Raw genomic sequence first — 57,671 nt, 5'->3', positions numbered from 1 at the left:
CGATTTGCCGAAAGATTCGGATATCCCGGATAATTTGGAAATCTTAATCCGATTTTTCCCGGTTTTTCCCGCAAGCCACTCATGAGTCAACAATGCCTGAAGCACTCCGCAGTCTTGTGTGCCCAGAATAAAGTCGGCTGTAGGAGGCAGCGATCTTCTGCCTAAGCAGGATTGAAAATACGGAGAGCGCAAAGCATCGTTGATACCGTCAATGAATTGCCCGTTGGCCGAACCTATTGCAACAAGAAATATGGCGTCTTCGAGGTAATAACGGTTGGTAACGTAATTTCTTTCAAAATCGCCATTAGGTTTGTATTTTGCCGCGATATGATAATCTCTGAGCAAATTTCCCTGCCGGTCGATTCGTACCGCAAAATCCAAATCATTAAGCTCTGCAATCTTTTCGTCGCAATCGGCGCTTCTTCTGTATCCCAAAGCCGCGGCAATCATGCCTATTACCGCACTTTTCGAAGGATGGTAATCTGTGTGCCGAGTCTCAAAATGTGAATCTGTACCCCATGACTGCAACGGTCCGGAAAACTTCAATAACAAACTTTTCATAAGCTTCCTAACTGTCAAACACCGAACATTGGCCCATAAGCATTATTTATTAAGTAATTTACTTAAAGCAGTTCGGATACTTTGGCGGAAAAATCGTCCAATAATTTCTGCATATTCTGCTCTTCCGTTCCCAATTTGAGCTGCCCGTCCGAAGAATCCGTTGTTACATAGAATGACGCAAGGGGCCTATGAACGAATTTTTGAACTTTTTCATATTCCCGGGAAAGTTTCGCGATCGATTTTGAAACATATCCGTCCCCGGATTTCACCGGATCTTCAAATGCGCTCACCAGGTTCACCGGTCTGTCGTCCCTTAAAGTCACTGCCAGCATCTGCGGTAATGTTTGGTTGGCAAAAGTATTTGCTTTCCCGGCAGGCATGGCATTGGCGAAAGCTTCAATAAAAAGCCTGAGGGCATTAATTGCCGATTCCCTGTCATCATTCAGCTGATGAACAAACTCGTGTATTGCCACGTTCGCATAGCGGTAAAGCGTTGAGGAATTATATTCGATTGTGCCCAGCATTCCGGCCCCGGCATTGTCTTCTTCGGATAAATCGTCAATAGCCGTATAGTAATCAAATTCAGCGCGCACAGCGTGAGTGGAAATTGCATGGGCGACCTGCGAAGAAGCGTCTTCGTTAAGGGAGGGGTCATCTGCCAGCATACGGCCGAATAACGCAATATCAACGGCCGGATTGGCCTTTAAAATTTCCTGCAGCCGTTTCCTGTCGGTAACGTTGCCGACTGCCGCCTGAGCCAAAGCATTCGCCTGGGTTTCCCCCAAAAAGAATAAAGCTTTCAGTGTGTGAAGTTTATCGTTACCGGTTTTGACGCCGGCATTATTTAACGCTTTATTTGATAAATCCAGTGCTTCCTGTTCAGATAATTCAGGTTTTAAAGCAATAATTTTATCCGCAACATACTTAACAATATTTTTGCTTCGTATGCCTACATTCGAGTCACTGCCGTGCTCTTTGAAATATTCGCGCATTGAGTGTTTCCAGCATTGAGAGCTTACTCTGGTTCTGGTCGCACCGCCGTATTGTGCCGTTTTCGGGCTGCCGGCGTCATCGCGGTTCATATTGCATGGCGGAACCGTTTGGATTGCCTGAATGTCCAAAAATAAACGGGTATTCATTGTCGTAAACCTTTCCGAATTTATATTTCTGTTGTCTGTTTTATAAAAGCGCGTCTGTCAGCCGAAGCGATAATATTCCCGGGCCCAGGAAAGTCTTACTTTTTCCGGGTCTTCAAGCTGAAGCAAATACAAATCGCGGGCCAACCGGATGTAATCAATAGCCTGCCGGTTTTCCTTCGTTCTGCTTTTCAGCAATGTAACCAGCCGGCGAAGGTAGTAGTAGAAGCTCTCATAATCGTTTGCGGTAAGCATAACGCCAAAGCGTCTGTCCATAGCTCCGCGCACACCCTCATCGGCCCGCAGCACCCTTAAAGCCGTTCCCATATTGCCGTAGGATTTTTGATCTTCGGATTTTCCGGATTCCTTCGAATCTTTATTTCCTGCTTTTTCCGCGCCACCCTGCTCATACAATGCGTATATCTGCAAAGTGTTTATAACGGCCCGCAGTTGAAAGCTCACCTCGCCATATTTGCCGATAAAGCTTTCCGGCACATTGCTTAGCACCCACGGCCATATTTCCACAGACTGGCTTAATGGCCTGCCGATCGTATGCCGCAATTGGGCAAGCACGGCTCTGTAGGCCGAAGTATCCGCAATCTGCGTAAACTGCCTGATAATTTTACCTACGGCATTTGACACTTCGGCAGATTTGCTTTGATTTTTCGCCATAATATCCTCCTTTCCCGCCTTTTCTACTTTTCCGTTAATTTGTTTAAATAATGAATAAAAGTGTTGTAAGCCGTAACTATATTTTTTCCGGTTTCTTCGGCAGCCCTGCCCGTGAAATCACGCAACGTGGCATTTCTTAGCACATTTTCCGCCTCGTCTGTGAGTATGCCGCGCAACACGTTTCTCCATTGGCCGCAGCGCTCGTTCTTTGAATCTTCCGGTCCGATATTCGCCAACCATTCTTTAAACGGCTGATCAACCAGAAAATAAACGCGGCTGATACGCTTAGCGGCATATTGGTCTTTGTCGATATTGCGTATTTCGCATATATCCCGAAGAAATTTCCCGTAAACAGATCCAACGGCTTTCCCTGTAAGCTCAACTTCTTTGTTAATTCTGTATACCCACCCGCCGGCGGCATTATCGGTTACCACAATCTCATCAATGTGCAGAGTATCGCATATTTCATCGGCAGGAACCCAGGACGTAGCATTACCGTCATCTTTCATACTTACGGCCTGCAATGAAACAGAGGAACCGGCAACGGCATCACCAATTCTGTCCAGCCATTCCATAATTCCCGGTTTGTGATTTCTGCTTCCGTCACTCAATTCCCGCAATGTAAGAAGTCCGAACGATCTCCACATTGATTTTTCCGGTTTGTGTTTCCTCGGCGTATAAGAGTCTTTGTTTTCCCCGCTCCTGTTGTACTGCCATACCGTCATCGGTTCGATAAAAGCATTTTTATGATCGATGTCGGGAAGTTTCACAACGGAAACGGCTGCTTCCTTATCGCAGTCCAAATCCGGATTCACATATATTGCCCTGCTCCAACGGGTATAAAGCTGCGCGATATTATCGATGAACGTATCGGAAAATGAATTTTCGATATTTTCCGTTCCCGAATACTCCCAGCATGGTTTTTGGGGATTTTTGGGAGACTGATTATCGCCGACAAGTGCGCAATTGAGCATCAGGGTTTCGAATACGCTGCGCCCTTCTATATAAATACCCCCAAGATCAAAAAGCCAGCCTTTGGAAGCTTTGTACTTTTTAGTCCCAAATATCGTCTTATCGGATAGTCCCATATAGCCCTGCAGAGAAATAATCCATCTGGCCAACTGCGCTTCGGTAAGCACGCACTTATTATTGCCTTTTGGGGAAAATGCCGCTTTGGGGGAAAATATCGCAATTTTATTATTGCTTTCGGAAATTAAACGATTTATATTCTTACCCGATATCTCGCCGGGTGATTTGCCGCCAAGCTTCTCAGTGCCAATATCCTGCTCAGTCACTTGGAAGAACGGATACCTGCCGTCAAAAAGAAAGAAACGGCCGCGCCACTGTTCCAAATATTTAAAAACCGTATCCGGAAACTTTTTCGCGTCCCAAACTTCGCGCCAAATATTCATACTTTCTTCATTAAAGTCATCCTCATCATCGTCGTCGGGACTGAATATGCGAGGATTGCCTTCGGCGTCGTAGCGGGAAAACACGGTATGAAGCACCGCAAGCAAAACACGAAGCACCGCAAAATCCTGCGTTTTCATATCGCCGGCAAGCGTTTTATACTCTGAGGCATGCTTAAAAACATCGGTCATCGATACGTGTTCGTTGTGGCCTTTTTCGTCTGTAATGACGGAAATCCAAGGCTCATCGAGTAAATTAAACCTGCCCATCTTTCAGCTCCCTCCCTCTTCTTCCGAACTTTCAGTACACACAATACCACTTTTTTCAGAATATGTAACTCTATATTTCGAAAGTCTGCAACTATTATTTTCATCGAACACAATAACCGGGGCGCCGCGCAGCCAAGGCTGATTATCCCAGTTTTGGAATTGCCGCTGCCCGCGGATTATTTCCAATTCGGCAATGGTTTCCTCAACACGCTCGCTGTTGGCCGTAAACATCCACGGCAGTCTTACTGTTTCCCGGGCAAGCCCCATTGCGGTTTGCGCATCATCAACATCTCGGGAAATATCTTTGCAGTCACGGAAAGTTCCATAACCGTTCCCGACTTTTTTCACGGCAATAACTTCTATCGATTCGCCGCTGTTACGAACCCGGGCACAGGCAAATTCATCGGATTCATTGGTAATCGAATTGTTTAACAGCCCCATAATGGATTTTCTGCCGATTTTCAATACAGGATTCTTAATGCGGTATGTTCCGGCCTTTTTTTATTTTTATTTCTCTCCGAATCGTGTTGCTTGGATGCGCGGTCATACGTGTCTTTCAGATCTTCGCGTAAATCCAAAGGCGCAGCGTCGTAAACCATTTGCACCAACCGGGAAATATCGAGGGGCATGCTGATAACATCCGGCAGAAAGTATTGCGTTCTCATAAGTAAACATCTGCCGTAAACAGACTCGGAGCCTTTATCAAATTCATAGCGTTCGCCCGTTTCCAGCACATACAAAATTGGATCTTTAAAGGCGGCCGGGCGTTTTATCCTATGCCTGTGCAGTCTGCCGGCACGCTGAAGCAATAAATCCATGGGAGCGGGATCGGTAACCAAAACATCAAAATCAATGTCAAGTGACTGTTCGAGTACCTGCGTACCAATAATTACCGCACGATCGGGCCTGTCGGCATTTTTGCCGACCATAGCGCGAATCTGCCGCTCCTTTAAGACCCTGTCCGTGGCAATAAACTGCGAATGAACAAGCGTAACCTCATCATCGCCAAACACATTAACGCATGCATTGTAAATTTCCCGGGCTCTTCTGACGGTGTTTACTATAATTCCGGCAACACCTCCGTTATTCAGCAAAGAATTAAGTTCATTTACAATCCCCTCATGCAGGGCATCATCGGCAATTTTCTTTACGGAAACGGATTTATTATCGGCAGCGTCATTTGCGGCGGATTTCTGTTTTATGCGGTTTTTATCGCTGTAGGTGATCAAAGGATAATCATTTGTTTCAAAATCAGCATTAGACTTATCGCATTCTTTCCATTTGAATCCCAGACCTCGCATATAAGATTTTATGAGGTCTTCTCTGCGATCCGCGGGCAAAGTAGCTGAAAGCAGGACTACGGGAACGCCGTAAGCCGCCATCCAAATAAGCGATTCTTCAAGATATTCATTCATATACGCATCGTAGGCATGCACTTCGTCGATAATTACAACTTTTTTGCTTAAACCCAAATGACGAAGCATAAGATGCTTTTGTTTTAACGAAGCCAGCAAAAACTGATCTACCGTGCCAACCACAAAATCATCCAGCATTGCGGTTTTTCGCCCGGTGAACCAATCATTGAGTATTACTCCGCTGTTGTTTGCGTCATTATCGGCAGAACTGCCCCCGCAGCCGTCATTCATGTTCTGCATTCCGCGCGGCAAATGCGCATAATCCGAGTTCAGCTCGGCCTTTCCGTGCACCAGGCGTAAACCAATTTCACCCCGAAAATCGCGGTTCACACTTTTAAGCCAGTCCTCCACACGCTTAAATATTCCGTCGGAAGTCGCCTGCGTTGGAAGACCAAAGAACACGCCGCTTCTTCCGGCCGCATTTGCCAGCTGCTCGGCAGCGATCAAAGCAGATTCCGTTTTCCCCGAGCCCATCGCCGACTCAAGAATAAAAATTCCGGGCTCTTTGCACCGGGAAATCGCATCATACAGTGCCTTCTGAATATTATTTGGCGAAAACCCAAAACGGTGTTTATACAATTGCGAAACAGTGCTATAGCAGCTCAATGATTCCCACACGTCTTTGGAACCGTGCCGCAGCCACTTTTTCCACCCGTTTTCACACCTTGTTTCCTGATCCTGCGTTGAATCCCGCTCTATTGAAATAAGCGGAAAATAGTGTTCGTTGCTTGCAATCCAATCAGCCATAATCACTAATCCGCACAGCAAAACCTGTGCCGGCTCGCTTATCTCGGGAAGATCTCCCGCATTGGAAAAACCATTCCTTTTCAAAGCCCAGACCAAAATATCATTCTGCATTTTTCGCCATAATTTACTGTTTTCACTCTCGGTTTCGCTCTGACGGTAATGGTCGGCATACGCATCTTCATTATTTTTACAAACAAGATCACTTTCCAAAGGCTTACCGTGATGGGCACCGACTATTGCGCAAATTCCTTTGGGCAGGCCTGCATCGGAAAGAATAGCCTGGCCGGTTATTGTGTGATGACTGTCCGACCAGTTTTTTGTATCGGCAATAAAATCATCAATATCCGTAAATCCGGCATTGGCCAACTTATTTTTTAAGGCAATATCCAAATCTTCCGAATTTGAAAACGATTTGCGAAACTGAAAAACGGGAGTGGCTTTACCGATGTCATGGACGCATCCCAGAAATTGACATAATTTTTTCGCATCGACCCGTTTGCTTAACGACGATTCAATCAATTCCCGCTGGCCACGGCTCAGCCAATGATCCCACAGCAGCCCAATAACGTTTCCCGTATCTTCAAGATGCAGGGAAAGAGGGAGCCATTGCATCGCTCCGTCAGCTTCCCGCTTTTTACCCCATAATGCAGAATTAACGGCACTGTCACAATTCATACCTACCAACTTCCAAATCCGCAACGGCCACTGATTAACGGTAAATATACTCTTAATCAGAATTTTAAGGAAGATTGTTCCGCATCTTTACTCACCCATTGACCGAGATTCAAACGCGCGGCAATCTGAATCTCAGTCAACACCCCGCGCATGCGGGAAAGACGGCAGAACACGAAACATAGAAGGATCACCCCCGCGTATGCGGGAAACTCTGCCGGTAAAAAAATTATATTACAAACCGCGTGCCCATATGCCAAATAATATTTTGCCCACAGAGCACACGGCTGCGGACGTCCGCAATATCCCTTCTTATTCGGCGTACCGCCCGGCATAAGGCAGGCCGCAAAGCCGTGTTGCGGCTTTTACCGCAGCAGGCTGCGGTTATTCTTCGCCTGCCGGCGCCGCGCAGACGCACCGCGAAAGTTACGGGTCCGCCCCCTGCCCCTTTGCCGGCAAGGTTATATGCAATATGTATAATTTTTACACTTTACATAAAACACCGTGGCCGTATCAATTATATTTCGGCGATTCTTCGTCTCCTAAAATGAGAATGCACACATTATTTCTAAGTTGTATGTATAATTTTGCTTACTACCGTCTTGAAAAAGTATTGGTAATACAAAAAGGAGGAAACATGAAGCGAACCATGTCCAAACTTTTTCTCAGCTCTTTGCTCCTGGGAACGATGGGTTTGGCCGGAATGGCCGTTCCCGTAAATGCGGCAGAGGCTCCCGGCAACACTTCCGCTTCCCGGGGGGGGGGAGCCGAAAATCAAAAAGATTACTCCACGGCCGAAGCCGCAATGGAGTATCTTTCTTTTGGCAAAACAGTAAAAAATATTGATTCCGACAACCCGGAACTTGCAGTTTACATTGCAGACCAACTGGAAAAACAGGCTTTAAAATACACTGATGCGTACGCAAAGGAGCGCACGGAAAAAGTCAGGAAACTTTACAGTAAGCGATTTGGCTCATTCGGCACCGGCACTGATTTTACCAGCGCCCGGCAGATAGACAACTATGTAAATACCAATTGGGATTCATGGATCGCCGAGCGCACAAAACTGGTTGGCAAAAAGATTGACGACGCAGAAAATATTTCGGCTGTATATGCGGTACTCTTGGCAGCCAACCACGAGGCACATCTTTACAATGCCGAGACTGCCAAGAAAATTATAGCCGACCTTCCGGCTGAAGAACGTGCCGGGTATGAAGCCGTAGCCGACGAATTGATTAAATACGAAAAAGACGTAATTCAGCCTCTCATAGACAGAGGAATGCCTTCCAATTATAAAGACGTCCCCAAAGACTGGAATGCCATTCCCGAAAATGAATTGGAAGCAGCCTCGAAAGAAGCCGATAAACGCAAACTTAAAGAAAAGAACGATACTATTGTTTCCTCGGTTACAAAGGCCCATCACAAATCCGTTAAGCTGCCGGCGGTGACTTTCACATCAAAAACCGTGAAAAAACTGTTTGGCAATTGGTTTGACAGCAAACACCCCTACTATCTAAACGACATGATGAGGAATGTGCTGCCCAAACTGGATACCGATATGCAAAAACTTGAGCAGGAAACAGTTGTGGTCTCCATTCCAAAAGGCAAGACAGATTTACGTGAAAACGGCACTGTTCTTCAGGGAATTTCTCCCGCAGACGGCATGCGCCTTGAAGACGGCGCCGGTTTTGTTTCCAAAGCCGCCAAACAGGGCAAATATAGAGCAAAGGCTGTTTTGCTTCCGAAATCTGTTTGGAGCGGAATTGAAGCTGCGAAAACACTTATGAACGATCCGGCCAACTCCGAACTCAGAAACAGTGTTCTGGGTGAAATCACGAAGCCGTATCGCGAAATAACATGGGAAATCAAGGCCAAGGAGCCTGTTCCGCCCGCCGGTTCAGACGGTAACACAGGTGCAGACAGCACTGCCGCCAATGCCGGGAATACGGCAGGCAACGCCGGGAACGCCGGAAACACAACAGGCAATACCAACAACACCGGAAACACGGCAGGCAACGCCAACAACACCGGAAACACAACAGGCGGGAATATCCGCGCTATTCCCCAGACAGGTTCAAATATCTTAAATTCAGGTGCATTGCCGATACTGCTGGCATCCGTGCTTGGATCCTGTCTGATAAGAGTAAGAACAAAAAAACAAAAGTAAAAGCAACTTTTTAAAATCTGAAAAGCTGCGCCGATATTTTGTGAAACGCAATATTCGGATACGTAAAATATAGGCTTGGGTGCCGGATGTTTATATCCGGCACCCAAGCCTATTATGCGAATTTTTGTATTTCACGCCGGCGTCTGCGCCCGCTTCGCCGGCCGGTTTTTACAGAATCTGCCGTGTAAGCGGGGATAAACTCCCACCTCCCGGGCCCGGCCGGATAAAGCGAAAAGCAATTGTGGGTCTTTAAAGACAGGTGAAGATTAAATATAATTTAACGTGCACAGGCTTATACCGTCGCCGGCAAATTATGGGGTGGTTTGCTTATATGAAGAAAGCAAAAAATCATTCCTCACCCATGGCATGGGTATGGGGACAGACCGGCAGACACAAAAAACAGTATGTTTTTAGCGTCGTTTTGGCGACAATCGGGGTGGCTTTTTCGCTGGCTCCTTATTTCGCCGTCGTCGGAATTGTATATGGCCTGATGAATGAAAACACGGATCTGTTTTTTTATTTAATTTCCTGTCTGCTGATGGCTGTTTTTTGGATTGGCCGCGTACTGTTTCACGCATTAAGCACAGGTTTGAGCCACCGGGCAACATTTGCGGTACTTGCCGAAATAAGAAAAAAACGTCTTGAAAAATTGGCCAAGATACCGCTTGGAGCGGTACTCGAACAGAGTTCGGGGGCTTTAAAAAATACGCTTATCGAGCGTATCGACAGTATTGAAACAACACCGGCCCATATCGTTCCCGAATTTACGGCTAATTTGCTTGTTCCCTTCTTCATTATGGTATATATCTTTGTTTTGGATTGGCGAATGGGCCTGGCGTCCGTTGCAACAATGCCGATAGGAATGTTTTGCTATGCATACATGATGAAGAAGAGCGATAGATTCTACCGGCACACGATTGAGGCAACAAAAGCATTAAACGACACTGCCGTGGAATATATCGGCGGTATTCAGGTAATTAAGGTTTTCGGAAAAACAAAAAGTTCGTATGAACGTTTCGTGCATGAGACAAATGAGGCGGCGCACAGTTATATTGACCGGATGCGGGTAAGTATTCTTCCTTTTACTTCGGCAACGGTTATTATGCCGGCAACATTGGTTTTTGTTTTGCCCATCGGCGCTTTGCTCGTTAAAAACCAAATCCTTTCCGCGCAAAATCTGATTACCGTTTTGATTTTATCGGTTGGCTTGATTACGCCTCTTATTACGTTGATGAGTTACTCCGACGATCTGATGAAGATGGGTACTGTTTTTGGCGAAGTCCAAAAGATCTTGGACGCACCCGAAATGAAACGGCCGGCAGAGGCAGAACCCGTTAAAAACAACAACATACAATTGCATGATGTCCATTTTGCATATCACGAAAAAGAAGTTCTGCACGGCGTATCGCTGTCTGTTCCGGAAGGAAGTTTTATCGCTTTGGTCGGTCCCTCCGGCGGCGGCAAAACGACGCTGATAAATTTATTGGCCCGTTTTTGGGACGTCGGTAAAGGCGAAATACTCCTTGGCGGCCACAGCGTCAAAGAATATGAAATGGATTCTTTGATGGCTAATTTTAGTTTTGTTTTTCAGTCGGTTTATCTTTTTCACGATACGGTTGCAAACAATATCCGCTTCGGAAGAACCGATACGCCAATAGAAGAAGTTGTCTGTGCCGCCAAAAAAGCCTGCTGCCATGATTTCATTTCCGCTCTCCCAAACGGTTACGACACGGTTGTCGGCGAAGGCGGAGCCAATCTTTCAGGCGGCGAAAAACAGCGTATCTCAATTGCCCGCGTAATTTTAAAGAATGCGCCGATTATCTTTTTGGATGAAGCGACAGCCAACATCAACCCCGAAAACGAAAATGATCTGATTCATGCCATCGGGCGGCTGACAGAGGAAAAACCGTAATTATGATTGCCCACCGTCTGAAAACCGTAAAGAATGCGGATCAGATTCTTGTGGTTGACCGGGGAAGAATTGTGCAGCGGGGAAAACATGCGGAACTGATGAAGCAAAATGGTATATACCGCAAATTGATTAACAGCAGAAACGAAGCGGTAAATTGGGAAATAGGCAAATGATTCAACGCAGAAAAGAGAAAAATATTATGGAAAACAGGCATAAATTAAACGGCCGCGATCTGATGAACATCGGCGTATTTGGAGCCATCTATTTTGTTATTTTATTTATTGTGGCAATGCTGGGGATAATACCCGTTTTTCTGCCGCTTCTCTCGGTATTTGTGCCGATAATAGGGGGCATTCCCTTTATGCTCTTTCTGACGAAAGTAAAAAAGCCGGGGATGATTTTTATTATGGCAGTCATTATGGGTCTGCTGATGCTGTTTACGGGTATGGGATTATGGGCGTTATTAACCGGTGCGATTGCCGGTTTGATTGCGGAAGCCGTGTTTAAGAGCGGAAAATACAGCAGTGCCAAAAAAGCGGTTGTGGCATATGGATTTTTCAGCCTGTGGATTTTTGGCAATTATATGCCGTTATTCATTAACCGTGCACAGTATTTTGCGCAGCGCGCCGGCCTTGGGCAGGCATATGCCGATGCCGTTACCCGACTGATGCCCAATTGGACGGCACCCGTTCTGTTAATCTCCTGTTTTGTCTGCGGCATCCTGGGAGGGCTGCTCGGCCAAAAAGTGCTGCACAGACATTTTGAAAAAGCCGGTCTCGTTTGATGAATTACTCATCGCTGACGGCGCAAAAGAAAAAACGCAGTTTTCTCGATCCGCGGGTGAAAATAGCCCTTGTTCTGATATTGGCGGTATTTGTGATGGGCGGTGTGGGCGGCCCGCGCATGAAATATGCTGTGTTTGGATTGTCCGCCATTCCCTTTGTGCTGCTTTTGGCGGAAAAACAGCGGAAAAAATTCTGCCGCGCAAGCACGATGCTCATAATCGGATACGGCTGTCTTTGGGCGATGCCGCATTTACCCGGCATATTAAAATTTATTGCTTTGATGTGCGGATATATTTTTACGCGCTTTGTTATCACGGTTGCAATGGGAGAATACGCAGTGGCAACTACTTCGGTCAGCGAATTTATTGCGGCAATGGAAAAAATCCATATGCCGCAGGCGATTATCGTGCCAATGTCGGTTATGTTTCGAATGTTTCCCACGATTGGGGCGGAATGGAAATCGATTTGCCGCGCAATGAGTATGCGTGAAATCCGCATCACAACGGCAGGCATTGAAAAGATATTGGAATATCAGCTGATTCCCATGATTAGTTCCGGTGTGCGAATCGGTGAAGAATTATCGGCCGCCGCTTTAATTCGGGGACTGGGCTCGCCGGTCAAACGAACCAATATCTGCCAAATCGGTTTTCGCATACAGGATTGGCTGCTGACGGCAGTTTGCACGGCGGTCATATTCTTTTGGCTGTTAACCGGTTTGGGGGCAACGATATGATCGGGCTAAAAAATATCTGTTTTCGCTACGGAAGCGAAAACAGCCAAAATACAGGCGAATTAAAAAATATCAATTTAACTGTCGGCAACGGCGAATTGGTTTTGATAAGCGGTCCGTCCGGCTGCGGCAAAACAACGGTTTTACGGCTTATAAACGGCTTGATTCCGCGCTTTTACCGAGGAATTTTAAAAGGTGACGTATTATTGGACGACCGCTCTTTTAAAAAAAGTGAATTATACGATTCGGCCCGCATTGTCGGCACGGTTTTTCAAAATCCCAAATCACAGTTTTACAACGTAGACACAACCGGCGAATTGGCGTTTGCATGTGAAAATCAGGGATTGCCGGAAGCGGATATTTATCGGCGTATTGATAAAACGGTTGCCGATTTGCATATGGAAGACCTGATGGACCGAAACATTTTTCATCTCTCCGACGGCGAGAAACAAAAAATAGCCTGCGCGTCAGTTGAAACAGCGGGAGTAAAAATAATTTTGCTGGACGAGCCTTCGGCAAACCTGGATTATGATGCAACTTTAATGCTGAAAAAACTGATTTTACATTGGAAAAAAGAAGGTAAAACAATTGTTGTGGCCGAACATCGGATAGCCTATCTTTGGGATATTATGGATCGTTTAATCATTATGAAAGAGGGTGAGACGGTCAAAGAAATTAAAGCGGGAGAAAAAGACATACTTCGCGAAACAGATTTAGAGAAATTGGGACTCAGAACGCGGTTCATGGAATCACCCACGCAAATTAATATGCCCTCCGTGAAGCCGGATGACCGGGTGATCACACTGAAAAATTTCAGCTTTGCATACAACGGCGGAAAGGGCAAAACGCTAAACATTCAGTCGCTTAAAATTGCACTTAACCGGATTACGGCAATTGTGGGGAAAAACGGTGCCGGAAAAACCACTTTTCTCAACTGTTTTTGCGGTTTGGAGAGAAGCTGCAAAGGCATTTTCGAATATGAAGGCCGTATTTTAAACAATCGGGAGCGTAAAAAATTATGCTTTATGGTGATGCAAAATACAGGTAATCAGCTTTTTACCGAAAGCGTTTTGGACGAAGTTCTGATCAGTTTACCCAAAAAAACCAAAAACAGGCAGGAAGAGGCGATGAATATGCTGCGCCGCCTTGATTTGGAATCTTTGGCAAAGCGTCATCCGCAGAGCTTATCCGGCGGGCAAAAGCAGCGGCTGGCAATTGCATGCGCCCTTGCGACGGGGAGAAAAATTCTGGTGCTGGACGAACCGACGAGCGGATTGGACTATGCGCACATGCAGGAAACAGCGCACCTGTTATCGAAGATCAGATCGATGGGCACAACAATTATTGTTGTCACGCACGACAGCGAATTAATACATGCATGCTGCACAAGACTGATTCGGATGTAACGGCATTTTTCGGCGGGCGTCTCTTCTGCCTATCGCCTACCGAACTTTTTATCTTTAACTTTATCGGTATTATCCGTTACGGAATGGATCAGGCGCGGTCTGCAAAAACAATGCCTGCTTTTAAAGTTTCGGCATTCATTTGCTTCATGCACACTTTTAAAAATTTCTTCTCCAGTCATTTGCTGCCAGTTTTTCTAAATTAGTTCTGTTGTCTTTGTTGATCCTGCCGCTAAACTGCACTTCATATCCCACTTTTTTCCCCAGGTGCAGGAAACGGATAACCTTATGCATCCACCATGGTTTAAGGCCGAATTCTTCAATTTCATGCCACGGCATTAAGACAAAATCGCTTTTTAACGGGGTGCCCAGTTCTTTTTCATAAATACCTTTTGGACTGAAATAAATGATGAATTGGCGGCTGCTGTCCGTTGCATAATACAGCGTGTTAATAAATAATTTAACGATATCGCTTTGCCAACTGTTGTGCTTAACGGCAACCAAATAATTATCCGTATCGCCGAAAGCCGCCCGAACCTGCGATCTAATCTCTTCCATATCATACGCAAAAAAGCTCATTGCCCTCTCCAATCACCTGCATAAATACATCTTTCCAAAATTAAACATATTTATACTCCGTTTCCCAAAAACGGAGTGATGATATTATTTCCATACGCCGCGCTCCCCGCTTCAAATCGGCGGGCAGTTGGCGCAGAATCTGCGGCACCCTTTTTCCTTACGGAATTCCGCTGTTCTATTCTAATTTCAGCTTTCATGCAGTCACCTTTTGGTTACATTTATAGCACTTTGGTGCTATTTATAGTACCACTTTTAAATATCCCGTCAACAGTTTTCTGCCGCTAAAAGCCAAGGCAGATTTTACGCTTCGGGCAGGGAACGCAATTTTGCCGTTATCTCCCCCACCCGGATCTTTCCGAACATTTTCCGCCGCCGGTTTGCGCATCCTACAAAAAGAATGCTTTCGCATAAGGATCGCGAACTCTCCGCCATGCTCTGCCGTTTCGGGAAAATATAAACCATATTGTAAAATAACCGAAAAGAGATGATTGTTATGTGCGGAAAACAAATAACGTATTTTTTCACTTATATTGCCTGCGTTGTAATTATTCCGGTTGTCTTATCACTGATTGCCGACAGCATACCTAAAAATGACAGCCTGTTTCCGAGCGGTCATCCGTTTGACTACATAGACGATAAAGCATTTTTTATCGGATTGGTTTTAGACCTTGGACTATACCTGTATCCGCTGCATCTCATTTTTATTAACAAGACAACATTGAAAATATCCAAATCTCTGTTCCTGCCATCTGTTGGTTTGGCGATATTTTTACCGCCGGCCGTTTTAATTTTGTCAGATGCTTCAATGCGGGAATAGTTCTTTATATTTATGCCTTACGCAGCTATGGCATTCGTCGGGCCATTTCTGATTATCTACTTCATAAAACGCAAAATCTGTAAGGGGTAGGCCTCTTTCGCTCCCTCCCGCATTGAAAAATGTATCGTCAAAACTTTAAATTATGCCGGCCGCCGGGCTCCGGTAAACCGCAGTGCGGATGAAGCGAACAATATTCGCAAAGGAACTTTAAATTATGCCGGCCGCCGCGCAGAGAAGCGTTCTATATTTAAGGCATAATCGCACGTGAGGTTCAGAAATTCCACATCATGCGAAACGATGAAAATAATGCGCTCGCGGTTTTTAAGCGACTTAATGCAGCGCGATATGGCAAGCATGTTTTTATAATCCATACCGCTGGTGGGCTCATCGAAAAACATCAGCGCCGCTCCGTCAACTATACTGGCGGCAATGGCAACGCGCTGCTTTTGACCTCCCGACAAACTCATGGGGTGCGCCTGCTTAAACGCGCGGATGTTCAGCTGTTCTAAAAGCGCATCAAGGGAATCGTCCGTCATGTTTGTGTGAGTAAGCGTAAGCTCGTGTTCAACCGACTCGCTAAAAAGCTGGCTGTTCACGTCTTGCATTACCAGCGACGACAGCGCAACCCGCCTTCGTTTGTTGCATTGTTTTCCCCGGTAGAGCACGGTTTCTTTGGAGTGCTTCATAACGCCTATCAGGCTTTTGATGAAGCTCGACTTGCCGCAGCCGTTTCTTCCAACAATGCCATAAATGTTGTTCGTTTGGAACGTGACGCCGCTTATGAACAGGCCGTTTGTGCGCACGTCGCGTGCGGTGCTGTTGTCTGCGCGAACATCGCGTTGCTTTGAGAAGCTCAGCGCAAGCTTCTCTATGCGAAGTTCCGAGTGCAGCTCCGTACCAGGCTTCGCATCAGGCTCCGAACGCAGCTCCGAGCGTGCCACCGTACCAGGTTCTGTACCAGGCTCGCCGCTCGTGTTTTCCGCGCACGGTAGCAATTCAGGCACCGTAAGCACGTCATCGCTATTGCTCCTCAGCCCGCGCGCATGCAGCTCATCGCGTGTTAAGTGGGCGAATTCCTCTTGCGTGTAGCAGCGTTGTATTTCCCCTTTCTGAATATGAACAAGCCGGTCAAGTATGTAGCGCAGGTAATACAAGCGATGCTCGGCAATAAGCAAGGTAATGCCCTGCTGTTTTAAGCGTTTGAGCATGTCAGCAAGCAGCGCAATCGAAATGTGATCCAAATTCGAGGTTGGCTCATCAAGCAGTATCAGTTTGCACCCTGAAATATAAGCGCCGGCCAGGCATAGAATTTGCTTTTCTCCGCCCGACAGCTCAAAAATGCTTCTGTTAAGCAAGTGAGCAATCGGAAACAGAGAAAGCAACTCCTGCAGGCGCGCCTGCATCTTCTCTTTGGGCACTCCCGTGTTTTCGAGAAAAAACAGGAGCTCCTGCGTTGTATCGACGTTGAAAAAATGCGTTTTGGGATTTTGAAACACCGACGAGGCAAGCATTGCAATTTCATATATTTGCTTTTGAGTAAGCTCGTCGCCATCAAGGGCAATGGTGCCTTCGATGCGCGCATTATCGTAGCGCGCGCCTAATCCGTTTATGGCATTTATGATGCTCGATTTGCCGCTTCCGCTTTCGCCCGTCAAAACAATGCATTCACCTGGTGATACGTTAAGGTTGATAGCATGAACCACCTGGTTTTCATCGTAAAACACGCTTAGATTGCGCAGTGTAAGCATGCAATCCCTCCTGCAATTAGTGCCGCAACAATGCCCATATACAAAAAATCGACAACACGAAAGCGAATGGTGGTGTAGTGCGTTTTGGTGCCGGGGTTGGATATGGCTTTGCACTCTGCGGCTTTGGTAATGTCGTCGGCAAGATTGCACGACACAATCATCAGCGGCACGAATACGTATTCTAAATAGCGTGCTGGGTGGCGTTTAGAAATGTTGCGAATGCGCATAGCGGTGGTAATGGCGGCGCTTTCTTCTTTGAACGCCGGGAAAAAGCGAAACATCACCGCCAGGGGAATTGAGACGCATTGCGGTACTTTCAGCAGGTAAAGTGAGGAAAGGATGGCGCTCACACTTGAACCTTTCACCAGGAACTTTCCTGCTAAATACGGCAGCATGAACAATTTTATCACCAAGCCGACACACAAGAATATCTTCAGCACATCAGGCAGACTCGAAAGCGCGTCAAAATTCGGCACAAAACTAAGCAGCGTGTACACAATCAGCGCTTTTATCACGGTTGTGCGGTAGTCGTTCAGATACAGAAATACCAGGAGCGTAATAAACAGCGGAATTTCGGTAGGGAGGTGCTTAAAGACGCACAGGCCTGCAAGCACCAGCACCACGCATTTGCTGATGGGGTTTGGGTTGAACGGGTGCGCGTGCGAACCGCAAAACGAACGGATAATGTCTGCAGCCGCTTGCGCGGTGTCGCTCGCAGCTGCTTGCGCTGTGTCATCTGTGACTGCTTGCGCGTTCTTCTGCGCGTTCGCTTCGCACGACGTGGCGCTGATACTTTCGTTCTTGGTTGATATACGCATGTGAACAGCCTTTGTTACGCAACAATTCCGGCTTTTACAAAGTGCTTCTTTAAGAGCTTTTTACCGATAAGCGCCCCGATAATCGCTCCCACAATTGCCCCGATAGTTACTAAAATCATGCTTTGCCATGTAAGAATTTGAACAAGCTGCGCTATATAAGCATCTCCCATCGGCTTACACAGTTCAAGAAAACGCTCGCGCACAAAAATCATCTGGCTTAATACGCCAGGAATCCATAGCGAATACACTGCATATGCCAGCGTGTTCCAGGTGAAGCTGGAGTAGTTGCCAATTTTGCGCAGCACTTCGGCAAGCAGGGTCGTGATAATGACAATCACTAAAACAACGTACGTGTTGCCCAGCAAGAACGTGAGAGCGGGCGGTATGATAGCAAAAATCGCAAACGCAAACGCTTTTTGTTCTTTCGCCATAAATAGCAGCACCAATGGCCCAGCAATAATGGCGGCAATGGTGGGGTAGATCAAATACAAAATCGGCACAATCCCCATACAGTCGCATGCCATGATAATGACAAGGTAAATCACATCGAAAATACCGATAAGAACTAAATCTTTCAGCATAAGTGAAGAACGTTGATTTGACGTGGTGTTTTGTTGTTTCATCCTAATCTCCTTACTTTATGGATAACGCGAACTTATCTGTCGCGTGTGGTGCCGTGATACGTGGTGCTGTGTTGCGCGCTGCCTCAATACACGAACTCATCTGCTGCCTGTGTTTTCTCGATCAGCTTTTGGTAGCTTGAACTGGAACGAAGCAGCTCGCTATGCGTACCGCACGCTTCAACGCGGCCCTCTTTCAGCACCACAATGCGCGCTGCGTTCTGAATCGACTTCATGCGGTGCGAAATGATGATAACGGTTTTGTTTTTCATCAGCTCATTGAGGGATTCTTGAATTTTTCGCTCGTTGTCAACATCTAAGCTTGACGCAATTTCGTCCAAAATCAGAATTGGTGCATTTTTCAAAAACGCGCGCGCAATGGAGATGCGCTGGCGTTCACCGCCCGAAAGCTGCTGGCCATTTTCCCCGATGAGCGTATCAAAACCCTCGGGCAAATCGTCAATAAAGTCGCACTGCGCAAGCTGCGCGGCACGCTTCACTTCCTCATCGCTTGCACCTTCGCACCCAATGCGAATGTTTTCAAGAACGCTTGTGTTGAACAGCACGACATCTTGAAACACAATTGATACGTTGCGATACAAACTTTCAGCCGACGCGTCTTTAATGTTCACGCCGCCAATGGAAATGCTGCCCGAATCGAAGTCGTACAGGCGCGCTATCAGGTGCAACAGCGTCGTTTTGCCGCAGCCCGACTCACCCACCAACGCGCACACGCTGCCTTGCGGCACCGTAAAGCTAACGTCTTTGAGCACCGGTTTGTTGGCATCGTAGGAAAAATTCAGGTGTTCGATGCTCATGTCAAAGGACGAAAAGTTTACATCGCGCCCGCTAAGCGCTTTTGCGTTTCGGATTTCGTTGATGCGTTCCACTGCCGAATTGATGTAGAAAATTTCCATGAAAAACTCTATGTTCGCATCGACTGCTTCTTTGATTTTCATGGCAGCAAGCACGTAGCCTATCAGGTACAATATCGAAATTTCTCCCGTTTGCATAAGGAAAATGCCGCCCACAATCGTAAATGCAAGCGAGAAGTGGTCAAAAATTCCCGAGCCCATTATCAGGAATGCCGCATTGCGTTCGGTTTTCCAATGCACGCGCTGCGTATCTTCAAGTCGAGCGTATAAACTGCTTTTGACGTGCTCTGTTAAATTGAACGCGGTAATTTCTTTCGACATCTCAATGCGCTCTTGAAACGCCTGCGAATTTTCGCGCAGGCGCACGTAATGTTTGTTGAACTGTGCGCGTGCGTAGTTTTTCCCCAGCACAATCAGCCCAAACGACACCAAGGTTGGCACAATGGCAAGCAGCGCCATTTTCCAGTTGCCGATAAGCATCAGTATCGTAATTACGGGTAAGAACAGGCAAAACCCAAGCGCTTTGGGAATGGCGTGACTGCCTGCGTGCTCGATTGCCGCTACGTCGGCCATAATGCTTTGCGCAAGATCGGCAAGGTCGTGCTTCGAGAAATACGACATCTCAAGCTGCGAGAGCTTCTGCGCAATTTCGATGCGCAAGTTCGCCGCTTCCTTGTAGGTTTCGTTGTATTGCGATTCGTATTCAAAGCTTAGCAACACTGCCATTACGATAAGCGTGATCAGCGAAAACAGCACGTAGGTGAGGGTGCCGTGCACGTGTTGCAGCAGCAGTTGATCAACCAACAGCAGCAGTAACATTGCCGGGCACATCGTTATAACAAATACCAAGAAGCTGAACATGCCTCCCTTAAGAGCGCCGTGAACTCCCTGGTCAGTTAGGGCGAAGCTGCGTTTCAGAAACTTATTCATTGCTTACTCTCCATTCGTTCGCCTGAGTATAGAGCGTGTAAAGCCGTTTATACTTTCCGTTTTGCGCAATAAGCTGCGCGTGCGAGCCGCGTTCGACGATTTTCCCCTGTTCGGCAAGCAAAATTTCGTCAACGCCCGTGATGGACGACAGGCGATGCGCAATCATGATTACCGTTTTACCGCGCATCAGCTGCTTGAACGCTTTTTGCAGTTCGTATTCGTTATCGGCGTCAACAGAAGCCGACGCTTCATCCATAATGACGATGGGTGCGTTTTTCAAGATGGCGCGCGCAATAGCAACGCGCTGCGTTTCGCCACCCGACAGGTATACGCCTTTCGTTCCAATAAGCGTATTTTCGCGTTTTTCCAGCTTGTTGATGACGCTGTCAAGCCCCGCTGCCGACAGCGCCGCCATCACTTCTTCATGCGATGCATCGCGCTTAGCGCAGTGAACGTTGTTGAACAGCGTGTCATTGAACAGTTTGGCGTCCTGAAACACGAACGCAATTTCGCGGATGAGCGCCTCTTGCGTGTAGGAGGAAAGTGGTTTTCCGCCAATCAGCACCGCGCCCGAATCAAGCGGGTAGTACGCGCAAATAAGCTTCGCAATGGTCGACTTGCCCGAGCCCGACTCGCCCACCAGCGCATATATCTTGTTTTCCTCAAGCGTGAACGACAAATTTTGAAGAACGTGTTTGTCGCCGTAGGAAAATGACACGTCCTTAAACTCGATGGAGTGGTGCGCAAAATGCGTTTCGTTTCCAAAATGCATAGATTCATCAGCCATTTGTTTGTACAGCGCTTCAAGCGAATCAACCGCGTAGTTGCCTTGGAATGCAAACATGCCAATGTACATAACGCCCATGAATGCGGCAAACATCACGCCCGACAAGAACAGCACCATTATTAAATCGAGCGCAAGGATAGAAGGACTTCCCAGTTCAGGCAGGAAAAATACAATCGGGAGAACAAGAATTGCCGCCACACCAAAGAACAGCCACTGATAAAAAACGTAACTTTTTTTACAATGCCTCGAGTACTGGTACGCGTAGTCGGAGTAGGTGTGAATAAGCGTGAACAGCTTTTTCATCGAACTAATTGATACGCCGAAAATTTTAATGACGGCAATTCCGCGAATGTATTCGACCGTTTCCGCTGATAGCCTGTCAAGTGCGTCCTGATATACTTTCATGAATTGGCTGCCGCCCATCATGCTTGCCAGGATGCCTCCCGTAGCAAGCGTAAGGATGGTAACGCATAATCCAACGCGTATGCTTACCAAGAAACTTACAACAATGATAAAAATGGGCATCAGGAATGCCTTGGTGGCATCGGGGATGATGTGCGCTACAATCGTGTGCGTCATCGCTGCGTTATCGTCGATGGTTTTACGAATAGTGCCTGATGAATGGGTATCAAAAAACCGGAAGCTTGCCGTGTTTAGCCCTTCAACGCCGCGTTTGCGCAGCGCGGTTTCCAAGCTGAAGCCCACGTGATGCGCTATGAGCGCCGAAATTCCTAGAAATATGCTTCCTGCCAGCAACAACAGCACGATCACGAACGCAAAACTTTGCGCGCGCTGCAGGTTGCCGTCCACGATAAGCGCGTGCAAAAAACGATAGATGGTATAGTATCCGCCCGCAATAAGGATGCACGATACGCACGATATAATAACTGCCAGTATGGCTAAGCCTTTAAGCCGGGGAATGTAGGCGAACAGTTTTCGGTAGGTGTTCATAAGCGTTCCTTTGCTGATGGGGAAGGTGTTGCGTGGTGCTGCTTGCGTTGGCGCGGTTGCTGCGGGTGCGGTTGCGGTACGTGGGGCTTACTTTCCTCCGCGCACGGATTGTGCGGTTGCGGTGCGTCCATACGTTCTGCTTGTGACGTGCTGTTTTCAGAATCACTTTGCGCCAGAATACGTAAAATGATGTCTTTTATAAGGTCTTGATTGTCTTGCACAAGCTCGTGCGCTTTCAGTACGTTTGCAGAAAGAATAATTGCATTTATAAAAAATGCCATAAACGCAACCCGATTTGGAGCGATATTGAGAGTTTCTGTTTCGATGTTTTGGGTCTTAAACATTTCCAATGTTGTGCGCTCAAGTTGCTTATATACTTCGTCAAGCCGGGAGTTTCTTTTTTTAGCCAGCAGCAATTCAACGTAGACAGGCATAAGCTCATTTGTATCAACAGCCTTTTTTGCCATTTCTTCGGCAAGAAATTCCATGCTCCACTGCCTGCCGTCTGCTATCGATTGCGCAATAACGTTGTTGCGGTATGCAATGCCGTCAAGCATGATGTCATACAGTATGCCGGTTGTATTTTTGTAGTAGTGATACAGGCCGCCTTTTGAAAGGCCCGTTTCTTTCACAAGATCTTCCATCGCGGTATTTTCAAAGCCCTTTTCCGTAAAAATACGTGCCGCCGCACGCTTGATTTGCTGTTTGCGCTCATCAAAGCTCAGGCGCTTATTACGAACCATAGGCCACCTCCCCGCTGTTGGCGCGTGCGGCGTCAGAACGGCACGCTATCGCGTCACGTGCATACGTACCCACACGCACGTTATTGTCTGCGCTGCATAACACACATATTAAGAGCTGTTTTTTCTCCCATGCCGGCATCATTTTCTGCCGTTCCTGCGCGTTATGCGCCGCCGCACGCTTATATCGACGGTTGCGTCGATATAAACAGTATAAATTAGGATTGCCTTACTTTCAAGTGCTTCTTGGTGCGGGATAAGAGATGCGCGGGTGCGCCTGCAGGCAGAGCGGCAGGCGCGCGCTTCCCTGCAGCAATGCGTTGCGGCGCAGCAAATGAAAACAGCCTTTACACCCGGATAAAAATACCGCTAAACTTAATGCTTCCTGTCCCGCAGGTTTTATAATTCGCCAAAACCGTGTTTGGTGCGACCGGTGCCGGCAGCGCACATAAAAACACCTCAATCTTATTACTTCACTACAGCTTTCCCATTCACGCAATGCACAATGTAGTGGGCACATCCCTCCGTTTTATAGCCAAGATTGGCTTTATTCCCATCAGAAACTTCGGTACTGCCATTCTCGCAGGCTACTTCAAGACGCGCATTTTTTGCAATCGTCCCTTCCAAAACACTCGTGCCGTTTAACGTATCAACCACGCACACACCGGTTGCCTCCGCATTTTTAGCCACGGCAGAACCGTTAAAACACTTCAGAAAAATATCATTCGCCTTAACGTTTCTTGCCTCTACCCTGCCGTTATGAACCTCTGCATAAATCCTGTCGGCTTTAATATCCGTTACCGAGACTTTACTTGACTCAGCTTCAATCTCACAAAAATCAACATTTCCCGGCAACGTAACAATGACTTCAGGATCGCCTTTAGCCGGCCACCTAAGCCGGTAAAAAGCCGGCACTTTTTCTGTTTGGACGAGCTGTATGCCGTCTTGGTTTTCTTCGGTTTTAAATATATCTTTTTCACAATTAACATAACTGACGTTAAAAGACTCAGCTCTTCTGACGGTTAGGCCAATATCCACCGTTTTTGCCGCAAACTTCCTACCATTGGCCACTTGAGCACCTTCCTCGTTAATGAATCGCCCGCCTTAATTATCAGACTAACAAACTTTGATTTTTTTATCATGACAGTTAGCCTAAACAGAGCTTCCCCACCTCACAGGAGGGGGTAAAAGGGGTGCATTTTCGCAGCATTTATCCTTGTGCGCCCTGCCTTAAAAGCAGACCCGGAACACCACGGCCGCAAGTCCGTCTTGCGGAGCCGCATCAGCTGCCCGGAATCCGCCTCCGCCGAAAGGGACTCTTTTGAAAACCTTACGGCAGAATCTCGCAAAAGCCCCGGTAAGTGCAGGTACCCTCTTGCCGAACGGTATTCAGGCGAAACCTGAGGAGCTGCAGAACATCATCGCCGGCCACTTTACCGCGGAATTAAAACCATGGAATTCAACTCCGGGATCACAATCAATATCGAAGCATAAAAACGCTCCCCCGCCGCCGACGCACCTGCCGGCAGTGAGGAGCGTTGGCCCGTCTTAATTCCTTTGTCTCGTTAACACTATCCCAACAACAGCTCCCATTAAAACAACAGGTGCCAATCTGAAAAAGATCCATTCAAACGCATGAAAGAGTGTTCCCGCTATTGCAGTTTCCGGATCATTGAAATCCCAGCTCAAATAGGGACTGTTTTGCGAAATCAGAACTGCGGCGGTTATCACAGTCAGTGCACACAAAGCGATAAACAACCAGTGTAAAACTTTTCGTTTAGCAGCTTTGCTTCGTGCCAACTGCAGATTGACGGCCTCCGGTTTTTCAGAAATTACTTTCAAATCATCAACGGGCAGCGCAGTCTCCGTATTCGTTTCACCGAGCAAAACGCTAACCGGCGTTTCAAGAATCTGCGAAATGCCGATCAGCATTTCGGAATCCGGAACCGATAAGCCGCGCTCCCATTTGGACACAGTCTGTCTCACTACATTCAGCTTAACTGCAAGCTCCTCCTGTGACAGTCCTTTCGATTTTCTTATGGACTGAATATTCTCATTAAGCATCGAGGATAACCTCTTTCTTCCGGTCGTTATTCTCATTGTAGGAACAGCATGCCGTTGCTACAAGCAACGTGGATTAACATTTTTATTTCCTGCATCTATCTCACGGCCACAATTCTCCGACATCTGACTCGGCCGCCCAACATAGTGACATCTATCGGAGCAACTCAACTCTCACATTTTTGACCCGATTTACCTTTGGATAAGTTACCGAAGAGCGTTTTGCATCCACGGTACCATTTCCCCAATTACCCGAAAGCCTTAGCGTTATTAGGCTTTTGAGGCCATTTTCCTTCCGCTCCTGACATCAAAACAGACGTTCTCCACGCGGATTGAGAGCACGGGTAATATTTCTGCACTTTTTAACGATGGGAAAAATCCCGATATCAATATAGTCCTGTTTTTCTGCCCGCTTTATAATCTTCTTCAAAACCGATTAGGTTATACTTTTTATAAATTCCATATCCAAATGCAGTAAATGCAATATCTCCTTGCTACCACTAAGTCAACAAATTTTACAACACTTATAATAAGTAAAAGCGCATCTTTCTATCGGGTATGTCAACCATTCCCAAAATCGGAAAATTTCTTTAGCCTGAAGCTTTATACAGTCTTTTTGCGTGGCGGATAATAGGTCTTTAGAGATTTTGAGCTACCATTTTTCATTTTGTTGCCTTCGTTTCAGCATTGAAGTATATTATCCGCGATAGGGGGCGCAAATTTATGGATAAAAATGAAAATATTAATTTACCTACGAAAGTCACTGTTACTTTAGATCTTGACAAATTATACAATGAACTAAAAGAAAATGGTTGGAAACCTAATCGTGCAGCTAAATACTACAGGCATTACATCCTTAAACATATTGACAAAGAAGATACTATTCTTGGGCCTGATGAAAGCGTGAGATATCTATTTGATCTGCTGACCACAATTTCATCCCGTCATTTCTTATCAATGATTGAACCGGGCCCCGGTAAAGACGCTCTTATAAAACGTGTTGTATACGAATATGAAAAATAGGGATATGCAAATATTATTTTCTTTTAAGCTGGAAACATATTTACCTGCATATTGAATGTCCCTGCCTGTCCGGATAGCCGGAAAACATGATTAATTAGTTTCTTTTTTCCTTATAGCCTATAACAACTTTACCTGTTTTCTTAATCCCTGGTACTTTAAGAACATCAGAACTTGACTTGTCTTTTAAGTCAAATTTCCCAACTAAAAATAAAGCTTTAAATCCCGGACCGGGTAAATTGAACGATGAGTCAACTAATTTGATACGCTTATCTCCAAGAGTGACTTTAGATAGGTCGTAGTTAGACTCAAGAATGTCTCGCGCAGCAAAGAGATACAGCTCATCATGATTCATGTAGTTTTCCGGTATATGAAACTCTTCTTGAGACACAGCTACTGTTTCCCAATGGTACGACGCAAGCTCTGCCTTCTCCTTATCGTCGTCGCACCCGGAAAGAGAAAAGAGAACGCCTAGCAGCAGAAGCATAACAAGACAACTTTGAAAAATGGTTTTACAAAAAATTGTTTTACTCCTCATAACACTGCTAACCTCCTTTTCGTTAACACCACTTTACATCAAATACTTATAAAACAGATCTTACTTATCACGCAACTTACCAACTTGCGTAAATTCCTTATCCCCAACACGCATCTTCTTATCAGTGAACTTTACGCGCATCATTCTGCTAATAATATGCTCATCCGTTATCAGCACAAAAAATTGCTTTTCTTTTTTATTCACCAAGTAATACTGTTCACTGCCAATAGTCTTTACCGCTTTACCGAATGCAAACGTATCAAGCAAAGGAATACTACCGAACAAAGCAGTAATCCACCCGATAAAATTATCCATAAACTTTTCAGACGAATTTGGAATAAACTTCGTCACCGTGAGCATAATAATTTCAGCGTCCGGATATTCATCGCGAATAATTTGTTCCTTTATCTTGATTTTCTTACGAACACCCAATTTTGCATTAAGACCATACTTCGCTAAATCAATAGGCTTCTTAATGATTGACAAATCAATAGCATTGTCTTTATCCAACAAATAGTCGACAGTAACACCCAGCGCATCCGCAATCACCTTCAAATTTGCAACATCCGGCAGACCGCGACCACCTTCCCACTTCGCTACCGCAGCACGCGAAACCATAATCATTTCAGCAAGTTCTTCCTGAGTTAAACCCGCTTCCACGCGCGCATTTCTGATTTTTTCTCCTAACAACATCGTATAACTCCTTTCATTGGCTATGAGTTTTCGTTCTTAACGATTATTTGTTTTGCTCGTAATGCAATTAATAATCGCACTGCGTAATTACATGCTAACGAGCAACATATAAATAGAAAAGGAACGAACGAGAACGCAAGCGTTACGAATCGTAACATGGCATTTTCTTGGCACACGCGCACATAATTATGTAAAAATAGCTGTTTCAAAAGAAATTTATACAAAACTAACAGAGAACGTACAAAATCCAAGGTGCACGAGCCATACAACACAACGCGCCGAAGACCGATATCCGCCTCATTGCTCTGCTCTCATTCATGCCAATCCCCAACAACGAACATCCTGAATAAGGCAACAGAAACATACGTTTGTTGTCAAGCGCATATCAGAATCGACAAACGCAAGGATCCAAGCGCGCAGCAACAGATGCTAATCCACTCTTGACATCAATACTACAAGTCTCGACGTGATTGTTGGGCTATTTTTGAAAACCGGTCTAAATTCTTTGTTTTTCGCCTATTTGCAGGCATTATCGATAGTTTGCTTACACCTGTTATTTCTTACCTTGATTAGGCAATTTTATTTTTGCTAAATTGTCCCGGCATAATGAAGCGAAATTATTTTTGCTTCATGCGTCTTGTCCAATCGGGATATTGCACAAACTCAGTTCTAGTTTCCAAGCCATGAAATATAGTATCCGGCATTGCGCCATACACAAGAACAACGCGCGGCTCAAGCTCATCTAACATAGCAATCAAGCCTTCCCTAAAATATCGTTTAGATTCAGATGATTTAATTTGCCCGTAGGTTCCAATTGAAACGATGCTATGTTTGTCTACGCCCTGGAAAGCCACTTTTTCTCCCAATAATTCATTGGTATAGGTTCTTTCATCACCCCAACGAATATTAGGTATAACGTAAATCCCCTGTTTGCTTAAATAGTAACCAACTGCTCGATTTAAATAGATGCCTGCGATTTGCACGCAAAGTGGAGCATCAATGTAGAGAGAACAATCAGGTGAAATCACTCCGGGATATTGTTTTAGTTCTTCAACGTACTCTTCCGTATGCATCAAAACGTCTCTGAACTTAACGTCGTGTTCGTAAAAGCAAACAAAGTCTTGCTTATCACAGCTACGCTGCCTTCGTGAAAACGGTACAAGACCACTGAGTACAACAATCTCCTTAGGAGCATCAATATGCGGTATTTCAAATTTTCCATCAAAGAATGCTGTTTCAATTAAAGAAACTCTGAAACCTTCATCTACAAGAGTTTCTATTTTAGGCATCAGTATCCTCAAGGAAATCCTCTGCGCACTCTATGCAAAAATCCACATGGTACCTCTTAGACTCTTCAGGAAATTTTGCCATCAAGCTTTTATAACACTCTACAAGTTCTCTGCTTCGTGTCTTTTCAGCCAAATCCTCTATAATTTCACTAATCCAACTAAACTCATCTGCCGTGCACTCATTTTTTAAGTACTCGATAGTTGATGGTATATCTTCAGCTAATATTTCAACTTCCTCCTTCCAACACATTTCTAGTCCGTAATCGTATTCATTATGCGTTTCATTGCGCTTTTTAATTACCTCTTTAAATCTTTGTACATCCATTATTTCTTACCTCTTTTCTTACGCGGTTGTTTAGAATCGGAATCTTCAACAGTATCCTCTCCCAGGGCTGCTTCGGCATACTTCACACAGCCGGCAAAGTTAAATGTCTTAGCCACGTCAGGATATTTTTCCCTAGATTCTTATAGCATTCCACAATCTCTCTACTCTGTATTTCAGTAGCGAGATCATCAATAATTTCACTAATCCAAAAGAACTCCTCTGCCGTACAATCATTTTTTAAGTACTCGATAGTAGATGGTATATCTTCAGCTAATATTTGAATTTCTTCTTTGTCACACATTTCTACGCCATAATCGTATTCGTCATGAGTTTCATTGCGTCTTCTAATTACTTCTCTAAACTTTTGTACATCCATTATTTCTTACCTCTTTTCTTACGCGGTTGATTTGAATCGGGAAAGATTGTACCGATTTGACCGTGTGTTCGTATAACTCCCACACGCACGCCTTTCCAAGTACCAAATACAATAACCCCATCCTTCACATGCTTGTTCCCTTTTAAATTAGCAACATGTTCACCCGCATGTTTAATGTCCTTGCTTGTCCAACTAGCAGGAAACCAAGATTGATATATACCCTCACGTTTCTTTTTGTTCCAATGCTTGGGTAAATATCCAACTCTTACGCCATTGGGATATGTTTTCACAATATGATACTCAATTCCATATTTATCCAGTTGCTTAAGCCCGGTTTGTCCGTGCCCGCCGGATTTTAATCGGATATGGTTATCCTTCTGTGGCTTAGTGTATGCTCCTTCATTAGAATGAACGACAGCAAACTGACTTGCCGAACCGGCGGCTCCGCGCGTATTTAAAACTCGTCCACTTTTAGTTGTTCCCATTTACTTCACCCTTCACCATATGTGTACGGTGAAGAGCTTTATTTGTATTTAATTTCACCATATATCACTCCTTTATACCTGTTCTTAAAACAGGTGTTCTTTCTACTTTTTTCTTGTAGTTACTTAGTAGGCGTGATAAAATAGTCATTGCTTAGATGGGTGTTTTATAACGCCTACATAAAACGCTTTTGAATTGCTCCAACAATTTAGAAGCGTTTTATTTTATCGACACATTCATAACTGTTCCCCCTTTTCTTTCAATTCATAAAACCAAAATGCTATCGGATCAATATTTTTTATAAATTCTTTTTCATGACTAAATAATTTAAATCCGAGTTTTTTCTTACGATTTGCAATATTTGCGCCTGCATTACAAGCAGCTTCAAAACTTACACCACAAAATGCCACAATCTCATTGGGTGATTCTATACCCTTCAACATGAGGTAAGCAGTTGGACACATGAAATGCCTTGCAAAATAATCAGCTAAATCATCTTTAGAATCATCTTCATCTTCGCAAATATAATGCCCAATTTCATGAAAAACGGAAAGACGGACTGCACCTTCTGACCCAAACGCATCGTTGTAATAAATCGTTGGTGGATTTTCTTTAGACTCTTTAACAAAGAATGCATGATTCGATTTCTTTTGCAACAGATTTTTAGCCTCATCGGAAAAAGCAGAATAGGAAACAAGAGCTATTTTCATCTTCCGACAAAGCTCTTTTTCATCAATCGGAAATGCTTTGATATTGTAATCAACATATATTGAATAAATCAACTTATCCAATTCGTCATATTCACTTCCGCTTCTATACATCCGCTTTACTCCCAAGAAGCAGTGCAATTAGCTCATTTTTTTCTTCAGCTGTCAGCTCGCCGCCTTTTCTGGCAATAGCCGTAGATATTGTTTCATAAGCACTTGCTTTACTCTCTTCTCCATCGTCAAGAAGATATTCAGTTGCAACACCAAATGCTTTAGCAAAGTTCACTACAATATCAAGTCGCGGTCTACGCTCAGAACGAAGATACCTCGATACTGAACTTTCTGTAATGCCGCTTAATTGCGATAACTGTTTTTGGTTAATACCTCTATCGTTCATTAAGTTCTTAACCTTTTCTTGCCAGCTCATACTAATTCCTCCTTTTATACTTGCAATTATATATTGCATTTTGGCAATTGTCAATGTCAAAACATCGTACTTGTAAAATCGTAGCCTTAATTAAAGGATTTATGCTAAGCAGAACATGCTTTACAAAGTTTTATTAATATTTTTCGAACTATATTTCTTACTCTTTCTGTGCATCTTTCCGTCTTCTCCAACTTCCACATTACTCCGAGACGCCATCTCAAGCTCAACGGCTTCAAACTTCTCTTTAGAAATAATTCCGGAATGATGATCCGAATACAAATATTGCCTGTCAGAACCGCCTGAATCAGCTATAGCCACATCGCCTGTATATTTACGCCTAGTCAAAGTGCTCTCAACAGCCTGTTTACTCCAGGTGTCTTTCCCCTTTGGAGACTTAACACCTTTACTTTTTAACCTTTCAATAATTCCACCAACGCTTAAACCTTCCAGATACCAATCAAAGATAGCTCTCACTACCTTCGCTTGCTCTTCATCAATAATAAGCATTCCATGTTTATCTTTTTATAACCATAACAAGCCTTACTATAAAGATCTGATGTGCCATCTTCTGCTCTGTGTTTTAAGCCAAAGCGTATATTTTCACTTCGCCAGTCATTTTCAGCCTGACAGCACGCTTGAACCACACTGATTAAAAGTTCATCATCGACAGTTTCCGTATCAATCTTATCAGCCTCAAAGATAATTCTCGTGCCACAAGCTTTAAGCTTTCTAATAGCCTCTAAGCCTTCTTTCGTATTACGACCAAAACGGCTCACACTTTTAGTAAGAATAATATCAAGATTACCTTTCTCGCATTCTTCAATGCGTTCTATTGCACCATCCCAATCACCAGGATAATTGCAATTGACATCTATGTATTCCTGGGCACTAAACTTCTCATTTGTGCAATGCCAGCGAATAACAGCAAATATTCTCATTATGATAATTAGTCTAAACCTCATTTTCCTCAGTATATTGCTGCAAATTACCTTCAAAACCAGTAATCTTTTCATTCTCGATAAGTAACAAAGAATCCGCTACATTGTTGATAAAGGACACATCATGCGTCACGAAAAGCAAGGGTCTGTCGTAGCCTTGAAGCAGCTCTTCTAAGGCTTCTATGGCACGAATATCTAAAAAGTTAGTTGGCTCATCCATCACCAAATAATTAAAGTTACCTGTTAGAAGCTTCGCCAATTTCACCTTGGCTTTTTCACCATCACTAAGCACATTCACTTGCTTGAACACATCATTTGTTTTGAAACCTAGACGAGCCAAGATGATTCTCGTCATTGACTGGTCATAGAATGAATAAGGTAATACGTTGTCTAGAATCGTTTTTGTATAGTCGAGTGTTTCTCCTAGCTGACTATAGTAACCAATTCGTAAATTCGGATGCGTCCACGTTTCACCGTTAAGAATCATGTTGAGCAAAGTGGTTTTCCCTGAACCGTTGTCACCTAATAAGGCAACTTTATTTATATTGTCTATCGCAAAATTGACATTCTTAAAAATCACCTTGCCATCAAAGCTCTTATTGAGATTTTCTGCCCTGATGAGTACCTTGGAATGAATTTTTTCTCGCTCGTCCATATTGAGCTTGATGGCTGCATTTTGATATGGCTTACTCTTCACCTCTAGTTGATTTACTCTTTTTAAAGTGGCTTTTACCTGTTTGTCGAGCTTCTTCTTATTTTGTTGCCCACCCATTTTATGCAGCCTAGCTTCTGAGTTACCCATCCTTTTGGGTGTGGTTTTTACTTTTGCTGACTGCTGTTTTATTGCATTTGCAACCTGTAAAAGACGCTTCTTTTCTTTTACATAACTCTCATATTCCCTCTCAGCACACTTATACCTCTTTTCTCTTTCGCATAGGTAAAACGAATAATCACCGCTATAAACCTCAATTTTCCCATTGACCAATTCGAAAATTTTCGTACAGGTTTGGTTAATAAAATCTCGATCATGGGAGACAAGAATAAAACCCTTATTGCGAAAATAGAGCTGTTTAGCTAATAGATTTCTTTGCTTAATGTCTAAATGTGATGTAGGCTCGTCAATAAGCAAAAATGCTTTATTATCAACTAAAAGGTGCTCCAGTTTCAATCTTTGCTGCTCGCCTGGACTACTACAATTCTGCTGAAAACGACGCTGATATATAAAACCGAGTTCATCTTCTAAATTGTTGAGCAAATAACTAATCTCGTCGTTCACTTGAACTCGCCCCGCGTAGTCAGTATCAAGACTTGAAAGTATGCGTAAAAAGGTGGTTTTGCCTGTGCCGTTATCACCAATTAAACCAACCTTGTCACAAGCACCAATAGATAGATGATCAATCGCAAATAAAGTTCTTGCACCTATAACTTTTGTTAAATCATCAATACGTATCATAAATCCTCCTTGAAAATACCGAGAGGATTTAACCTCTCTACATTAGTTAGAACAGGATTTATTAATTACCATCTTTTGATACCTCCGAAAATAATTGTCACTATTATACCATGTGATCATATATAACTTAGTACCTCAAGCAACTTAACTATCGTCTTACTTATTTCACAAAGCCGGGTGCAAAGTGGGTGCACCTTTTAACGTTAACATCCTGTGCACTCGACCCTATAGCGTTGATATCTTCCCTCAAACAGCTAAATCACTCTCAAAGACCGCGAGAACCCGGCCTAAAGCCGCCGTATACTAAACCTTTTAACGATAGACCCTGCAAACCCCTGCTATACAAAGGCAAACTTGCACCCACCTAATCAGCCTTTGACATCAATACAACAGTCTCAACGTGGATTGACTGCTTCATCTTAATGTCGAGTGTGTAGCCAAATTCACGTTCGTTCGCAGGAATTGGTCAAAGCGCATTTTTTGAGGAAAACACACCGATTTTACCCTTGTCCGCTCTCGGAAACAGGTCAAAGACCATGTTCCTGCCTAATAATATGCAAACGCACAGATTTACCAACCGCCTCAAGACTTCGCTCTGAGGGAATATATCTGAAATCCCATCGCCTCAACTCGGCTCAGGCTTTATTTCCTCCGCCACCATGCTTTCCCCTTGGTAACAATAAATAGTGCGATACTGCCAACCGCACCTAATACGCCCTTTCTAATATTTGCATTCCTTTCGCGTCTGCAATTATCACATAACTTGTACTTATTCGTGCTTACAAGTTCGCATCCGCACTTCTTGCAGTAACGAATTTCTGGACCTTTATTATTGCTCATCATAATCACTTCCGGTATGTTCTGTTTCTACTGTCAACAGATTATGTACTGAATACTCAATTTGTGCCTTCGGATCAAAGGCTGTAATCCTCGCTGCAATATCGGTAAACTGATCAACTACTTCGATCCGCTTCTGAGAAGAATTCTCATTGAGCAACAATAATGTATCTCGCTCATTAAGTTTATTTTCCACTATGAAGGATTTGAATTCCTCTAAGCATTCCTTGCACGGTTCGTATTCTCCCAACATTGCGTATCCTTCACACTCGATCTGCACAGAGTTAGTAATGTAAACAAGTGCCTGAAATGCGTCAATTGCCTTCCTGCTGACGTCTTTTTCTCCTTTGAATTCAAGCATCATTTGAAAATCAGACTTCTGGGAATGTTCGGTGATATGATACATATTCTGAGAAAAGTTCCGCATCAATACTCGCTTTGCATCTGTCGCACTATGTATAACATCCAGCATAGCCGCTTCTCTCAGCTTTGCATCCTGAATCAGCCTTGCCTGCATTAGTTTATCCCTCGCTCCTTCTGCCATAGCAAGACGATCATTCTGAAGCTCTACATGGATTTCTCTTATTGCATCACCGACATATTCTATTTCATCAAGAATCTGAGCCATTATCGCGTGCGTCGATAAATTGTTTAAGGACTGTATGAGATTAGGTGTCAAGGCCATGTCCTCAAGTCTCACCTGTTTAACAAATCCATCTGCGTCACGAATTGTTGGTAGTATTTCTCCCTGTTTATCAATGGTGAATCGATAGATTCCCTTATCTATTAACTCCTTCACATGGGAATCCATCTTAGCAACCATGATGTGATCCTTGTCTGCCATAGCTCCTATTACTTCTGCAATTGCAGGAAGCTTCACCTTGATATTTTCCCACTTACCAAAATAGTGAATGAGACTTCTATTATCTTCATATGAGATAATGCTTAGTTCTCCTCGATTCGGCTGCCACTCTTCAATATCATATTCGAAGATCGGAACCATCTCGTATTTGTCCTGCTCACTGATTGGCCTCTTTGGATCGGCACTTTGAAATCCACAATGCGGGCAATTCGTAGCTTTATCTGATATTTTTGTCCCGCATTCCGGGCATAGTATTCTGCTCATTTATTCACGACCTTTCCTTTTTATTTGATGTTTCATAAGAGGCCTTGTAATTTTTGCGAAAAGTTTCCTCTACCGATCAGCCCCATAAATTCTTGCATTTCTTTCCGGCTGCGAGGAACAGAGCAAAATTGAATTAAATCTTGCATCGTGGCTTGCTCCTTATCTTGTTCCCTTATCCCACTTATCAGGATCGGACTTTTTGATATATTCCTTATAAGGATCTTGATTCATCAAATATCATCTCGCCGTTATTTTCTGCCCATACATAAAGTCAATCCTTCACACATCTACATCACTCATTAATCTTCCAGTGACCATAACGCTTGCCACCAATGCGTTCTATGCGGCCAGAGTCTTTCATCTCATCCATTTTTCTTTGTAAAGAACGATATGGAATATTAAGTATCTTCACAAGTTCTACCTGCGTAATCTTAGGGTCATTTTGAATGACTTCTATTATCTTATCCGCCAAAACATCATTCAAAACGCCACTTAAAACGTCATCTTGGCGTTTTGGCACTTTGGCTTGATCTATAAGTGCGCTTTGGAGTGCCCTAAAATGCAGATGAATTATTATATCTCAATTCTTATAAATAACTTCCCAATAGCCGTTCTGACTTGTCCCGTGGCGTAGAATTACGGAATTCTTCTTTAGCTTATTCATATAATATTTCACAGTATTAACATCCCAGTTTAATTCATTAGCAATCTTTGCTTGTGTATGGTCCGGATGCTTCAGTAAGAGATTAACTAACGTCTTATCTCTTTCGCTCAGTTCAGCTTGCGTAGTACCTTGGGTAGCCGCTTGGGTAGTACCTTGGGTAGTCGGTCCGACGGTAGCCGTTGCCGCCTCGGAAAGGGGAATCACTGTCGTAAAAACATCTGCCTCTGTAAAGACAGGCTCTCCACCAGAATACATCTTCGTGTATTTATAGCTGTTGCGCATACCGCTTCCCAGTTCGTCAGCAAGACCGATCTCACGGAATACTTTTGCTATCGGCGGATTCTTTGCAAATGGCTTGAATGTTTTCAGATTCAGGTTTCCGTGCCCATGTGCAAGATTGGCATTTTCTGTTGTAATCTTATCCCGTTCAATGACAAGCTTTGGTACATATCCGCTGGAAAAATCACGGTGCATCAACAAATTGGAGATAATCTCACGCAGGATTTTGTCTCTGGTGCTTACCCTTTGGATGCCATCCAATGTAAAAACGTCATTTAGATGCTTCTTTCCAAATTCCATCAGACGATCATAACTTTCAATCAGGTTTGTGATCACCACATCCCTGTCATCATAACGATCAACATTGAACACTCTGAAAATAGCGTCCGTCTTATGCTGAGGTAACACGGACATGATACGGTTATCCGTACCAAAGAGTAAGATTGCCGCAAGTGTTATACCTTCTTTGTTCGTTTCCGGATCCTCAAGTATAAGCCCGCAGCTTCTGAGCATATCCTCATCCGTCATGTCAATCCACGGATGGTGCTCAGTATTCACTCTCGTCATTCTCCTTGCTCGATCCATAAGATCATGACGAAGGCTTGAAACCGGGATGGCAGGGTAGACCTTATTCACAAAATAGGTGCTTTGCTTACGGGCATAAAGGTTGAAAACCATGTCCGCATTATCTGTAATATCGATGTCCGACTCATTATTGCGATCAAATATTCTGCCCGCATTGCGGTAAACGGTTTTTCCAACCGGGACATAGGCATAAAGAACAATACGCCCATCGATCTCATATTCCTCTGTAGTCAAGTAGAGTGGCGGATACATTTTGCTCTCATTGTTGATCGTAGTAACAAAATTTTTCTTCATCTGCTCAACGCAGTCTTTATCAACACCGAGAATCGTCCCGTTATCCTTCACGCCAAAGAAAATATGACCGCCATTCCGATTGGAAAAAGAACAAACAGTATCATAGACATCCTTCGTAATATCTGTTGTTGATTTTTTGAATTCGACTGTCAGCCCCTCGCCCTGACGAATCAAGTTCATCAAATTTTCAGGGAGTATCATATAACTCACCCCTTTCGATTATTCACCTATCAATTCCATTAGGCAAAATGGAATCAACCTCGTTCTCCTTAAAAGTCTGTTCTTCTTCCTTTTGCAAAGCCTTCTGCGCAGCCCTGTAGCTTCTCTCATCAGTTGCAGGATAATTATTATTGACTTCTGAAACTTTATTACAAAGAACATCTCTCTTTTTTTGTATCTCACTATCGTCAAGCACTTCAAAATCAACTAATAAGGAAACATACTCTTCTCGAATACCCCACAACACATTTGCTGCATTTCGATGCTGGCTTACTTCATTTTGAATCTTATATTCCTTGGCATATAGATTTAGGCACAAAGACAATACAGCAGAAATTCCACCTACCCATGTCAATATGACCTTGTTTGTTATAATGCTGGCAAAAAATCCGCAAGAAGAAAGTGCGGTCAATATAATCTGTGCATTCTTCACATACTTATTTTCTTTCTCAAGTCGATCAGCTAATTTGTGATGCGCAGTATATGTGTATATAACTTTTCCACAAGCATCCTTTATTTGATTTTTTAATCGTGCCCTATAGCTTTTATCACTTTCCATTTTACTCCGCCCTATACCATTTTATTTAGAATCTTGCCGAGGACATCCCATCCCTTTGTAGTATCAATCGACATTTCACTTCCGGGAGCAGATAGACTTGGCGCAAATATTCCGTTGCATGAAATATGATTATAATAATCAAGCAATGCCTGTTCATACGATCTTGGTTGGCTTGAGGAATTGCTATCTCCATCCGTAAAATACCATCTTCCCATCGCAACATATACAAAGGAATCAATTAAAATTCCTGACAGATGATAGCTCGAATAAGAATCATCTCTGATCGTTCTTATGTGCTTACAAGTAGCACACAATAACCCATTAGATGAGCTGTTCTTTTCCTTCATTGCTTTTTGCTCAGACTTAGGATCTGTTGTTCTCCAGTTTCCTCCCATATTCGTATCTGGATATTTGTATGAAACACTACCACCCCAACTTGTCTGCGGAAACGCTGGTAACACTTCAAATTTCATCCCATCAGAAAAGGCAATTTTAACAACCTGACCATCTGCCCTAATATCGCTTCTTGAATAGGGAGTTTCAATCGCATTCTTCACAGCCTGTAAAAGTCGAGATTGCCCATTCCCTTTAGAATATGAGTACCGATTATATTCATCTTCCGGAATTTCAACAAGTATATCTATGTCACTTATATTTATTGCTGTGTTTCTTCCATAAGAACCAACATAGAGACTATGTGTGGTTTCACTCGTTGAATTCCAAAACTCTTGATTTATAGCTTTCGTAACCGTACGATATCTGTTTGCTATGCTTTGACGCGTTACTAAAGGGATAATGTTATCATGTCTTATTACATTTGAACTCATAATTATTTCTCCATTTCATTTTTGCCTTTTGATTATCAGGAAACTCTATTCGAAAGCCGCCAGAAACCACAACATCTTCTTTTCGTTATATCAGCTGTATCAGCACTTATTATTGTCATAAGCTCCTCTGTCTTCGGCAACCATCATCAATTCCTGATTATTACTCTCTTTCAGTACCTCACTATAGTTAACTACCCGATGCTCCATATCATTGTTGTCCGTCCAGAGCTCGCACTGAATCATTACAGTAACAACAGCGTCATCCATGCCCTCCGGTGGGTATTTATGTTTCTTAAGGAGCACCGTTATCCTCCTGAAGGTATGGAAGATGCTGTTCAAACAGTAATGACTCAGTGTGAGCTGTGGACGGATAGAACAGATCTATAGTTTTGCATAATTATCGTAATTGAACCACTTCGATAATTAGCCTAAACCTTATTTCCCCACTTCACCAGCTGGGTGCAAAGTGGGTGCACCTTTTAACGTTAACATCCTGTGCACTCAACCCTAGAGCGTTGATATCTTCCCTCATACAGCCAAAACACGCTCAAAAATCGCAAGGAACCAGCTTAAAGCTACTTCGCATTAAACCTTTTAACGACAGCCCTCGCTAAGCCTTGTTACACAAGGGCAAACTTGCATCCGGCTATTAAGCCCTTGACATCAACACAACACTCTCAACGTGGATTGAGAGAACTCCAAGTATAGCTACACTTTTTTGAGTGCACACTATGGATACCGGGTGCACCTTTTAACGATAGGAAAAGCTATCGTTAAAAAGTTTAAGATTGGCTTAATAGCTTAATTTTTGAGCATAAAAAACAGCCTAGAGAGGATTACCCCTAGGCTGACTTTTGTAACATTTCAAACGCTCACATTCTTTTTGGCTTTTACGATGCCCTTTCAATATCCACACTAATCTCTGATTTAAAAGTTACGCTGAACCTATCCTCGTAAACTTTTATTTTCTTGATGTACTTTCTTACCAGCTTCTCATCATACTCACTAATATCGTGACGCTCACTTTTCAGAAAATCTTCCATTTCTCTGATTCGTCTTTTAGCATCTTCTTGACCTGCTTCTTCTATAAGAAGCTGCTGTTTCTTAACTTTAAGCTCATCAATCTCATTGGCAGTTTTCGTGTAGTCTTTTTTAGCTTTAAGCAAGGTTAGTAGTATCGCTTGTTTAACTGCAATTCTTTTATCAACAGTTTCAATCTCGCTTAAGTTATTGCACGCGATAATTTCTCTAATATTATTCTTCAACGTATCCAACACTTCATCCGATTACCCTAACTAATCACCGGCTAAACAGGACGGACATTGAGCCTGACTTTAAGATTCATAAAAAGAAGTGACTATCACTGACAGAGATCAGTAATAGTCACCCAACGTGAGATATTCAACTATTGACTTGAACCAAACAAAATTCAATCAGTCTTTCGAAGGACAGTCTTAAGCGAGATAACTGTGACACCAATAACAAAAGAGGTAAAACCAATTCTAATAGCAAGTGTGCCATCCCATATTAAGGCAACCAGCATCGCGATTAAGGCAACCGTCAAGCCGAATGTCGCTACTTCACGGCAAAAACGAACGAGCTTATCCATTCCCTTAAAAACCTCCTCGTGCACATACTAATAATCAGGTCTCATTTTACCTTTTGAGCTATATTTAACCACATCACAACCTGGGTGCAAAGTGGCGAATCGACTTGCATGAGCGCTTTGACAGAGCTTGAAATTGCATAACGCATTTCAAGCTCCTTCAAAGCGTGATTTGGCTCAAATGTAAAGTCCAGTGGACTTTACATGCCAAATCAGCCGAACGGCTGCTAATAGCCGTGAGGAATAACATAATTCGCGAATGCACTTCGATTCGCTGAGCTTGCTCAAAGTTGAAAACACAGTGTGCTTTCAACGCAAGCGAAGTACGTTAATATCCTGTGCACTCGACCCTAAAGCGTAGACATGTTCCCTCATACAGCAAAATCACTCTCAAAGACCGCGAGAACCCAGCCTAAATCCGCCACACGCTAAACCTTTTAACGATAGACCTCGCAAACCCCTGCTACACAAGAGCAAAAATGCACCCACCTAATCAGACTTTGACATCAATACGACACTCTCGACGTGATGCGTATGCGGAAAAATGTCGAAAGCCCGGAAACTTTCCACATTCATTCCCGCATCGATAAAGGCACCCACATCGCGTGCCATCGATGCCACGTCGCAGGATATCAGCAGAATTCTCTGCGCCCCGGATTCTGCAAGTTTCCGCACCGTAGGTATTTTCAGTCCCGATCTTGCGGGATCTGCCAGAATCACATCGGCTCCGCGTACCAGTTCCCCCACGTTTTGCGCATCGATTTCCGTCGCGGATGCGCGCGCCCACGGGAATTCATGCAGATTGAACCGCGCACTTTCCACTGCCGCAGAGTTTAATTCGTATCCGGACACGCGCCCCCGCTCTCCCACTGCATCGGCCAAAGGCAGTGTAAACAGGCCTGCCCCGCAATACAAATCAACGGCACGCATCCCCGGCTGCGGTTTCAGGGCCCGCATTGCCTCCCGCACCAAAGTGCGCGGCGCATACCTGTGCACCTGCCAAAATCCGCGCGGAGACAGCCGGTAGCAAAATGTTTTCTTCCCGCCGGCACAATACCCGATTTCCACGTATTCACGTACAAAATCGGGGCCTTTCACACCCGGCGCAGTCCAAAATTTTCCGTCTGCGGCAATTCCAAGATCTCCCTGCGCGGAAGCCAGCGCACGGACCACACTTCCTTCCGGGATAAAACCGTCCCATTTTGAGCCAAACAGTTCCAGATTCTTCAAACGGGCATCCGCAAGACGCATATCGGTCAGGCGAATCAGTTCTTTGCGCCGTTTGGAATGCATTCCGAAACCGTGCTTCAGCTTCACCAGATCCGTCCGGCTGCGCATATGCCAACCGTCGCCCGAATCTGCGCCCTGCACCTTAAAATCCCGGGCGGAAAAAATTTCCGCTGCTTTTTCTCCGCCCACGCGCCGTATCTGCCCCAAAATGATCTGTTTTTTCAGTTCCCGCTGATGAAACAGGCTGATATGCCCAAAATCCGCCACTCCGGTTTGGGACGCGCTCCCCACCGGCCAGGGATGTTCCACCCGGTTTTCGGAAGCGGAGAGCACTTCCAATGCCAAAGCACGATAATACCGTGCCCGCTTCTCGGTTATCTCGGCTTTCAGAACTTCACCGGGAATGGCTCCGCGGACGAATATCGCCGCGCCGGCGAAATGCGCAATGCACTCACCCCCATGCGTCATTTCTCCCATTTCGAGAGTAAGGATATCTCCGACAGCCGGTGAGTGTTCCATTTTTTCCTTAACGTAGGCGGGCAGACAAATACATTACAGACAGCGGACAGGCACGTTTACCCACTGATTTGCCCTGCGTCGTGCGCACGGGCTTTCCCGGGTAACCGGCGCAGCAGCATCCAGGAAAAATACAGAGCCAACATGGTAACCGGCAATCCCATAAACAGTTTCGCCAAACCGAGAATTTCGGTACTGTCTGCCAGATACAGCGGCATTTGAACGATTAGACGCGAACCGAACACGGCAAACCAGATCCATGCAATCGAGTAATAGCACAGGCGTGTCCGCGCCATATTTTCGCCTTTCACCCACTGCATTTTTTCACCGCGAAAATATCCGAGCACAATTCCGGGCAAAGGGCGGCGCAGAAGAATCGAAAGCAAAATCCCCCCGGCATAGATGGCATTTGTTGCCAGGCCGATCACAAAAAAATCCGACGAATTTCCCGTTTTCCGCACGATAAACACCGACAGCGCCATAGCAAGGATTCCGCCGACGGCCGGCAGAACCGTGATTTTCTTAATTAACCGAAGAACGGCAAAAAGCAGGCAGACCGCCAATGAGATACAGGCGGGCAGTATGTGGTCTTTCAGGATAATGAAGAGCACCAGAAACACGAGTGTCGGAATCACCGCTTCCGCTATTGCGCGCACACCGCCGACGGCGGCAATCGGATCAAACTCCTGTGCGTTCAGCAGCGCGGTACCCGGCCCGGATTGTTTTTTCCGGGCATTCGGCCCGGAAAACGGGGAAAATTCTTCCATTTACCCGCTCTCCTTTTCCACCCCGGCGGTCTGCACCTCGACCCGGCCGGGTAAAATCTCTATTTTTTGGCGATATGCGGCAGGCGCAGAGGAAGCAGCTCACGCGGTGTACGCGGTTCTTCCCCGCGGTATACCACGGTCTGTGCCAAAATTTCCAGCAGCCCGGCAGCTGCCCGCGGATCCGATCCGGCACGCCCGTAAAGCGAGGCACGCAGCATCCAACGCGGGCCGTCGATTCCGAGGAATCTGTGGGGAGCAAAATTCTTGGAATTTGCCACCGGCATATTGGCCATCAGTTCTTTCCCGAAAGGGCCGTTCATTTCCTTGGACGATCCTCCCTGACCGGCGATTGAGGTTCTCATATCCAGGCGCACTTCGTCCCAGATATTTGCGCTCTTCGGCGCGGCAAATACCTGCATCTGCAGGGCCGAATCCCCCAGAATATAAACCACGCCGATCACCTGCGTCTGTGATTCGTCGGTAATAAACTGTATCGATGTTCCTTCGGCAGGCGGAAGCCACAGCGCACCGGCGTCAATACGGTTGCCCGGCCCCTGAACCTCTTTTGAATCAAAGGGTCCTACCGCTTTTTTTGCAACACACGCTTCCTCGTTTTGCGCGAAATCGGTGTGCGTATTCTTCGTTTTTTTTCTGCGTCCTGAAAATAGCCCCACAAGAATTCCTAATGTTGTAACCGCGCTTCAAATTTATTTCGGTCCGTTTCAGGAAGCGCACTCCGTACAGATCGGCATACCGTCTTCTTCGTATGCAAGCTGGGAACGGTGATGGACAAGAAAACACGACCCGCAGGTAAATTCGTCGTCCTGCGCCGGAATAACCGCCACCGACAGTTCCACATCGGACAGGTCGGCGCCGGGCAGCTCGAATCCGTCTGCCGCTTCGGCTTCGTCTACATCCACGGAATCAGATCTGCCTGCGCCGGTATGCGCCTTCAGCTCGTCCAGCGAATCCTGCTTCAGATCTTCATCCTGTTTGCGGGGCGCATCGTAATCAGTTGCCATATGCCTTCCATTTCAGGGTAAAAATAAATGTTCTCCCGAAGTCTTTGTATCAGAGCCGGTAAAATAATGCAACATAATTTCAAAGTTTCTTCCCTCGGCTTTACATTCATCCCCCGTCTGTTTATTTTTGCCGCACTTTCCCCTATCCGCGGTTCAACACGGCAAAGCGGAATAACACCCCCAAAAAAGAAATAATATGGCAAGATTGGGGAGGAGGGTGAAATGATTACACTGGAATTTCTCGGGCTTGATGCTTCAGGAAACAAGCTTACTTTCAATGACGCCGACGGCAACCGCTACGAGGTGTCTGTCTGTGACGAAATACGGGCGGCATTGCGTAAGGATATTGATTTCAGCGAACCTTTGCAGGAGCTTAAACCGGCTTCGCCGCGTGAAATACAGTCTTACTTCCGGCAGGGAAAAACCATTAACGAGGTAGCCGAGCTGTGCGCTCTTCCTCCCTCACAGCTCACGAGGCTTGCCATGCCGATTTTCGCCGAACGGCAGTACGTTGCGCAAAGCGCGCGAAAATATATGCAGACGGCGGACAATGAGGGAATGACTGTCGAAGAGCTCGTTGTTTCGCGTCTGATCGGACGCAAAGCCGATGCCGATACGCTCACCTGGGATGCGGTACGGAAAGCGGACGCACCCTGGACGCTTATCGCCCGTTACACGGCAGAAGGAAAACGGTGCTGTGCGCAGTGGTCCGTCAGTCAGCGGGCAAAAACCCTTCGGGCCTTAAACGAGGAGGCAATCGCCCTGACCGAAACACCGCTTGCCGCACCTTCTTCCGCGTGGCATCCGCTGCACGCACCGCAGCCGGGCACGCCGGCGCAGGCAACACCGATAACCGCCGCGCACACCGAGGCGCAACAGCATACGGACACACCGGAGACGCAGGAGCACCCGGATGTTTCCGCCGACTCTCCGGTTTCCGCCAAAAACGTGGACATTGACGCCGTGCTCGCCTCTCTCGACACTCAGCGCGGAGTGTCGCGCCCAATGCCAAAAGACGATTTTCTCGACGGCGCACACCCGGCATCTTCCGAACCGGAACGGGCCACAGACGCCCGGATTTTAAGTTTTCCCACACGCCATACTGCAGATACCCAAGTCGCGGACAGCAGCGGGGAAAATCCGCAAAAACCCCTTCCCGGGCTGACGGAAGACAACGGACAGGCGGAGAAACAGCCCCAAGCGCAGAAACCGAAAACGAAACGCGACCGCCCCGCGATGCCTTCATGGGACGAAATAGTTTTCGGCTCCCCAAAATCCGATGAGCACTGAATAAGGCGCCGCCAAAACGTACAGCCAATAAAAACATGCACGGGCAGAACGCGGATACCTTTTACTCGTGTTCCTCCAGCAGTGTGCGCGGAGACAGCTCTCCGGCCCGCACGCTTTCTGCCGTCATTCCGCGCATATGGTGTTTCCTGCACAGAACTTCGTATGCCACCACGTCACGGTTGTCGGTGTCTCCCACCACAACCTGCTCCCCCTCGCGTACCATTATCCCGTTCACTGTCCGGGCGTTATGCGTGGCACGGGCTCCGCACCAGCATAGCGCTTCAACCTGCAGCCGTTCCACGCGGTCGGCCAGTTCCAGCATCCGTGCCGATCCCGGAAAAAGACGCGTCAGAAAATCGGTGGTAATGCCAAACCCGTAAACGTTGATCCCGATTTCATCCACAATGCGTGCCAGCTGGTCAACCTGGGAGCGCGTGTAAAACTGGACTTCGTCGCAGATAAGATAATCCACGCGTCCCGCAAGACGGAGTCTGTTCACTGCCTGCCAAAAATCGGTTTCGCGCGTGACTTCCACCGCATCGGTAATCAGACCCAGACGCGAAGAAAGTTTTCCCGTGCCCGCACGGTCATTCATTGAAAAAATGATTCCGCGCAGTCCCCGCTGCCGGTAATTGTATGAAGTCTGCAGCGCCAGCGTGGATTTTCCGCAGTCCATGGTACCTAAAAAAAATACCAGTTCGGCCATTAACATACCACCCTGATCAGCGGAATCAGCATTTCGTCGGGCGTCATTGATCCATGAACTCCAATCATTGCAATCGCGGAAGCGGAATGCACCCGCGAGTCCACAAAACCCATTGTGTTTTTGGAAAACACGAGCACATCACCGATTACGGAACGCGCAAAATCGGTGACGCTGCCCATTATACCGCTTTGCAGCAGCTCTTCCTTTTCCACAATCCAGGCATCTTGGGCGAAACGCTCCCGCCACCGCCGGGCAACCGCCTGCGGAGTGCCGGTATAAATCTGGAAGGCACGCTCTTCTCCCGCCACGCAGTCTACATTTGCCGTCAAATCGGCATTGGCGGCAATATCCGTCTTCTCCCCGGCGTCCGTCATCCCGTGATCCGCCGTGAGAATTACCAGCGTCCCCGGCGGAACACAGCGCAGAAAACGGCCGAATTCGGCATCAAAGTACTCCAGTGCGGAAATCCACTGTTCCGATTTCCACCCGTATCGGTGCCCGGCGGAATCCAAATCCCCCCAGTACACGTAGACAGCTTTTTTCCCGCAGCGCAGCAAATGCGCCGCACAGTCAAAACGTTCCGGCAGCGTCTGTGCGGGAAAACACGCCGCTCCCCGCAAAGCCGCCAGGGAAAGCCCCGAACCGATAAATTTTTTCGGCTGTACCGCCGCGAATGTTTCTTTTGCATTGGGAAGCTGTTCAAAAACAGTCGGATGACGCTGCCACTGCCCGGCCACGTATCCTGAATTTTCCCAGTTTATCAGGCTGAACACTGCCCCCGTACGCGGAGAACGCAAAGAATATCCCGCCATTGCCGTCTGCCCGGGCAGAGCGCCGGTGCCAAATGCCGTGATTGCCGCCGCAGTGGTTGCCGGCACAACGGACGTCGTCTGCGCCCCGGGATCCAAATGCCGCAGATTCGGCACATGACCGCTGCGCGACTGAAGCTGCAAAGAGCCCAAACCGTCGGCCAAAACCACGCAGACGCGTTTCACTGCCGGAAACGAAAAAGCATCCTGTGCCTGCTTCGCCTGTTCTTCATCCGTCAGACAGGCAGCTGCGCAGGCGCCCCACAGCACAGACTGCAGCCCGAAACGTCCGGGCAAAACCGCCCCGGGGAAAAGCTCCTCCGCGTTCACCGTGCCTCCCCTCATCGCGCAACGTTCCCCTCCATTGTTTCACTTTCGCGCCGAAATTCGCCCCCGATGCGGGATAAGTCGTTAATCTCACTGCCCGCTTTGGTGGTGTTGCTTATTCTTCGGAACCGCTTTTTTAGCCGACGAAGTATTTCGGGATATGATTAGAGCCGGTAAATATGAGCCGTGCAGGCATAAAAGGAGCTGTTATGCAGGTCAAAGAGAAAATCATCGATGTTGACGTCTCGCAGGAGATGAACACCTCGTTTTTGGAATACTCCTATTCCGTGATTTATGCCCGTGCACTGCCCGATGCGCGCGACGGTCTCAAACCCGTGCAGCGCCGGATTCTGTTTCAGATGAGCCAAATGGGACTCACCCCGGAAAAGGGACACGTAAAATCCTCCCGTGTGGTCGGCGAGGTAATGGGACGTCTGCATCCGCACGGAGACAGTGCGATTTATGATGCAATGGTCCGTCTCGCCCAGGATTTCACTCTTCGGCTGCCGATGGTAGACGGGCACGGCAACTTCGGCTCCCCCGACGACGGTCCGGCGGCGGCGCGCTACACCGAAGTCAGAATGGCACCTCCCGCACAGGCAATGACCGCCTCCCTGAACGAAAACGTAGTCGATATGGTGCCGAACTACGACAACACCATGCTTCAGCCCGAAGTGCTGCCTGCGGCAATTCCAAATCTGCTCGTAAACGGATCGTCGGGAATTGCGGTGGGAATGGCAACAAATATGCCCCCGCACAATCTTGGGGAAGTCATTGCCGGCGCGCGTCACCTGCTTATGAATCCGCAGGCAGATCTCGAAGAACTGATGCGCTTCATTCCCGGGCCGGACTTGCCGGGCGGAGGCAGAATCGTCGGACTGGAGGGAATCCGACAGGCATACGCCACCGGGCGCGGAAAGTTCGTTACCCGCGCAACCGCACATATTGAAAATGTGACGGCACGGAAAAAAGGAATCGTGTTCACCGAACTGCCCTATATGGTAGGTCCGGAGAAAGTCATTGAAAAAATCAAAGACGGCGTACAGTCCAAAAAACTGCAGGGAATTTCCGACGTGCAGAACCTGACCGACCGAAACCACGGTCTGCGCCTGGTGGTGGAGGTGAAAAACTCTTTCCACCCGGAAGCCGTGCTTACGGCCCTGTACCGCCACACCCCCCTGGAAGAATCGTTTGGGATAAACAACGTTGCGCTGGTTGACGGCCAACCCCGGCTGCTGGGACTCAGACAGCTGCTGGAAGTATATCTCGAACACCGGCTCTCGGTTACCCGCAGACGCACCGAATTCCGTCTCGCAAAAGCAGAAAAACGTCTTCACCTCGTGGAAGGTCTGCTGACTGCCATCGCCAACATCGACGAAGTCATTGAAATTATCCGTTCTTCCCAGGATTCCGCCGCCGCCTCCGCCCGGCTCGCGGAAAGATTCGCTCTGACGCACGAACAGTGCGAATATCTGCTTGAGCTGCGTCTGCGCAGGCTCACGAAATTTTCCAGGATAGAGTTGGAAACGGAACACAAAGAACTGAAAAGCGAAATTTCCCGGCTGAACGAAATTTTGCATTCCCCGCAGGCACTGCGGGATCTCGTTTCCGCGGAGTTGCTGGAAACGGCGGAAAAATACGGTACCGGACGCAGAACCGCTTTGCTGGAAAGCGATACGGGCGAAACAAAAACTCCGAAAACACTGAAAATTGAAGACGACCCCTGCCTGGTCATCTATTCCGCAACGGGTCTTATTGCACGAATTGCGGACGACAGACCTCTTCCGCGTGCGGGTGCGCGCGTAAAACATGATGCTCTGCGCGGCGTCGTCAAAACAACAAATCTCAGTGAATTCGGCGTGCTTACTTCCGACGGACAGGTATTTTCCCTGCGCGCAATCGACGTACCGGCCATTCCCGCCACCGAAAACGCGCCCGGGCTGGGCGCGGGCGCACCTTTGGACGAGCTTCTCCTGCTTCCCGCACACACCCGAATCGTGGATATCATTGCGCTGGACGGCAGCCGGGCACCTCTTGCGATTGCCACAGCACAGGGGAAAATTAAGCGCGTGCAGCCCGGTTATCCCGCGCGTACGCCTTTTGAGATCATCAGGCTCAATCCGGGTGACGAAATCGTCGGGGCCGCGCCTGCGGCAGATACCGACGTGATCGTGCTTATTACCGACGACGCACGGCTTTTGCGTTTCTCCGCAGACGCCGTACGCCCCCAGGGACGTGCCGGGCGGGGAATCGCGGGAATCACCCTGAATCCCGGTGCGCGGGTCATTGCCTTCAATACGGTTCCCGCAGACGATCTGGGATCCCAAATGGCCGTAACCGTGGCAACCGCTTCGTCGGTGCTTCCCGGAACGGTACCGGGAACAGTGAAGGTAACTCCCCTGGACCGCTACCCCGCCAAAGGACGTGCCACCGGCGGAGTGCGCACGCACCGTTTCCTGCGCGGGGAAGACCGGCTCTCCCTGGCATATATCGGCCCGGATCCCGTGCGGGCAGTCACCTCTTCGGGAGTTCCTGCGGAACTGCCCGCACCGGATGAGAGAAGAGACGCCTCGGGCACGCCGGCACAGGGAATTATCGCTGCTCTCGGCTGAAAATAAACGTTTCTTCGGTCGGAATAAACCCAAATTCCCGCACGAATACGGACTGTTCGCCGTTTCCCTGCGAATCTGCATATCCCGTATCCGCATATACGGTCTGCACGCCGGAAGACATAATTTCGCGCAAAGCCCGGGAAATCAGCATCCGCTCTATATTTTCGTGCAGAGAATGGGGGAAAACCGCTATTTCCTCCAAATATCCGATCACTGCGCGGTCTTCGGTATCCTCTTTCATTTTTGACGCAAGAAGATACCCGACGGGCTGCGGACGGTCGGAAAACCCGTCAAATGCCACAAAACACCACGGAAAATAAAAATACCGCATAAAATCTGCATCCACCGCACCGAAAGACGAATCGGGGCAGAGCCGTTTCAGCAAAGGCAGATGCTCCGGGCGTAAAGACTGAATCCTCAAATATCTTCCGGTTTCTTCCGTGCCCGGATAGGGAAAACCGCCGCAGCCCGGCACATCCGTTCTTTTTTCCAGATGGATTGACCTGCAGTGTACGGAAAATCCGTAGCTGTGCACAAGACGGATTAAATCCTGCTGCCCGGAGCGCACATACATCCTGATACCGTAACGGCGCAGAGAATGCGCCCCCGCCAGAAGCTGCGCCGAGCGCAGCTGGCGTTCCAGCAGTTCCGCTCCCAAACCGCGCCCCCGCCAGCGCGCGCACACGCCGCCTGAAAGTATAATCGCATTTTCATCTGCGGAAAAACGCAGAAAACCAAAAGCAAGAAGTTCCGCTCCCCGCCATGCTCCCTGAGCCTGCCATACACCGCCGCCGTCCAGATAGGATTCTATTTCCTGCTTTGTCGTCCGAATATAGGCAAAATCGCTGCGTTCGGTATCCGCAACCGCGTCCGCCACCGCCCCGGCATCGGACGGCCCGAGCCGGCGCCATATCCATTCGCGCACTTTCACAGTAAAACACCGGCCATGGCATCACAGGTCGATCGAATACAGAATCTGAGAAAGCCCCTCCAGGAAACCGTGGCGGGAAAGAAAAGTATAGGTTGAATTTCCTTCCAGAACAACCGGTACGCGGATTTCGTCTTTTTGACCCGGCATTTCGGAATCAAGCAGGGAAAGAATCATATTCAGACCAATTCCCCGCCCGCGCAGGCGGCGCTCCACCCCGTAATGACGCACAAAAATAAGACCGGGAACTGCGGTATCCACAGTCAGGGTGTAAGCCACCACATCATTGCCGTCAAACAGCAGATAAGAGTGGTTCATATCTATCCGCGGCAGAAAATTCTTCCAATTCTGCGCCGATATCGGCTGGCTTCTCTCCTTCGTGATCGTCAGCCGATTATGCAGGTTTCGCAGCTCCTCACAGTATTTCAGGGAAAATCTTTCCCGACGGTATCCTTTATCCGCCAGCCATTTGCGTGCCTGCGGGCCCAGCCGGGCGTCGTCGCTGCCTATTTTCCTCACCATCAGCACTTTTTTGTATTGCGGGGAGAACCCTCCGGCCGCCAGCAGTCTGCGCCGGTCCAGATTCGCAGAATTGACACTCGAACGGATTGCCACCGGCAAATCGCGTCCGTCGGCAACCGCCAGCTGACGCGCCCGTCCGTCCTGCCACTCCAACAGAGCCCTGCCAATTCCCCGACTGCGCCAGGAAGTTTCCACAACCGCAAAAATATCTATCTGCAGTTCGGTCAGGGCCGATTCGTTCAAAGCCACCATTGCCAAAGCAATCAGATCGTGATTTGCGTTCCAGCCGCACAGAGTGTCTGACCGTTTTGTGTCCCGCAGCGCAACTTCCAGCCGGCCGGCAAATTCGTTCGTGCTCAGCTGCTCGCCGGTGAGCTGCTCGCCCGCACAGCGTACGTACAGCCGCACCGCCTGCGGCACATCTTTCGGTTCCAGCTTTCTCCAGCTCAGACCCAAATGCGACCCGGGAATGCGCACATTTTCCGGGGCATTGATCCGGCGCGCGAACTGACTTCTGCGGTCGGTATGCGAAGAAGCGGATAAATCCTCAAAATCAGACATGAGTCCATTTTACCCAAGAAAATCCGGGAACCGAAGTTTAGGCATCAATTCGGGAACGCGAAACACTGGCCGCCCCCCGCACAATAAAATCCCTGCGCGGGGCAACGTCACTTCCCATCAGCAGTTCAAACGTGCCCTCGGCGGTTTTCAGCGCTTCTTCGTCGGCCATGGAAATCCTGCGCAGCGTGCGGTGTGCCGGATCCATTGTGGTTTCGGCAAGCTGATCGGCATCCATTTCTCCCAGTCCCTTATAACGCTGAATCGGCTCTTTATAGCTTCTCCCCTGTTTTTTCAGCTTCGCCAGCACGGTGTGCAGCTGCGAATCGGAATATGTGTAAATATATTCTTTCTTCTTTTTCCCGTTTCCGGCTACCTCTACCCGGTGCAGCGGAGGAACGGCGGCATAGACCCGTCCGGCCTCCACCAAAGGACGCATATACCGGAAAAACAGAGTCAGCAAAAGTGTGCGGATATGCGCCCCGTCCACATCCGCATCGGTCATGAAAATAATTTTTCCGTAGCGGGCCGCAGCCAAATCGAATGTGCGCCCCGAGCCGGCACCGATCACCTGAATAATTGAAGACACTTCCGCATTCTTCAGAATTTCGGCAGGGGAAGCCTTCTGCACATTCAGAATTTTTCCGCGAATCGGCAGCAGGGCCTGGAAATCCGAGGACCGGGCGAGCTTCGCCGTTCCCAGAGCCGAATCGCCTTCCACGATAAACAGTTCGCTGCGCTCAATTTCACTGCTTCTGCAGTCTGCCAGTTTCGCCGGCAGTGTGGAAGACTCCAGGGCATTTTTTCGCCGCGAAATTTCTTTTTGCGTCCTGGCCGCGACCCGGGCACGCATCTCCGCCACTATTTTTTCCAGCAGACGCAGATTTTCCGTTTTCCGATCCCTTTTTGCGGATTTAAGAAACCCGGTTACCTGCGTTTCCGTAATTTTCTGCACAATGGAGCGAATCGGGGCCGTTCCCAGTATTTCTTTTGTCTGCCCCTCAAACTGGGGTTCCGGGAAACTGACGGTCACAACCGCGGTCAGACCGGAGAGAACATCGTCTTTTTCGATTTTTGCCTCGCGCGAACCGAGTTTCAGCTGCCGGCTTTTCGCTTCTGTCTGTGCCCGTACGGCCCGTACCAGGCCGTTTTCAAATCCCGCCAGATGCGTGCCGCCCTTGGGCGTGGAAATAATGTTCACATACGAGTGTTCTTTTGTTTCGTAACCGGTTCCCCACCGCAGCGCAATATCCACTTTGCAGCGGCGTTCCACCTCTTTCGGCTGCAGATGCCCTGTGTCGGGGTTCAGTGCCTGCACTGTCTCGGTAAACACGTCTTCGCCGCTGATCTGCCAGATCCCGGTAACCGGGGGATCCTGGGCCAAAAATTCAACGAAGTCGCGCACTCCCCCTTCGTAATAAAAAATTTCTTCCGAATTTTCCGCCGCACTGCCGGTTTTGCCTTCCGCGGCGGGCAAACCGGCTTGCGAAGATCCGTGCGCCGGGAAAGCCGGTCTTCTGTCGCGAAGAATAATTTTCAGGCCCGGGACAAGGAAAGCTTTTTCCCGGATTCTCTCGCGCAGCTCTTCGGCATCAAATACGGCATCTTCGGGAAAAATCTGCGGGTCTGCCCAGTAGCGCACGCGCGTGCCGGTTTTCTTTTTTCCGATTTTCCCCACAACGCGCAGTTCCGAAGCACTTGTGAACGGGGAAAAATCTGCCAGGGGATCGGGAGCTGTTCCGCTGTCGGAAAAAATCCCCGGTTCTCCGCGGCGAAACGACATCGCCCACGTTTTTCCGCTCCTGTCCACTTCCACGTCCAGACGCCGGGAAAGGGCGTTCACTACGGACGCGCCCACGCCGTGCAGACCGCCGGAGGCCGAATATGATCCCCCTCCGAATTTGCCGCCGGCATGAAGTTTCGTATACACAACTTCCACGCCGCTGGCACCGGTGCCCGGAACGGTGTCGATCGGAATTCCGCGTCCGTTGTCGTCCACTTCCACCGAGCCGTCCGCATACAGGGTAACGGTAATCTCGTCGGCATACCCTTCCAATGCCTCATCCACCGCATTGTCGATAATTTCCCAGGCACAGTGCATCAGACCCCGCGAATCGGTTGATCCGATATACATCCCGGGACGTTTCCGAACTGCTTCCAGCCCTTCCAAAACCTGCAGATGGCGTGCGTTGTATTCTTCGCTTTTCCCTGTTTCTAACACTTTGCAAGTCTATCTGTGCCAAACGCTATTTTTCTCCGACGCCACGCGCCAAACGCGTCACACCCCATATGTCTGCCCGATTCATCCCACCAGATGAGTCTCATCAATAATTTCGACGGCGGACTCCGCCAGTTTTACGCGGTGTTCGTTTGCGTGATGCGCACAAAACAGCAGCTCCCCGAACGGCAGAATTACCTTCATATATGCCCGCGCACCGCAGGCATCGCATCGGTCTGCCGCCGTGAGACGGGGGCACTGTTCGGTTTGCGGAAGTTCTTTCTGTAGTGCTGTAACCATATTTAAATTCTACTAAGAGAATCCCGCATTGAAAAAATACGCCGGGCTAATTCGCGCATAACGAAACACTGACTTAGAATATGAGACGGAATACGCGCCCGGGCGGATTTCCGGGCAGATCCGGAAGCGGATCCGGATGTTCGCAGAAATCTGAAAGCAGGCAGAATGCACGGCAGAGTAAAAAGCCGGGCCACAGCGGAAACGCCGTCCCGCGACGTCCGTTTTTCCGCGGTCGACGTGGAAACAACCGGTCTGGATCCCCTCGGAAACCGAATCATCGAAATCGCGGTTGTCCGTCTGGACGCCTCAGGGAAAGAAACGGACGTATGGTCTTCTTTGGTGAACCCGCAGTGCGAGGTCTCTGCCGTGGAAATTCACGGTATCTGCGGCAGGGACGTGCGCTGTGCCCCCGTATTTCCCGCAATAGCCGAAACCGTCGCGGAACTTTTGGAAAATACTGTCCTTGTGGCACACAATGCCCGCTTTGACCGCTCGTTTCTCAATGCCGAATTTGCCCGGGCGGGCACGGATTACCGCATTCGCCCGGAAAACACCGTCTGCACAATGGACCAATCCAAAATATACTGCGAACCGGGGCCGCATTCCCTCTCCGGTCTCTGTTCCCGCCTTGGGTTTGGGCAAACCGGGGCGCACCGCGCACTGAATGACGCACGGATGTGCGCAAAACTCCTCAGATATTATCTTCGGCGCGAAGAGCTGAATCTGCGGTGCTGCGAACGCGCGCTCAGCAGGCAGGGTACGGAAATTTTCCCCGAAAGCTGGACTGGGGCCGTACCGTGGAAAATGCGGCCGGCACGCTGATCCGATTCCGTTACCGTTAATCCAGATAGTCGCGCAGTACCTGCGAACGGGAAGGATGACGCAGTTTGGACATCGTTTTCGATTCGATCTGCCTGATACGTTCCCGTGTTACGCCATAAACCTTTCCGATTTCGTCAAGGGTCTTCGGCTGCCCGTCAGACAGTCCGAAACGCATTGACACAACTCCCGCTTCGCGCTCGGAGAGAGTGTCCAAAACCTGATGCAGCTGTTCCTGCAGCAGAGTGAAACCGACGGCATCGGCGGGTACCACGGCTTCGGAATCTTCGATCAGATCTCCGAATTCCGAATCGCCGTCTTCTCCCAGCGGAGTATGCAAAGAAATCGGTTCCCGGCCGTATTTTTGCACCTCAACCACTTTTTCTTCACTCATATCGAGTTCTTGTGCCAGCTCTTCCACAGTTGGTTCGCGTCCGAGATCCTGCAGCATCTGCCGCTGCACGCGGGCAAGCTTGTTGATCACTTCCACCATATGCACGGGAATACGGATCGTACGCGCCTGGTCTGCCATCGCGCGCGTAATCGCCTGGCGGATCCACCATGTTGCGTAAGTGGAAAATTTATATCCCTTTGCGTAGTCGAATTTTTCCACAGCCCGCACAAGCCCCAGATTGCCTTCCTGAATTAAATCCAAAAACAGCATTCCCCGGCCCGTATATCTCTTTGCCAGCGAAACCACCAGGCGCAGGTTCGCTTCCAAAAGATGATTCTTCGCATTGTGCCCGTCACGGGCGATTAAAGACAGTTCCCTGCGGTATTTGGGATCGGAGATATCTTCGGTATCCAGAATATGACGCGCATACAGACCCGCCTCAATTCTTTTAGCCAGCTCCACTTCCTGTTCTGCGTTAAGCAAAGGCACTTTGCCGATCTGTTTGAGATAATCTTTGACCGGATCGGCCGTGGCACCGGCAACTGTCACCCGCTGCTGGGGTTCGTCCGTGTCGTCCGAGTCTTTTACCACGAATGCGCCCGCCGATTTGGCAGATTCTACATCCTCTTTGTTTTCTTCTTCGGATTCTGCGTCTTTTTCCTCTTCCTCGGGCAAAAGACTATCGTCGTCCTCATCGTCTTCGTCCGAATCCCCGGTCTCGACTTCGAGATCTATCTCTTCTTCTTCGATAATCTCCGGCTCATCGGGAGTGTCGGCGGATTCAAGATCGCCGTCATCGGGTTCGGCGGTATCTTTGCCCGAATCGGTTTCCGAAATTTCAGACACTCCGCCTGCAGGTGCGCCGCACCGGAAATTAATCAGTTCTTTCTTGGTTTTTGCCTTCGCTTCCGCTTCCGTCATTTCCCCGCGGGAAACACGGTATTCAATCCAGACCTGCTTCAGATCCGAGGATTTGGGTGTCTGAGTATCTGCATTCGGAGTAATATCCCGTATTGCATCCGTACCCTTCTTAGAAATACCTTTCGTCTTTTTCTGCGCAGTATCTCCGGTCACGTGGCACCTTTCAAAGAAATTATCAAATATAACCCGAATTTTCATTATATCCCCATATTGCACGCAGCCCAAACCCGTATCCGCGAAATGTTGCGTCAGCCGTTTTTCTCCCCTTTGCCGCAGAGGTCAAAACACGGCGGAGGAATCTGCGATTCAATAGTCCGAAGCAGCAAATTTGCCAGAGAATTATTTTTTTCTTCTGCCAACGACCGAAGCACGTTTAGCTCCGCTCCTTCGTTCATTCCCAGCCACCAGTATAGATAGGCGACGGCGGCATACCCGGATCCGTCTCCTTTTGGCAGATAACGGTTTATTCTTTTCAGTTTTTCGATAACCCGAAAAATTCTTTCCGGAGCCGGTTTTTGCCCCGCGGCCTGTTCGAGCAGAAAACAAACGCTGTCTGTGTCGATTTCGCTTATTTTTTCCACCTCGCGGTTCACGGCAAACAGCAAAATGCAGTCCCGGAGAAAATGGGATCCGAGCCCGGCCGCCAGTTCGGCAACGCTTTTTTCATCGGCCGGATTTTTTGGCACTTCACCCATATTGGGGAATCCTTCATACTCGTCTCTCAGTACTTTTTCCCACAGGGATACATTCGGCAGCTGTCTGCCGCCCATGCTTTTGCACATCACCGAAATTCTTGCGGCTGCGGCACCGGCCGCTTTCTCTTCACAGTAAAGTGCTTCTCCGGCCGGCAAAACAGAACTCTTTGACGGCAAACCCCGATTCGGATTATGCGGCAGTGCGGAAAGGAAGCCGTATTCTTCAGGTTCGCAATAGGGATGAAAATAATTCGCATATTCTTCTTTTTTCGGGAAACAGTTTTCCCGTGTTTCGCGGATGCTGCTCCGAGCAGCACAGATTTCCTCCCAGCTGACCCGGTTTTTGAAGTCGGTTAGATAAATATCCAGAAGGAAATTTGGGGAAATAAGTTTAAGTTCCTGTTTTTCGGTTAAGTCGGTGCATAAAATCCGTAAAAATTTTTCAAACAGCACGTTTTCGCACATACTCCGCAGGTCCGAACCGTAATAGTTCACGATCAGCGCCGTAGTTTGTGCCTCGCGCAGGAGAAAAAGAATTTTGGATACGGTGCAGCAGGGATCCATAGTTTCCGGATCGGATATTATTGCCGTGCTGTGCAGGAAAAGCCTTCCTGATGGCAAATCTGCGGCTGTTTTGCTTTGGCCGCCCGAAGCGCCGTTGGATGCGGAGTCTGTGCCCGGCATTGACTCTGTGCCCGATATTAATCCTGTGCCTGATAATCCCGAGGTAGCATCCGTATTCCTTTTGGGCCCGAGACACGATACGGTGATGCAATTTTGCGGGCGGTATCCCAGCATATGCGGAAGCAGAGCAAGCAGCTGCGCCGGGGTGTCGAGTTTTATTGTTTCAGCCATATTAATATAATGGCGTTTTCTTCCTGCGGCGTTTTGGCGGATCCTGTTTCTGTGTGTAATGGCGTTGTGTGGGCTGTGTGTGGATATGTGTTGTGTGTATATAAAAAGGGAAACCCGGGGTTTCCTCCCGGG

General features: G+C 47.3%; 57 protein-coding genes (1 of these 57 running past the window's edge). 11 read left to right on the top strand and 46 right to left on the bottom strand.

Going from position 1 to position 57,671, the window contains the following annotated elements:
• The 6 genes from cas5e to cas3 form a co-directional block, all read right to left on the bottom strand.
• Positions 1-561, bottom strand: partial view of a type I-E CRISPR-associated protein Cas5/CasD gene (cas5e, locus tag HMPREF1631_RS00475; protein ID WP_034231065.1) — the 5' portion only. It extends 303 nt beyond the left edge of the window; the window shows 561 of its 864 coding nt (coding positions 1-561); the start codon lies at positions 559-561; its stop codon lies off the left edge, out of view.
• 62 nt (positions 562-623) lie between these two features.
• Entirely contained in the window at positions 624-1,700 is a 1,077-nt protein-coding gene (cas7e, locus tag HMPREF1631_RS00470; protein ID WP_034231063.1) for a type I-E CRISPR-associated protein Cas7/Cse4/CasC, read from the bottom strand.
• A gap of 57 nt (positions 1,701-1,757) precedes the next feature.
• Positions 1,758-2,369, bottom strand: a complete 612-nt coding sequence (gene casB / locus HMPREF1631_RS00465; protein ID WP_034231060.1) for a type I-E CRISPR-associated protein Cse2/CasB — start codon at positions 2,367-2,369, stop codon at positions 1,758-1,760.
• 23 nt (positions 2,370-2,392) lie between these two features.
• Positions 2,393-4,048, bottom strand: coding sequence for a type I-E CRISPR-associated protein Cse1/CasA (gene casA / locus HMPREF1631_RS00460; protein WP_034231057.1), 1,656 nt, complete (start codon positions 4,046-4,048; stop codon positions 2,393-2,395).
• Between the two features lie 3 nt (positions 4,049-4,051).
• Positions 4,052-4,513 (bottom strand): hypothetical protein, encoded by a 462-nt coding sequence (locus tag HMPREF1631_RS07190; RefSeq protein ID WP_232215375.1) that lies wholly within the window; start codon positions 4,511-4,513, stop codon positions 4,052-4,054.
• Positions 4,510-6,909 (bottom strand): CRISPR-associated helicase Cas3', encoded by a 2,400-nt coding sequence (cas3, locus tag HMPREF1631_RS00455; RefSeq protein WP_232215374.1) that lies wholly within the window; start codon positions 6,907-6,909, stop codon positions 4,510-4,512. The genes HMPREF1631_RS07190 and cas3 overlap by 4 nt, the downstream gene beginning before the upstream one ends.
• Before the next feature lie 610 nt (positions 6,910-7,519).
• Between cas3 and HMPREF1631_RS00445 the strand changes: the two genes are divergently transcribed.
• From HMPREF1631_RS00445 to HMPREF1631_RS00425, 6 genes are all read left to right on the top strand, one after another.
• Positions 7,520-9,049, top strand: coding sequence for a hypothetical protein (locus HMPREF1631_RS00445; protein WP_156956166.1), 1,530 nt, complete (start codon positions 7,520-7,522; stop codon positions 9,047-9,049).
• A gap of 331 nt (positions 9,050-9,380) precedes the next feature.
• The gene (locus HMPREF1631_RS00440) at positions 9,381-10,961 is read left to right on the top strand and encodes an ABC transporter ATP-binding protein (protein ID WP_198017339.1); all 1,581 of its coding nucleotides are present in this window, start codon (positions 9,381-9,383) and stop codon (positions 10,959-10,961) included.
• Positions 10,962-10,963: 2 nt separating this feature from the next.
• Positions 10,964-11,134 carry a hypothetical protein gene (locus HMPREF1631_RS07145; RefSeq protein ID WP_198017338.1) on the top strand — a complete coding sequence of 57 codons (171 nt, stop codon included), beginning with the start codon at positions 10,964-10,966 and terminating at the stop codon, positions 11,132-11,134.
• Positions 11,131-11,745 (top strand): MptD family putative ECF transporter S component, encoded by a 615-nt coding sequence (locus tag HMPREF1631_RS00435; RefSeq protein ID WP_198017337.1) that lies wholly within the window; start codon positions 11,131-11,133, stop codon positions 11,743-11,745. Before HMPREF1631_RS07145 ends, HMPREF1631_RS00435 begins: the two co-directional genes overlap by 4 nt.
• On the top strand, positions 11,745-12,479 hold the full coding sequence (locus tag HMPREF1631_RS00430) for an energy-coupling factor transporter transmembrane component T (RefSeq protein WP_034231051.1): 735 nt from the start codon (positions 11,745-11,747) through the stop codon (positions 12,477-12,479). Before HMPREF1631_RS00435 ends, HMPREF1631_RS00430 begins: the two co-directional genes overlap by 1 nt.
• Positions 12,407-13,882 (top strand): ABC transporter ATP-binding protein, encoded by a 1,476-nt coding sequence (locus HMPREF1631_RS00425; protein WP_232215373.1) that lies wholly within the window; start codon positions 12,407-12,409, stop codon positions 13,880-13,882. Before HMPREF1631_RS00430 ends, HMPREF1631_RS00425 begins: the two co-directional genes overlap by 73 nt.
• 156 nt (positions 13,883-14,038) lie before the next feature.
• On the opposite strand, the gene HMPREF1631_RS00420 is transcribed toward HMPREF1631_RS00425, so the two are convergent.
• Positions 14,039-14,458 (bottom strand): hypothetical protein, encoded by a 420-nt coding sequence (locus tag HMPREF1631_RS00420; RefSeq protein WP_034231047.1) that lies wholly within the window; start codon positions 14,456-14,458, stop codon positions 14,039-14,041.
• A 484-nt stretch (positions 14,459-14,942) separates the two neighbouring features.
• Between HMPREF1631_RS00420 and HMPREF1631_RS00415 the strand changes: the two genes are divergently transcribed.
• A complete protein-coding gene (locus HMPREF1631_RS00415; protein ID WP_034231045.1) occupies positions 14,943-15,275 on the top strand; it encodes a hypothetical protein in 333 nt (110 codons plus the stop codon).
• Positions 15,276-15,487: 212 nt separating this feature from the next.
• On the opposite strand, the gene HMPREF1631_RS07185 is transcribed toward HMPREF1631_RS00415, so the two are convergent.
• From HMPREF1631_RS07185 to HMPREF1631_RS00375, 8 genes are all read right to left on the bottom strand, one after another.
• Positions 15,488-17,023 carry an ABC transporter ATP-binding protein gene (locus HMPREF1631_RS07185; RefSeq protein ID WP_034231043.1) on the bottom strand — a complete coding sequence of 512 codons (1,536 nt, stop codon included), beginning with the start codon at positions 17,021-17,023 and terminating at the stop codon, positions 15,488-15,490.
• Positions 17,002-17,841 (bottom strand): energy-coupling factor transporter transmembrane component T, encoded by an 840-nt coding sequence (locus HMPREF1631_RS00405; RefSeq protein ID WP_084707241.1) that lies wholly within the window; start codon positions 17,839-17,841, stop codon positions 17,002-17,004. The genes HMPREF1631_RS07185 and HMPREF1631_RS00405 overlap by 22 nt, the downstream gene beginning before the upstream one ends.
• Before the next feature lie 14 nt (positions 17,842-17,855).
• A complete protein-coding gene (locus tag HMPREF1631_RS00400; protein ID WP_052046885.1) occupies positions 17,856-18,464 on the bottom strand; it encodes an MptD family putative ECF transporter S component in 609 nt (202 codons plus the stop codon).
• Positions 18,465-18,547: 83 nt separating this feature from the next.
• Positions 18,548-20,266, bottom strand: coding sequence for an ABC transporter ATP-binding protein (locus HMPREF1631_RS00395; RefSeq protein WP_034231041.1), 1,719 nt, complete (start codon positions 20,264-20,266; stop codon positions 18,548-18,550).
• A complete protein-coding gene (locus HMPREF1631_RS00390) occupies positions 20,259-22,004 on the bottom strand; it encodes an ABC transporter ATP-binding protein (protein WP_034231040.1) in 1,746 nt (581 codons plus the stop codon). Before HMPREF1631_RS00390 ends, HMPREF1631_RS00395 begins: the two co-directional genes overlap by 8 nt.
• Complete coding sequence (locus HMPREF1631_RS00385; protein ID WP_084707239.1) at positions 22,001-22,747, bottom strand: TetR/AcrR family transcriptional regulator; 747 nt, start codon at positions 22,745-22,747, stop codon at positions 22,001-22,003. Before HMPREF1631_RS00385 ends, HMPREF1631_RS00390 begins: the two co-directional genes overlap by 4 nt.
• Positions 22,748-23,212: 465 nt before the next feature.
• Positions 23,213-23,815 (bottom strand): DUF4097 family beta strand repeat-containing protein, encoded by a 603-nt coding sequence (locus tag HMPREF1631_RS00380; protein ID WP_034231038.1) that lies wholly within the window; start codon positions 23,813-23,815, stop codon positions 23,213-23,215.
• Between the two features lie 477 nt (positions 23,816-24,292).
• The gene (locus HMPREF1631_RS00375; protein WP_034231029.1) at positions 24,293-24,808 is read right to left on the bottom strand and encodes a helix-turn-helix domain-containing protein; all 516 of its coding nucleotides are present in this window, start codon (positions 24,806-24,808) and stop codon (positions 24,293-24,295) included.
• A gap of 720 nt (positions 24,809-25,528) precedes the next feature.
• On the opposite strand from HMPREF1631_RS00375, the gene HMPREF1631_RS00370 reads away from it, so the two are divergent.
• Positions 25,529-25,828: a hypothetical protein gene (locus tag HMPREF1631_RS00370; protein ID WP_034231027.1), complete on the top strand. Its 300-nt coding sequence runs from the start codon at positions 25,529-25,531 to the stop codon at positions 25,826-25,828.
• 94 nt (positions 25,829-25,922) lie between these two features.
• Here the strand turns inward: HMPREF1631_RS00370 and HMPREF1631_RS00365 are convergent, their stop codons facing one another.
• From HMPREF1631_RS00365 to HMPREF1631_RS00265, 23 genes are all read right to left on the bottom strand, one after another.
• Positions 25,923-26,363, bottom strand: coding sequence for a hypothetical protein (locus HMPREF1631_RS00365; RefSeq protein ID WP_034231025.1), 441 nt, complete (start codon positions 26,361-26,363; stop codon positions 25,923-25,925).
• Between the two features lie 60 nt (positions 26,364-26,423).
• The gene (locus HMPREF1631_RS00360) at positions 26,424-27,056 is read right to left on the bottom strand and encodes a helix-turn-helix domain-containing protein (protein ID WP_034231022.1); all 633 of its coding nucleotides are present in this window, start codon (positions 27,054-27,056) and stop codon (positions 26,424-26,426) included.
• Between the two features lie 617 nt (positions 27,057-27,673).
• The gene (locus HMPREF1631_RS00355; RefSeq protein WP_034231019.1) at positions 27,674-28,345 is read right to left on the bottom strand and encodes a DUF4417 domain-containing protein; all 672 of its coding nucleotides are present in this window, start codon (positions 28,343-28,345) and stop codon (positions 27,674-27,676) included.
• Positions 28,338-28,670, bottom strand: a complete 333-nt coding sequence (locus HMPREF1631_RS00350) for a hypothetical protein (RefSeq protein ID WP_034231017.1) — start codon at positions 28,668-28,670, stop codon at positions 28,338-28,340. Before HMPREF1631_RS00350 ends, HMPREF1631_RS00355 begins: the two co-directional genes overlap by 8 nt.
• An 82-nt stretch (positions 28,671-28,752) precedes the next feature.
• Positions 28,753-29,046: a hypothetical protein gene (locus HMPREF1631_RS00345; protein ID WP_198017335.1), complete on the bottom strand. Its 294-nt coding sequence runs from the start codon at positions 29,044-29,046 to the stop codon at positions 28,753-28,755.
• Positions 29,046-29,531 carry an EndoU domain-containing protein gene (locus tag HMPREF1631_RS06895; protein ID WP_084707237.1) on the bottom strand — a complete coding sequence of 162 codons (486 nt, stop codon included), beginning with the start codon at positions 29,529-29,531 and terminating at the stop codon, positions 29,046-29,048. The genes HMPREF1631_RS00345 and HMPREF1631_RS06895 overlap by 1 nt, the downstream gene beginning before the upstream one ends.
• A gap of 234 nt (positions 29,532-29,765) precedes the next feature.
• Positions 29,766-30,320: an ImmA/IrrE family metallo-endopeptidase gene (locus HMPREF1631_RS00340; protein WP_198017334.1), complete on the bottom strand. Its 555-nt coding sequence runs from the start codon at positions 30,318-30,320 to the stop codon at positions 29,766-29,768.
• Positions 30,321-30,342: 22 nt separating this feature from the next.
• On the bottom strand, positions 30,343-30,663 hold the full coding sequence (locus HMPREF1631_RS00335; RefSeq protein WP_034231013.1) for a helix-turn-helix domain-containing protein: 321 nt from the start codon (positions 30,661-30,663) through the stop codon (positions 30,343-30,345).
• Between the two features lie 120 nt (positions 30,664-30,783).
• Positions 30,784-31,170 (bottom strand): recombinase family protein, encoded by a 387-nt coding sequence (locus HMPREF1631_RS00330; RefSeq protein ID WP_034231084.1) that lies wholly within the window; start codon positions 31,168-31,170, stop codon positions 30,784-30,786.
• The gene (locus tag HMPREF1631_RS07135) at positions 31,137-31,601 is read right to left on the bottom strand and encodes a recombinase family protein (RefSeq protein WP_198017333.1); all 465 of its coding nucleotides are present in this window, start codon (positions 31,599-31,601) and stop codon (positions 31,137-31,139) included. Before HMPREF1631_RS07135 ends, HMPREF1631_RS00330 begins: the two co-directional genes overlap by 34 nt.
• A gap of 13 nt (positions 31,602-31,614) precedes the next feature.
• Positions 31,615-33,054 (bottom strand): ribosomal protection-like ABC-F family protein, encoded by a 1,440-nt coding sequence (gene abc-f / locus HMPREF1631_RS00320; RefSeq protein WP_034231011.1) that lies wholly within the window; start codon positions 33,052-33,054, stop codon positions 31,615-31,617.
• Positions 33,055-33,883: 829 nt separating this feature from the next.
• Positions 33,884-35,017: a zinc ribbon domain-containing protein gene (locus HMPREF1631_RS00315; RefSeq protein ID WP_052046884.1), complete on the bottom strand. Its 1,134-nt coding sequence runs from the start codon at positions 35,015-35,017 to the stop codon at positions 33,884-33,886.
• A 292-nt stretch (positions 35,018-35,309) separates the two neighbouring features.
• Positions 35,310-35,537: a winged helix-turn-helix transcriptional regulator gene (locus HMPREF1631_RS00310; RefSeq protein ID WP_034231010.1), complete on the bottom strand. Its 228-nt coding sequence runs from the start codon at positions 35,535-35,537 to the stop codon at positions 35,310-35,312.
• Between the two features lie 60 nt (positions 35,538-35,597).
• Positions 35,598-37,019, bottom strand: a complete 1,422-nt coding sequence (locus HMPREF1631_RS00305) for an RNA-binding domain-containing protein (protein WP_198017332.1) — start codon at positions 37,017-37,019, stop codon at positions 35,598-35,600.
• Between the two features lie 43 nt (positions 37,020-37,062).
• Positions 37,063-37,617 (bottom strand): SLATT domain-containing protein, encoded by a 555-nt coding sequence (locus HMPREF1631_RS00300; protein ID WP_034231005.1) that lies wholly within the window; start codon positions 37,615-37,617, stop codon positions 37,063-37,065.
• A gap of 11 nt (positions 37,618-37,628) precedes the next feature.
• Complete coding sequence (locus HMPREF1631_RS06890) at positions 37,629-38,444, bottom strand: nucleotidyltransferase domain-containing protein (protein ID WP_084707233.1); 816 nt, start codon at positions 38,442-38,444, stop codon at positions 37,629-37,631.
• Between the two features lie 99 nt (positions 38,445-38,543).
• Positions 38,544-38,711 (bottom strand): hypothetical protein, encoded by a 168-nt coding sequence (locus tag HMPREF1631_RS00295; RefSeq protein ID WP_034231080.1) that lies wholly within the window; start codon positions 38,709-38,711, stop codon positions 38,544-38,546.
• Between the two features lie 623 nt (positions 38,712-39,334).
• The gene (locus HMPREF1631_RS00290; RefSeq protein ID WP_034231002.1) at positions 39,335-39,721 is read right to left on the bottom strand and encodes a hypothetical protein; all 387 of its coding nucleotides are present in this window, start codon (positions 39,719-39,721) and stop codon (positions 39,335-39,337) included.
• Positions 39,722-39,873: 152 nt separating this feature from the next.
• Positions 39,874-40,053: a hypothetical protein gene (locus HMPREF1631_RS00285; RefSeq protein ID WP_009994761.1), complete on the bottom strand. Its 180-nt coding sequence runs from the start codon at positions 40,051-40,053 to the stop codon at positions 39,874-39,876.
• A 486-nt stretch (positions 40,054-40,539) separates the two neighbouring features.
• A complete protein-coding gene (locus HMPREF1631_RS00280) occupies positions 40,540-41,799 on the bottom strand; it encodes a class I SAM-dependent RNA methyltransferase (protein WP_034231000.1) in 1,260 nt (419 codons plus the stop codon).
• 56 nt (positions 41,800-41,855) lie between these two features.
• Positions 41,856-42,563 (bottom strand): DUF3159 domain-containing protein, encoded by a 708-nt coding sequence (locus HMPREF1631_RS00275; RefSeq protein ID WP_052046883.1) that lies wholly within the window; start codon positions 42,561-42,563, stop codon positions 41,856-41,858.
• 59 nt (positions 42,564-42,622) lie between these two features.
• On the bottom strand, positions 42,623-43,237 hold the full coding sequence (locus tag HMPREF1631_RS00270) for a DUF3710 domain-containing protein (RefSeq protein WP_052046882.1): 615 nt from the start codon (positions 43,235-43,237) through the stop codon (positions 42,623-42,625).
• Positions 43,238-43,285: 48 nt separating this feature from the next.
• Positions 43,286-43,585 carry a DUF4193 domain-containing protein gene (locus HMPREF1631_RS00265; RefSeq protein WP_034230997.1) on the bottom strand — a complete coding sequence of 100 codons (300 nt, stop codon included), beginning with the start codon at positions 43,583-43,585 and terminating at the stop codon, positions 43,286-43,288.
• A gap of 222 nt (positions 43,586-43,807) precedes the next feature.
• Between HMPREF1631_RS00265 and sepH the strand changes: the two genes are divergently transcribed.
• Positions 43,808-44,875, top strand: a complete 1,068-nt coding sequence (sepH, locus tag HMPREF1631_RS00260) for a septation protein SepH (RefSeq protein ID WP_034230994.1) — start codon at positions 43,808-43,810, stop codon at positions 44,873-44,875.
• 61 nt (positions 44,876-44,936) lie between these two features.
• On the opposite strand, the gene HMPREF1631_RS00255 is transcribed toward sepH, so the two are convergent.
• Positions 44,937-45,581, bottom strand: coding sequence for a thymidine kinase (locus tag HMPREF1631_RS00255; protein ID WP_034230992.1), 645 nt, complete (start codon positions 45,579-45,581; stop codon positions 44,937-44,939).
• Positions 45,581-46,735, bottom strand: coding sequence for an alkaline phosphatase family protein (locus HMPREF1631_RS00250; RefSeq protein ID WP_034230989.1), 1,155 nt, complete (start codon positions 46,733-46,735; stop codon positions 45,581-45,583). Before HMPREF1631_RS00250 ends, HMPREF1631_RS00255 begins: the two co-directional genes overlap by 1 nt.
• A gap of 191 nt (positions 46,736-46,926) precedes the next feature.
• Here HMPREF1631_RS00250 and HMPREF1631_RS00245 point away from each other — a divergent pair, with 191 nt between their 5' ends.
• The gene (locus HMPREF1631_RS00245; RefSeq protein WP_198017331.1) at positions 46,927-49,329 is read left to right on the top strand and encodes a DNA topoisomerase (ATP-hydrolyzing) subunit A; all 2,403 of its coding nucleotides are present in this window, start codon (positions 46,927-46,929) and stop codon (positions 49,327-49,329) included.
• Here the strand turns inward: HMPREF1631_RS00245 and HMPREF1631_RS00240 are convergent.
• The 4 genes from HMPREF1631_RS00240 to HMPREF1631_RS00225 all read right to left on the bottom strand — a co-directional run bounded on the left by HMPREF1631_RS00240 (position 49,310) and on the right by HMPREF1631_RS00225 (position 53,855).
• Positions 49,310-50,254, bottom strand: coding sequence for a hypothetical protein (locus HMPREF1631_RS00240; RefSeq protein WP_156956165.1), 945 nt, complete (start codon positions 50,252-50,254; stop codon positions 49,310-49,312). The genes HMPREF1631_RS00245 and HMPREF1631_RS00240 overlap by 20 nt on opposite strands.
• Before the next feature lie 27 nt (positions 50,255-50,281).
• A complete protein-coding gene (locus HMPREF1631_RS00235) occupies positions 50,282-51,340 on the bottom strand; it encodes an N-acetyltransferase (RefSeq protein WP_034230982.1) in 1,059 nt (352 codons plus the stop codon).
• A gap of 37 nt (positions 51,341-51,377) precedes the next feature.
• Entirely contained in the window at positions 51,378-53,558 is a 2,181-nt protein-coding gene (locus tag HMPREF1631_RS00230) for a type IIA DNA topoisomerase subunit B (RefSeq protein ID WP_034230980.1), read from the bottom strand.
• A gap of 81 nt (positions 53,559-53,639) precedes the next feature.
• Entirely contained in the window at positions 53,640-53,855 is a 216-nt protein-coding gene (locus HMPREF1631_RS00225; RefSeq protein WP_034230977.1) for a hypothetical protein, read from the bottom strand.
• Positions 53,856-54,020: 165 nt separating this feature from the next.
• Here HMPREF1631_RS00225 and HMPREF1631_RS00220 point away from each other — a divergent pair, with 165 nt between their 5' ends.
• Positions 54,021-54,677 carry a 3'-5' exonuclease gene (locus HMPREF1631_RS00220; RefSeq protein ID WP_034230975.1) on the top strand — a complete coding sequence of 219 codons (657 nt, stop codon included), beginning with the start codon at positions 54,021-54,023 and terminating at the stop codon, positions 54,675-54,677.
• Between the two features lie 16 nt (positions 54,678-54,693).
• Here HMPREF1631_RS00220 and HMPREF1631_RS00215 read toward each other — a convergent pair whose 3' ends face one another.
• Both HMPREF1631_RS00215 and HMPREF1631_RS00210 read right to left on the bottom strand, forming a co-directional pair.
• Positions 54,694-56,142, bottom strand: coding sequence for an RNA polymerase sigma factor (locus HMPREF1631_RS00215; protein WP_232215371.1), 1,449 nt, complete (start codon positions 56,140-56,142; stop codon positions 54,694-54,696).
• Positions 56,143-56,237: 95 nt separating this feature from the next.
• A complete protein-coding gene (locus HMPREF1631_RS00210) occupies positions 56,238-57,539 on the bottom strand; it encodes a hypothetical protein (RefSeq protein ID WP_034230972.1) in 1,302 nt (433 codons plus the stop codon).
• Positions 57,540-57,671: the final 132 nt, after the last annotated feature.

Origin of the sequence: Arcanobacterium sp. S3PF19 (assembly GCF_000758825.1) — a bacterium.
Taxonomy (GTDB): Bacteria; Actinomycetota; Actinomycetes; order Actinomycetales; family Actinomycetaceae; genus Arcanobacterium_A.
Note: the sequence above shows the minus strand (reverse complement) of the source record. Positions and strands in the feature narration are given on the sequence as shown.

Bases quoted from the DNA above. Each gene is read 5' to 3' on its own strand.
- cas7e (WP_034231063.1), bottom strand. From the start codon at position 1,700: ATGAATACCCGTTTATTTTTGGACATTCAGGCAATCCAAACGGTTCCG.
- casB (WP_034231060.1), bottom strand. From the start codon at position 2,369: ATGGCGAAAAATCAAAGCAAATCTGCCGAAGTGTCAAATGCCGTAGGT.
- casA (WP_034231057.1), bottom strand. From the start codon at position 4,048: ATGGGCAGGTTTAATTTACTCGATGAGCCTTGGATTTCCGTCATTACA.
- HMPREF1631_RS00445 (WP_156956166.1), top strand. From the start codon at position 7,520: ATGAAGCGAACCATGTCCAAACTTTTTCTCAGCTCTTTGCTCCTGGGA.
- HMPREF1631_RS00440 (WP_198017339.1), top strand. From the start codon at position 9,381: ATGAAGAAAGCAAAAAATCATTCCTCACCCATGGCATGGGTATGGGGA.
- HMPREF1631_RS07145 (WP_198017338.1), top strand. From the start codon at position 10,964: ATGATTGCCCACCGTCTGAAAACCGTAAAGAATGCGGATCAGATTCTT.
- HMPREF1631_RS00435 (WP_198017337.1), top strand. From the start codon at position 11,131: ATGATTCAACGCAGAAAAGAGAAAAATATTATGGAAAACAGGCATAAA.
- HMPREF1631_RS00430 (WP_034231051.1), top strand. From the start codon at position 11,745: ATGAATTACTCATCGCTGACGGCGCAAAAGAAAAAACGCAGTTTTCTC.
- HMPREF1631_RS00420 (WP_034231047.1), bottom strand. From the start codon at position 14,458: ATGAGCTTTTTTGCGTATGATATGGAAGAGATTAGATCGCAGGTTCGG.
- HMPREF1631_RS00415 (WP_034231045.1), top strand. From the start codon at position 14,943: ATGATTGTTATGTGCGGAAAACAAATAACGTATTTTTTCACTTATATT.
- HMPREF1631_RS07185 (WP_034231043.1), bottom strand. From the start codon at position 17,023: ATGCTTACACTGCGCAATCTAAGCGTGTTTTACGATGAAAACCAGGTG.
- HMPREF1631_RS00405 (WP_084707241.1), bottom strand. From the start codon at position 17,841: ATGCGTATATCAACCAAGAACGAAAGTATCAGCGCCACGTCGTGCGAA.
- HMPREF1631_RS00400 (WP_052046885.1), bottom strand. From the start codon at position 18,464: ATGAAACAACAAAACACCACGTCAAATCAACGTTCTTCACTTATGCTG.
- HMPREF1631_RS00395 (WP_034231041.1), bottom strand. From the start codon at position 20,266: ATGAATAAGTTTCTGAAACGCAGCTTCGCCCTAACTGACCAGGGAGTT.
- HMPREF1631_RS00390 (WP_034231040.1), bottom strand. From the start codon at position 22,004: ATGAACACCTACCGAAAACTGTTCGCCTACATTCCCCGGCTTAAAGGC.
- HMPREF1631_RS00385 (WP_084707239.1), bottom strand. From the start codon at position 22,747: ATGGTTCGTAATAAGCGCCTGAGCTTTGATGAGCGCAAACAGCAAATC.
- HMPREF1631_RS00375 (WP_034231029.1), bottom strand. From the start codon at position 24,808: ATGCTTAATGAGAATATTCAGTCCATAAGAAAATCGAAAGGACTGTCA.
- HMPREF1631_RS00370 (WP_034231027.1), top strand. From the start codon at position 25,529: ATGGATAAAAATGAAAATATTAATTTACCTACGAAAGTCACTGTTACT.
- HMPREF1631_RS00365 (WP_034231025.1), bottom strand. From the start codon at position 26,363: ATGAGGAGTAAAACAATTTTTTGTAAAACCATTTTTCAAAGTTGTCTT.
- HMPREF1631_RS00360 (WP_034231022.1), bottom strand. From the start codon at position 27,056: ATGTTGTTAGGAGAAAAAATCAGAAATGCGCGCGTGGAAGCGGGTTTA.
- HMPREF1631_RS00355 (WP_034231019.1), bottom strand. From the start codon at position 28,345: ATGCCTAAAATAGAAACTCTTGTAGATGAAGGTTTCAGAGTTTCTTTA.
- HMPREF1631_RS00350 (WP_034231017.1), bottom strand. From the start codon at position 28,670: ATGGATGTACAAAGATTTAAAGAGGTAATTAAAAAGCGCAATGAAACG.
- HMPREF1631_RS00345 (WP_198017335.1), bottom strand. From the start codon at position 29,046: ATGGATGTACAAAAGTTTAGAGAAGTAATTAGAAGACGCAATGAAACT.
- HMPREF1631_RS06895 (WP_084707237.1), bottom strand. From the start codon at position 29,531: ATGGGAACAACTAAAAGTGGACGAGTTTTAAATACGCGCGGAGCCGCC.
- HMPREF1631_RS00335 (WP_034231013.1), bottom strand. From the start codon at position 30,663: ATGAGCTGGCAAGAAAAGGTTAAGAACTTAATGAACGATAGAGGTATT.
- HMPREF1631_RS00330 (WP_034231084.1), bottom strand. From the start codon at position 31,170: ATGCTTATTATTGATGAAGAGCAAGCGAAGGTAGTGAGAGCTATCTTT.
- HMPREF1631_RS07135 (WP_198017333.1), bottom strand. From the start codon at position 31,601: ATGAGAATATTTGCTGTTATTCGCTGGCATTGCACAAATGAGAAGTTT.
- abc-f (WP_034231011.1), bottom strand. From the start codon at position 33,054: ATGATACGTATTGATGATTTAACAAAAGTTATAGGTGCAAGAACTTTA.
- HMPREF1631_RS00315 (WP_052046884.1), bottom strand. From the start codon at position 35,017: ATGAGCAGAATACTATGCCCGGAATGCGGGACAAAAATATCAGATAAA.
- HMPREF1631_RS00305 (WP_198017332.1), bottom strand. From the start codon at position 37,019: ATGAACTTGATTCGTCAGGGCGAGGGGCTGACAGTCGAATTCAAAAAA.
- HMPREF1631_RS00300 (WP_034231005.1), bottom strand. From the start codon at position 37,617: ATGGAAAGTGATAAAAGCTATAGGGCACGATTAAAAAATCAAATAAAG.
- HMPREF1631_RS06890 (WP_084707233.1), bottom strand. From the start codon at position 38,444: ATGAGTTCAAATGTAATAAGACATGATAACATTATCCCTTTAGTAACG.
- HMPREF1631_RS00295 (WP_034231080.1), bottom strand. From the start codon at position 38,711: ATGGATGACGCTGTTGTTACTGTAATGATTCAGTGCGAGCTCTGGACG.
- HMPREF1631_RS00285 (WP_009994761.1), bottom strand. From the start codon at position 40,053: ATGGATAAGCTCGTTCGTTTTTGCCGTGAAGTAGCGACATTCGGCTTG.
- HMPREF1631_RS00280 (WP_034231000.1), bottom strand. From the start codon at position 41,799: ATGGAACACTCACCGGCTGTCGGAGATATCCTTACTCTCGAAATGGGA.
- HMPREF1631_RS00275 (WP_052046883.1), bottom strand. From the start codon at position 42,563: ATGGAAGAATTTTCCCCGTTTTCCGGGCCGAATGCCCGGAAAAAACAA.
- HMPREF1631_RS00265 (WP_034230997.1), bottom strand. From the start codon at position 43,585: ATGGCAACTGATTACGATGCGCCCCGCAAACAGGATGAAGATCTGAAG.
- sepH (WP_034230994.1), top strand. From the start codon at position 43,808: ATGATTACACTGGAATTTCTCGGGCTTGATGCTTCAGGAAACAAGCTT.
- HMPREF1631_RS00255 (WP_034230992.1), bottom strand. From the start codon at position 45,581: ATGGCCGAACTGGTATTTTTTTTAGGTACCATGGACTGCGGAAAATCC.
- HMPREF1631_RS00250 (WP_034230989.1), bottom strand. From the start codon at position 46,735: ATGAGGGGAGGCACGGTGAACGCGGAGGAGCTTTTCCCCGGGGCGGTT.
- HMPREF1631_RS00245 (WP_198017331.1), top strand. From the start codon at position 46,927: ATGCAGGTCAAAGAGAAAATCATCGATGTTGACGTCTCGCAGGAGATG.
- HMPREF1631_RS00235 (WP_034230982.1), bottom strand. From the start codon at position 51,340: ATGTCTGATTTTGAGGATTTATCCGCTTCTTCGCATACCGACCGCAGA.
- HMPREF1631_RS00225 (WP_034230977.1), bottom strand. From the start codon at position 53,855: ATGGTTACAGCACTACAGAAAGAACTTCCGCAAACCGAACAGTGCCCC.
- HMPREF1631_RS00220 (WP_034230975.1), top strand. From the start codon at position 54,021: ATGCACGGCAGAGTAAAAAGCCGGGCCACAGCGGAAACGCCGTCCCGC.
- HMPREF1631_RS00210 (WP_034230972.1), bottom strand. From the start codon at position 57,539: ATGGCTGAAACAATAAAACTCGACACCCCGGCGCAGCTGCTTGCTCTG.